Origin of the sequence: Rhodococcus sp. 06-235-1A (assembly GCF_002258785.1) — a bacterium.
GTDB lineage: Bacteria > Actinomycetota > Actinomycetes > Mycobacteriales > Mycobacteriaceae > Rhodococcoides.
This window is the reverse complement of record NZ_NOYI01000020.1, coordinates 52,627-109,500: the sequence shown is the minus strand read 5'-3', so window position 1 is coordinate 109,500 and position 56,874 is coordinate 52,627. Positions and strand designations below refer to the sequence as shown.

59 protein-coding genes and 1 pseudogene (2 of these 60 cut by a window edge) are annotated in these 56,874 nt (G+C 64.2%); 31 read left to right on the top strand and 29 right to left on the bottom strand.

What is annotated here, in order from left to right:
• Positions 1–509, bottom strand: partial view of an Hsp70 family protein gene (locus tag CH275_RS18735; RefSeq protein WP_094679794.1) — the beginning only. Its footprint begins 1,510 nt before the window's first position; the window shows 509 of its 2,019 coding nt (coding positions 1–509); the start codon lies at positions 507–509; its stop codon lies off the left edge, out of view.
• Between the two features lie 175 nt (positions 510–684).
• Positions 685–2,160: a hypothetical protein gene (locus tag CH275_RS18730; protein WP_143546819.1), complete on the bottom strand. Its 1,476-nt coding sequence runs from the start codon at positions 2,158–2,160 to the stop codon at positions 685–687.
• A gap of 251 nt (positions 2,161–2,411) precedes the next feature.
• On the opposite strand from CH275_RS18730, the gene CH275_RS18725 reads away from it, so the two are divergent.
• From CH275_RS18725 to CH275_RS18670, 12 genes are all read left to right on the top strand, one after another.
• Complete coding sequence (locus CH275_RS18725; RefSeq protein WP_032396368.1) at positions 2,412–2,669, top strand: acyl carrier protein; 258 nt, start codon at positions 2,412–2,414, stop codon at positions 2,667–2,669.
• Positions 2,670–2,673: 4 nt separating this feature from the next.
• Complete coding sequence (locus CH275_RS18720) at positions 2,674–3,828, top strand: acyl-CoA dehydrogenase family protein (RefSeq protein ID WP_094679792.1); 1,155 nt, start codon at positions 2,674–2,676, stop codon at positions 3,826–3,828.
• An 8-nt stretch (positions 3,829–3,836) separates the two neighbouring features.
• The gene (locus CH275_RS18715; RefSeq protein WP_373453724.1) at positions 3,837–4,775 is read left to right on the top strand and encodes an amino acid--[acyl-carrier-protein] ligase; all 939 of its coding nucleotides are present in this window, start codon (positions 3,837–3,839) and stop codon (positions 4,773–4,775) included.
• Between the two features lie 45 nt (positions 4,776–4,820).
• The gene (locus CH275_RS18710) at positions 4,821–6,593 is read left to right on the top strand and encodes a hypothetical protein (RefSeq protein ID WP_094679854.1); all 1,773 of its coding nucleotides are present in this window, start codon (positions 4,821–4,823) and stop codon (positions 6,591–6,593) included.
• Positions 6,590–8,152, top strand: a complete 1,563-nt coding sequence (locus CH275_RS18705; RefSeq protein WP_179276216.1) for a lipopolysaccharide biosynthesis protein — start codon at positions 6,590–6,592, stop codon at positions 8,150–8,152. Before CH275_RS18710 ends, CH275_RS18705 begins: the two co-directional genes overlap by 4 nt.
• Complete coding sequence (locus CH275_RS18700; RefSeq protein WP_094679790.1) at positions 8,149–9,477, top strand: hypothetical protein; 1,329 nt, start codon at positions 8,149–8,151, stop codon at positions 9,475–9,477. The genes CH275_RS18705 and CH275_RS18700 overlap by 4 nt, the downstream gene beginning before the upstream one ends.
• The gene (locus CH275_RS18695) at positions 9,474–10,187 is read left to right on the top strand and encodes a DUF998 domain-containing protein (protein ID WP_094679789.1); all 714 of its coding nucleotides are present in this window, start codon (positions 9,474–9,476) and stop codon (positions 10,185–10,187) included. The genes CH275_RS18700 and CH275_RS18695 overlap by 4 nt, the downstream gene beginning before the upstream one ends.
• Positions 10,188–10,246: 59 nt before the next feature.
• Entirely contained in the window at positions 10,247–11,083 is an 837-nt protein-coding gene (locus CH275_RS18690; protein WP_094679788.1) for a glycoside hydrolase family 16 protein, read from the top strand.
• 43 nt (positions 11,084–11,126) lie between these two features.
• Positions 11,127–12,410: a glycosyltransferase family 2 protein gene (locus tag CH275_RS18685; protein WP_256991114.1), complete on the top strand. Its 1,284-nt coding sequence runs from the start codon at positions 11,127–11,129 to the stop codon at positions 12,408–12,410.
• Positions 12,394–14,577: a hypothetical protein gene (locus CH275_RS18680; protein ID WP_094679786.1), complete on the top strand. Its 2,184-nt coding sequence runs from the start codon at positions 12,394–12,396 to the stop codon at positions 14,575–14,577. Before CH275_RS18685 ends, CH275_RS18680 begins: the two co-directional genes overlap by 17 nt.
• A 212-nt stretch (positions 14,578–14,789) precedes the next feature.
• Positions 14,790–15,647 carry a glycosyltransferase family 2 protein gene (locus CH275_RS18675; RefSeq protein ID WP_094679785.1) on the top strand — a complete coding sequence of 286 codons (858 nt, stop codon included), beginning with the start codon at positions 14,790–14,792 and terminating at the stop codon, positions 15,645–15,647.
• Positions 15,644–16,606, top strand: coding sequence for a glycosyltransferase family 2 protein (locus CH275_RS18670; protein ID WP_094679784.1), 963 nt, complete (start codon positions 15,644–15,646; stop codon positions 16,604–16,606). The genes CH275_RS18675 and CH275_RS18670 overlap by 4 nt, the downstream gene beginning before the upstream one ends.
• Before the next feature lie 28 nt (positions 16,607–16,634).
• Here the strand turns inward: CH275_RS18670 and CH275_RS18665 are convergent, their stop codons facing one another.
• Both CH275_RS18665 and CH275_RS18660 read right to left on the bottom strand, forming a co-directional pair.
• Complete coding sequence (locus CH275_RS18665) at positions 16,635–19,070, bottom strand: glycoside hydrolase family 2 protein (RefSeq protein WP_094679783.1); 2,436 nt, start codon at positions 19,068–19,070, stop codon at positions 16,635–16,637.
• Positions 19,067–20,071 (bottom strand): DUF1839 family protein, encoded by a 1,005-nt coding sequence (locus tag CH275_RS18660; RefSeq protein WP_094679782.1) that lies wholly within the window; start codon positions 20,069–20,071, stop codon positions 19,067–19,069. Before CH275_RS18660 ends, CH275_RS18665 begins: the two co-directional genes overlap by 4 nt.
• A gap of 357 nt (positions 20,072–20,428) precedes the next feature.
• Here CH275_RS18660 and CH275_RS18655 point away from each other — a divergent pair, with 357 nt between their 5' ends.
• Positions 20,429–21,367: an endonuclease/exonuclease/phosphatase family protein gene (locus CH275_RS18655; RefSeq protein ID WP_094679781.1), complete on the top strand. Its 939-nt coding sequence runs from the start codon at positions 20,429–20,431 to the stop codon at positions 21,365–21,367.
• Positions 21,368–21,388: 21 nt separating this feature from the next.
• On the opposite strand, the gene CH275_RS18650 is transcribed toward CH275_RS18655, so the two are convergent.
• Entirely contained in the window at positions 21,389–22,747 is a 1,359-nt protein-coding gene (locus CH275_RS18650; protein WP_094679780.1) for an Hsp70 family protein, read from the bottom strand.
• A gap of 199 nt (positions 22,748–22,946) precedes the next feature.
• On the opposite strand from CH275_RS18650, the gene CH275_RS18645 reads away from it, so the two are divergent.
• Entirely contained in the window at positions 22,947–23,456 is a 510-nt protein-coding gene (locus CH275_RS18645) for an arsenate reductase/protein-tyrosine-phosphatase family protein (RefSeq protein ID WP_094679779.1), read from the top strand.
• A gap of 90 nt (positions 23,457–23,546) precedes the next feature.
• Positions 23,547–23,921, top strand: a complete 375-nt coding sequence (locus CH275_RS18640) for a hypothetical protein (RefSeq protein ID WP_094679778.1) — start codon at positions 23,547–23,549, stop codon at positions 23,919–23,921.
• A 15-nt stretch (positions 23,922–23,936) separates the two neighbouring features.
• On the opposite strand, the gene CH275_RS18635 is transcribed toward CH275_RS18640, so the two are convergent.
• The 3 genes from CH275_RS18635 to CH275_RS18625 are packed head-to-tail and all read right to left on the bottom strand — an operon-like array spanning position 23,937 to position 26,561.
• Entirely contained in the window at positions 23,937–25,718 is a 1,782-nt protein-coding gene (locus tag CH275_RS18635; protein ID WP_094679777.1) for an ABC transporter ATP-binding protein, read from the bottom strand.
• A 21-nt stretch (positions 25,719–25,739) separates the two neighbouring features.
• Complete coding sequence (locus CH275_RS18630; protein WP_094679776.1) at positions 25,740–26,204, bottom strand: ATP-binding protein; 465 nt, start codon at positions 26,202–26,204, stop codon at positions 25,740–25,742.
• Between the two features lie 21 nt (positions 26,205–26,225).
• On the bottom strand, positions 26,226–26,561 hold the full coding sequence (locus tag CH275_RS18625) for an STAS domain-containing protein (protein WP_373453723.1): 336 nt from the start codon (positions 26,559–26,561) through the stop codon (positions 26,226–26,228).
• 125 nt (positions 26,562–26,686) lie between these two features.
• Between CH275_RS18625 and CH275_RS18620 the strand changes: the two genes are divergently transcribed.
• The gene (locus tag CH275_RS18620) at positions 26,687–27,085 is read left to right on the top strand and encodes a fluoride efflux transporter FluC (protein ID WP_094679775.1); all 399 of its coding nucleotides are present in this window, start codon (positions 26,687–26,689) and stop codon (positions 27,083–27,085) included.
• Positions 27,082–27,447 (top strand): CrcB family protein, encoded by a 366-nt coding sequence (locus CH275_RS18615; RefSeq protein ID WP_094679774.1) that lies wholly within the window; start codon positions 27,082–27,084, stop codon positions 27,445–27,447. Before CH275_RS18620 ends, CH275_RS18615 begins: the two co-directional genes overlap by 4 nt.
• A gap of 10 nt (positions 27,448–27,457) precedes the next feature.
• Here CH275_RS18615 and CH275_RS18610 read toward each other — a convergent pair whose 3' ends face one another.
• From CH275_RS18610 to CH275_RS18580, 7 genes are all read right to left on the bottom strand, one after another.
• Positions 27,458–28,033, bottom strand: a complete 576-nt coding sequence (locus CH275_RS18610) for a YdcF family protein (RefSeq protein ID WP_094679773.1) — start codon at positions 28,031–28,033, stop codon at positions 27,458–27,460.
• Positions 28,034–28,083: 50 nt separating this feature from the next.
• Positions 28,084–28,290 (bottom strand): hypothetical protein, encoded by a 207-nt coding sequence (locus CH275_RS18605; protein WP_094679772.1) that lies wholly within the window; start codon positions 28,288–28,290, stop codon positions 28,084–28,086.
• A 79-nt stretch (positions 28,291–28,369) separates the two neighbouring features.
• Positions 28,370–29,197 (bottom strand): MerR family transcriptional regulator, encoded by an 828-nt coding sequence (locus CH275_RS18600; RefSeq protein WP_256991113.1) that lies wholly within the window; start codon positions 29,195–29,197, stop codon positions 28,370–28,372.
• 16 nt (positions 29,198–29,213) lie between these two features.
• Complete coding sequence (locus tag CH275_RS18595; protein ID WP_094679771.1) at positions 29,214–30,737, bottom strand: flavin-containing monooxygenase; 1,524 nt, start codon at positions 30,735–30,737, stop codon at positions 29,214–29,216.
• Entirely contained in the window at positions 30,734–31,654 is a 921-nt protein-coding gene (locus CH275_RS18590; RefSeq protein ID WP_094679770.1) for a reductase, read from the bottom strand. Before CH275_RS18590 ends, CH275_RS18595 begins: the two co-directional genes overlap by 4 nt.
• Before the next feature lies 1 nt (position 31,655).
• Positions 31,656–32,534: an SDR family NAD(P)-dependent oxidoreductase gene (locus CH275_RS18585; RefSeq protein WP_094679769.1), complete on the bottom strand. Its 879-nt coding sequence runs from the start codon at positions 32,532–32,534 to the stop codon at positions 31,656–31,658.
• A complete protein-coding gene (locus CH275_RS18580; protein WP_306436956.1) occupies positions 32,534–33,538 on the bottom strand; it encodes an alpha/beta hydrolase in 1,005 nt (334 codons plus the stop codon). Before CH275_RS18580 ends, CH275_RS18585 begins: the two co-directional genes overlap by 1 nt.
• A gap of 112 nt (positions 33,539–33,650) precedes the next feature.
• Here CH275_RS18580 and CH275_RS18575 point away from each other — a divergent pair, with 112 nt between their 5' ends.
• Positions 33,651–34,739: a ferredoxin--NADP reductase gene (locus CH275_RS18575; protein ID WP_094679850.1), complete on the top strand. Its 1,089-nt coding sequence runs from the start codon at positions 33,651–33,653 to the stop codon at positions 34,737–34,739.
• A 16-nt stretch (positions 34,740–34,755) separates the two neighbouring features.
• On the opposite strand, the gene CH275_RS18570 is transcribed toward CH275_RS18575, so the two are convergent.
• From CH275_RS18570 to CH275_RS18560, 3 genes are read right to left on the bottom strand one after another with little or no spacing between them, the layout of a single operon-like run.
• The gene (locus tag CH275_RS18570; protein ID WP_094679768.1) at positions 34,756–35,433 is read right to left on the bottom strand and encodes a TetR/AcrR family transcriptional regulator; all 678 of its coding nucleotides are present in this window, start codon (positions 35,431–35,433) and stop codon (positions 34,756–34,758) included.
• Entirely contained in the window at positions 35,430–36,251 is an 822-nt protein-coding gene (locus tag CH275_RS18565) for an alpha/beta fold hydrolase (RefSeq protein WP_094679767.1), read from the bottom strand. The genes CH275_RS18570 and CH275_RS18565 overlap by 4 nt, the downstream gene beginning before the upstream one ends.
• A gap of 21 nt (positions 36,252–36,272) precedes the next feature.
• Entirely contained in the window at positions 36,273–37,808 is a 1,536-nt protein-coding gene (locus tag CH275_RS18560) for a flavin-containing monooxygenase (protein ID WP_094679766.1), read from the bottom strand.
• A gap of 186 nt (positions 37,809–37,994) precedes the next feature.
• Between CH275_RS18560 and CH275_RS29560 the strand changes: the two genes are divergently transcribed.
• Positions 37,995–38,156 (top strand): hypothetical protein, encoded by a 162-nt coding sequence (locus CH275_RS29560; protein ID WP_179276215.1) that lies wholly within the window; start codon positions 37,995–37,997, stop codon positions 38,154–38,156.
• 165 nt (positions 38,157–38,321) lie between these two features.
• Complete coding sequence (locus CH275_RS30425; RefSeq protein WP_094679849.1) at positions 38,322–38,912, top strand: CsbD family protein; 591 nt, start codon at positions 38,322–38,324, stop codon at positions 38,910–38,912.
• A 51-nt stretch (positions 38,913–38,963) separates the two neighbouring features.
• Here CH275_RS30425 and CH275_RS18550 read toward each other — a convergent pair whose 3' ends face one another.
• From CH275_RS18550 to CH275_RS18540, 3 genes are all read right to left on the bottom strand, one after another.
• The gene (locus CH275_RS18550) at positions 38,964–39,260 is read right to left on the bottom strand and encodes a hypothetical protein (RefSeq protein ID WP_032376174.1); all 297 of its coding nucleotides are present in this window, start codon (positions 39,258–39,260) and stop codon (positions 38,964–38,966) included.
• A gap of 107 nt (positions 39,261–39,367) precedes the next feature.
• The gene (locus CH275_RS18545) at positions 39,368–40,333 is read right to left on the bottom strand and encodes an alpha/beta hydrolase (protein ID WP_373453722.1); all 966 of its coding nucleotides are present in this window, start codon (positions 40,331–40,333) and stop codon (positions 39,368–39,370) included.
• 177 nt (positions 40,334–40,510) lie between these two features.
• Positions 40,511–41,791, bottom strand: coding sequence for a hypothetical protein (locus CH275_RS18540; protein ID WP_094679765.1), 1,281 nt, complete (start codon positions 41,789–41,791; stop codon positions 40,511–40,513).
• Between the two features lie 81 nt (positions 41,792–41,872).
• Between CH275_RS18540 and CH275_RS18535 the strand changes: the two genes are divergently transcribed.
• Positions 41,873–42,268 (top strand): hypothetical protein, encoded by a 396-nt coding sequence (locus tag CH275_RS18535; protein WP_094679764.1) that lies wholly within the window; start codon positions 41,873–41,875, stop codon positions 42,266–42,268.
• A 93-nt stretch (positions 42,269–42,361) separates the two neighbouring features.
• Here the strand turns inward: CH275_RS18535 and CH275_RS18530 are convergent, their stop codons facing one another.
• The 3 genes from CH275_RS18530 to CH275_RS18520 all read right to left on the bottom strand — a co-directional run bounded on the left by CH275_RS18530 (position 42,362) and on the right by CH275_RS18520 (position 44,922).
• The gene (locus CH275_RS18530; protein WP_094679763.1) at positions 42,362–43,669 is read right to left on the bottom strand and encodes an NAD(P)/FAD-dependent oxidoreductase; all 1,308 of its coding nucleotides are present in this window, start codon (positions 43,667–43,669) and stop codon (positions 42,362–42,364) included.
• A gap of 148 nt (positions 43,670–43,817) precedes the next feature.
• Positions 43,818–44,444, bottom strand: a complete 627-nt coding sequence (locus CH275_RS18525) for a DUF305 domain-containing protein (protein WP_094679847.1) — start codon at positions 44,442–44,444, stop codon at positions 43,818–43,820.
• An 82-nt stretch (positions 44,445–44,526) separates the two neighbouring features.
• A complete protein-coding gene (locus CH275_RS18520; protein ID WP_094679762.1) occupies positions 44,527–44,922 on the bottom strand; it encodes a DUF6153 family protein in 396 nt (131 codons plus the stop codon).
• A gap of 151 nt (positions 44,923–45,073) precedes the next feature.
• Between CH275_RS18520 and CH275_RS18515 the strand changes: the two genes are divergently transcribed.
• Positions 45,074–45,952, top strand: coding sequence for a universal stress protein (locus CH275_RS18515; RefSeq protein WP_094679761.1), 879 nt, complete (start codon positions 45,074–45,076; stop codon positions 45,950–45,952).
• Complete coding sequence (locus tag CH275_RS18510; protein WP_094679760.1) at positions 45,949–48,339, top strand: phosphoketolase family protein; 2,391 nt, start codon at positions 45,949–45,951, stop codon at positions 48,337–48,339. Before CH275_RS18515 ends, CH275_RS18510 begins: the two co-directional genes overlap by 4 nt.
• 11 nt (positions 48,340–48,350) lie before the next feature.
• Here the strand turns inward: CH275_RS18510 and CH275_RS18505 are convergent, their stop codons facing one another.
• The 4 genes from CH275_RS18505 to CH275_RS18490 all read right to left on the bottom strand — a co-directional run bounded on the left by CH275_RS18505 (position 48,351) and on the right by CH275_RS18490 (position 52,558).
• Positions 48,351–49,235 (bottom strand): universal stress protein, encoded by an 885-nt coding sequence (locus CH275_RS18505; RefSeq protein WP_094679759.1) that lies wholly within the window; start codon positions 49,233–49,235, stop codon positions 48,351–48,353.
• Complete coding sequence (locus tag CH275_RS18500) at positions 49,232–50,074, bottom strand: universal stress protein (protein ID WP_094679758.1); 843 nt, start codon at positions 50,072–50,074, stop codon at positions 49,232–49,234. The genes CH275_RS18505 and CH275_RS18500 overlap by 4 nt, the downstream gene beginning before the upstream one ends.
• Positions 50,075–50,181: 107 nt before the next feature.
• Positions 50,182–51,894 (bottom strand): sensor histidine kinase, encoded by a 1,713-nt coding sequence (locus CH275_RS18495; RefSeq protein WP_094679757.1) that lies wholly within the window; start codon positions 51,892–51,894, stop codon positions 50,182–50,184.
• The gene (locus CH275_RS18490) at positions 51,887–52,558 is read right to left on the bottom strand and encodes a response regulator (RefSeq protein ID WP_094679756.1); all 672 of its coding nucleotides are present in this window, start codon (positions 52,556–52,558) and stop codon (positions 51,887–51,889) included. Before CH275_RS18490 ends, CH275_RS18495 begins: the two co-directional genes overlap by 8 nt.
• A 193-nt stretch (positions 52,559–52,751) precedes the next feature.
• Between CH275_RS18490 and CH275_RS18485 the strand changes: the two genes are divergently transcribed.
• From CH275_RS18485 to CH275_RS18450, 8 genes and pseudogenes are all read left to right on the top strand, one after another.
• Positions 52,752–53,663, top strand: coding sequence for a universal stress protein (locus CH275_RS18485; RefSeq protein WP_094679755.1), 912 nt, complete (start codon positions 52,752–52,754; stop codon positions 53,661–53,663).
• On the top strand, positions 53,660–53,782 hold the full coding sequence (locus CH275_RS30080; protein ID WP_256991111.1) for a hypothetical protein: 123 nt from the start codon (positions 53,660–53,662) through the stop codon (positions 53,780–53,782). Before CH275_RS18485 ends, CH275_RS30080 begins: the two co-directional genes overlap by 4 nt.
• Positions 53,783–53,945: 163 nt before the next feature.
• Complete coding sequence (locus tag CH275_RS18475; RefSeq protein ID WP_094679753.1) at positions 53,946–54,485, top strand: flavodoxin domain-containing protein; 540 nt, start codon at positions 53,946–53,948, stop codon at positions 54,483–54,485.
• Positions 54,486–54,525: 40 nt separating this feature from the next.
• Positions 54,526–54,924 carry a VOC family protein gene (locus CH275_RS18470; RefSeq protein WP_256991110.1) on the top strand — a complete coding sequence of 133 codons (399 nt, stop codon included), beginning with the start codon at positions 54,526–54,528 and terminating at the stop codon, positions 54,922–54,924.
• A gap of 251 nt (positions 54,925–55,175) precedes the next feature.
• Complete coding sequence (locus CH275_RS18465; RefSeq protein ID WP_094679752.1) at positions 55,176–55,376, top strand: hypothetical protein; 201 nt, start codon at positions 55,176–55,178, stop codon at positions 55,374–55,376.
• A 15-nt stretch (positions 55,377–55,391) separates the two neighbouring features.
• Positions 55,392–55,640 carry a hypothetical protein gene (locus CH275_RS18460; RefSeq protein ID WP_094679751.1) on the top strand — a complete coding sequence of 83 codons (249 nt, stop codon included), beginning with the start codon at positions 55,392–55,394 and terminating at the stop codon, positions 55,638–55,640.
• Positions 55,641–55,796: 156 nt separating this feature from the next.
• Positions 55,797–56,105, top strand: a complete 309-nt coding sequence (locus CH275_RS18455) for a WhiB family transcriptional regulator (protein WP_179276214.1) — start codon at positions 55,797–55,799, stop codon at positions 56,103–56,105.
• Positions 56,106–56,280: 175 nt separating this feature from the next.
• Positions 56,281–56,460 (top strand): annotated as a pseudogene (locus tag CH275_RS18450) (ANTAR domain-containing protein); the annotation flags it as partial.
• A 144-nt stretch (positions 56,461–56,604) separates the two neighbouring features.
• Here CH275_RS18450 and CH275_RS18445 read toward each other — a convergent pair.
• Positions 56,605–56,874, bottom strand: the final stretch of a protein-coding gene (locus CH275_RS18445) for a DICT sensory domain-containing protein (RefSeq protein ID WP_094679748.1). 945 nt of this gene lie beyond the right edge of the window; only the last 270 of its 1,215 coding nucleotides appear in the window; its start codon lies beyond the right edge, outside the window; its stop codon occupies positions 56,605–56,607.

The following is a 56,874-nucleotide window of genomic DNA, read 5'->3' as shown; positions in this document are numbered from 1 at the left end:
TGGTTGTTGCGCACGTAGGCGTCCAGCAGATCGCCGCTGTACTCACCCGATCGCTGCGAGGCGATGACGGTGCGCTGCACCAAGTCGACGACACTGACCGTCAATCCGGAGCTGCCGAGATCGAACAGGGCGACCGAGCTGCAGTTGCGTGCCTCACCGGTGGCTGCGAGGTACTCGACGACAGCTTCCACCTCGTGCACCAGGTGGTAGTTGTGCAGGTGCGCGCCGGCGAGTGCGGCATGGAGCGCGTCCGCCTGCCTCGGGTCGCGGTAGGCGACGCCGGTGGCGAGTTCGGGCTCGGTTTCGGCGGCGGCACCGATGGACTCGGCGGCCAGGTGCGGCAGATCTCCGCCCACGCTGTCGATGAGTTCGTTGCGGAAGAACAATGGTCGCTCGATGTCGCTGACCAGGCCGGACTGATCTGCGACGGGCACCGTGAACTGCTCGGCACGGGGCTGCGCCGTACGCACAGCCCGGGTCCCCATGGACACCCCAAGCAGCACAGTCACGGTCGTCGGCCTCACTCTGTTCGGACATTGCATCTGGACGCGATAGACCTCGTCCAGATCGCCAGGCTACCGCCTCGGCCGAAACGACGGGGCGCGTGCCCCGGAGGCGGCCGCACGCGGCTGCGAAGAAACAAGTCGTACGCCTCGGTCGAACGCGTCGAATCGAACGTGCGGTCTACTCCGGAAGCTCCGAGTCGACGATCGGTTGGTACAGCTCGCCGTCGTAGACGAACGTTCTCTCGTACAGATCTGCGTCGGGCAGTCGAGCAGGTCCGAGGACGGGCGGCTCGGCGACCGGCACCGCGGGTCCTGCGTCGGGCAGCACCGATGCCAGTACCGGGTCGTCGTAGACAGCGGATGCCGCGATAGGCGGTGGCGGAGCAGTATCGCTTCGGGTGTAGATCAGGCCCCACACGATCGCGATGACCGACACGGCACCGACCATCAGTGACGCGTCTCGCACCGACCATCGGACACGCCGACGAATCGGAGCCGGCGTCTCGACTCGGCGCGGAGACGGGTGCGTGGACGGATGTAGTCCGGGGTCGAGTTCGGGGCTGCCGAAACCGGTTCGATCGAGTAGTTCCGCGCCGGACATCGGTGCGTCGAACAGCTCGTCGAGGTCGAGCGGTGCGGCCGCTACGTCACGGGCATCGAGGTCCTCGGTGTCGAGTTCGGTCGGTGCGTGGTCGATGGACCCGAACACGGTCGGATCGACGGCCAGGTCCTCGGCCGCGAACTGATCGACCACCAACCCTTCGACCACCGAGGCGTCGAGCACACCTGCATCCGACGACGTGGATTGCGGATCGAACAGTGCCGATGCGTCGTCGGGCACGGTCACGGTTCCGACGTCGTCGATCTGCGGGACGACATCGAGCGCGGCACCCGTTGCAACGGTCATCACGGGCACCTCGGGGACGTGCACCGGCACGTCCCATTTGTCCTCGATGATGGTGCGCACCACTGGAATTGCCGCGCCACCTCCGACGAGGAGAACCGCGTCCGGGGCCTGCTTCGATGCCCAGTCGAGAACGTCGATGACCAGCGGCGTGATCTCTCGCTCGAACTCCTTGCGGGAGAGCAGCATCGGCCCGCGGTTGGGTGCCCTGACTCCGACCGAGGTGCTCACGAGCTCCTTGAGTTCGCGAAAGAACGCCTGGTACTCCTCGTCGCCCTCGGGGCCCACGGGAGGAGGAAGAATTCCCTTGGCCATCACGATGCTTCGGACGACCTCGTCGAATCGATCGCCGCTGATGTCTACGGTGCGGGCGGTCCACTCCACGTAGTCGCCTGCGACATCGAGGGCGGTGGCCGACAGCCCCTTCTTACCCAGGTCCACGACCAGGACGTAGTCCTTGTCGGCCAGTCCGGGAACCGTGCGGGCGTAGGCCATCAGGGCCTGCGATTCGTCGACCATCCGAGCCTTCGGCTCGGTTCTTTCGCCCAGGGTCTCGAGAAGCGCCGTCACGGCCGCGGTGTCCCACCCGGCGAGGACTATGTCCTCGAACGGTCCGTGATCGACGAGCTTGCCGGGCAGCAGGTCGTGTGCACCCTCCGCATCGATGGAGTCCTCGACGCGGCGACCGTCGGCGATGTACGCGATGCGCACGGCACCGGTACCCACCGATACCCCGCAGACTCCACTCATCGAACAGACGATCCTTTGCACATTGCGATTCGATGCCCGATCCGGCACCAGTACGAGCCCCCGCTCCTCTCGAAGTGTACGGCGGTGCGGACAACCGATACGGGCATCGCGGTAACGCTACTAAACAATCTAGGATATTGTTTGAGCGGGTCTGGGGAGACTTAGGGTCGAATAGGCGCACAGCCAGCAGACCTTGAGTCGACGACGAGGCCGTCCGGTCTCGTGGTTAACGCGATCGGTGGAGGTTTTCGATGCAGACGCTCAATGCTCACGACGTGGTTCGAGTGCGAACCGTGCTGGAGAAATTCGGAAAGCTGCCGGTCCCCGTGGAGGGCATCGACGAAGCCGCCGATCTGTACGACAGCGGCCTCACCTCGCACGCCAGTGTCAACGTCATGATCGCCCTCGAGGACGAGTTCGACGTCGAATTCCCCGACACCATGCTGCAGAAGTCGACGTTCGGCAGCATCAACGCGATCGCCGCAGCCATCGCCCAGCTGACGGACTGAGGCCATGACCACCGTCTACGAGAGCTCGATCGACCAGTCGATGACCGACGTGCTGGCCGTACTGCGGACCCACGCCGACGAGGTCGATCGCGATGCCCGCTTCCCCACCGAATCGGTGGATGCGCTGCGCGACGCCGGACTCCTCGGTGTCGGAATTCCGCGGGAGTTCGGCGGCGGCGGGGCAACCTTGACCGACATCGCCCGCATCTCGCGTGCCCTCGGCTCCGAGTGCGCTTCGACGGCGATGATCTTCGTGATGCACCAGTCGCAGGTGCTCAGCATCGTCCGCCACGGCAAGTCCGACGCCATGGCAGATCTTCAGCGACGCATTGTGACCGATCGCATATTGGTGGCCTCCGCCACTACCGAAATCAACATCGGCGGCGACGTCCGCTCGAGCAGTTGTGCGGTGGAGTACGACGGTGAACGGATCACCCTGACCAAGAACGCGCCCGTCATCTCGTACGGCGAGTACGCGCAGATCGTGCTGGCAACGGCACGACGCAGCGTCGACAGCCCGCCGAGCGACCAGGTCCTCGTGGTGTGCGAGAAGCCCGATGTGACGCTGGAGAAGACCGGCACCTGGGACACACTCGGATTTCGTGGCACCTGCAGTCCCGGCTTCATGCTCGCCGCACGCACGACGACCTCGAACATTCTGGGCGACAACTACGGCGACATCTCGGCTCAGACCATGCTTCCGGTGGCGCACGTGCTGTGGGGTTCGGCGTGGCTCGGCATCGCCGACGCAGCCGTGACGAAGGCACGCAAGTCCGTGCAGAAAGCCGCGCGCAAGACGCCGGGAACCCCGCCGCCGAGCGCACTGCGGCTGGCGGAGTTGATGGTGGTTCACGAGCAGCTGGTGGACACGGTGTTCGGGGCCGCTGCGAAGTTCGAGGCCGTCGCAGACAGCCCGGCCGAGCTCGGTGCCATCGGTTTCGCACTCAAGATCAACAACGTCAAGGTGACCGCGTCGACGCTCGTCATCGACATCGTCGGCAAGGCTCTGCAGATCTGCGGCATTTCCGGGTATCGGCAGGACGGCGAGCTCAGCATCGGCCGTCACCTTCGTGACGCGCACGGGTCCGCGATCATGGTCAGCAACGAACGCATCCTGGGACACAACTCGCAGCTCTCCCTCGTCTACAAGGGCAAGTGATGACCACCATGCACTCCGCACCGGAGACAGAACTGACCGAACTCGACTCTGCGCGAGCAGCTTTCCGTGCCGAGCTCGTCGATGCCGGCTTGCTGGTTCCCAGCTCGATTCCCGGGTTGTACGGGCGCAGTGGCGAATTCGAGGACATCATCGAGTTCGTCGACGCTCGCGTCACCGAGGCCGGGGTAGCCGAACACGGCCGTCAGGCCACCCGATTCAGATTCGCTCCGGTCTTTCCACGAGAAGCCTTCGAGCGCACCGACTACATCGCGTCCTTCCCCAACCTCACCGGTGCCATCAACACCTTCGAGGGCGACAACAAGGAACACGCGGCGTTGTTGGCGGAGAGGTCCGACGGTAAGGACTGGGATCACTTTCTGCATTCCGCCGGAACCATGTTGGTCTCGGCCGCCTGCCACCCGTCGTACTCGATGCTCACCGGCACATTGCCTGCCGAGGGCACGCTGATGGACATCTACGGCTACTGCTTCCGGCACGAGCCTGCGGTGGATCCGGCTCGGATGCAAGCGTTTCGGATGCACGAGTTCGTCCGAGTGGGCACGCCGGACGAAGCGATCGCCCACCGCGAACGCTGGGTGCCACGCGGCTTGCAGGTGCTGGCAGATCTGGGGCTGGAAGCCGAGGCGGTCATCGCCAACGATCCGTTCTTCGGCCGCGCCGGACGCATGCTCGCAGCGAACCAGCGCAACGAGAATCTCAAGACCGAACTGGTCGTCAAGCTCTACGGAGATCTCGACGACGGTACGGCGGTCGTCTCGTGCAACTGCCACCGCGACCACTTCGGCCACACCTTCGACATCTCCACCGTCGACGGAGAACCGGCTCACAGTGCCTGCGTCGGCTTCGGCATGGAACGCATTGCGCTGGCGATGCTCCGCACTCACGGGCTCGATCGCTCCGCGTGGCCGACTGCACTGCGCCACTGATCGATACTCGTTTCACCCGTGTACGTCCACGAAGGACCAATTGAAGTGAACAGTTCCCGCACCGCTCCCCGGCGCACCGGCTCCGTTCCCGCCGAGTCCTCTTCGCGTACTGCGGGCGGTAAGTACCAGACCTGGTTCGGCCCGTCCGAGTCGCCGCTGTTCGGCACCGTCCACGTGCCGGACGGTGGTCGGGCTCGCGGAGGCGTCGTCCTGTGCCCACCGCTCGGCAAGGAACAGGTCGACTCGTATCGCGGCATGACTCTGATGGCGCAGAAGCTGCGTGCGCAGGGACTTCTGGTGTTGCGATTCGACTATCGCGGTACCGGAGATTCGTGGGGTGATCAGGATCTGCCCGGCGCGATCGGACAGTGGCAGCGCAGCATCGTCGAGGCTGTCGACTACGTACGCGGTTGCGGGGTGGGTGAAGTCGGCCTGGTCGGTCTGCGTATCGGTGCCTTGTTGGCATGCTCTGTCGCCGCCGAGTGCGGTCCGCTCGCTGCGTTGACGCTGTGGGACCCGGTCGTTCGAGGCCGGTCGTACCTGCACGAGCAACGCGCACTGTACTCGGTGAGCGTCACCACCGATTCCGACGCCGATCCCCGTGTGTCGATCATCGGGGCTGTGTTGCATCCCGACTCGGCCGCGGCGTTTTCCGCACTCGATGCCGCGAAAACGACGACCGACGCACCGGTGTTGGTCGCCACCCGCGCCGAGCGAGGTGACTCGAAGCCGGTACGCAGACTCGTCGACGCACTCTCGGCCCAGGAGCACACGTTGTCCGCTCACGACGAGTTCCTCGAGCCGAGCGATTTCGAGGTCATCATCCCGGCCGCCGACATCGCCCACCTCGCAACCTGGACGGCGTCGAAGTTCCCGAGCCGAGCCGCCCACGACGTCGAGGCGCGAACCCGGACGCGATCACAGGTCGACGGGATCCACGAGAGCATCGAATTCCTGGGCGCTCAGGAGCTTTTCGCGATTCGTTCCTCCTCGGACCGCTGCCTGCCCGGTGGGCCGACCGTGGTGTTCTACCCCACGGCCAACGAGCACCGCGTCGGTCCGGTACGCATGTGGGTGGAGCTGGCGCGGCTGCTTCCCCGCTTCGGGGTGTCCACGGTTCGATTCGACAGACGCGGCACCGGCGAGAGCGGCACGGTCGCCGACGACGAACTGACCAAGCTCTACAGCCCGGAAGGAAATGCGGACGCGCTCACCGCCGTCGAACACGCAGGTACCGATCCGGCGAACATCGTGGTCACCGGAATGTGCTCGGGCTCGTGGTACTCGAGTTTCGCGGCACGCGAGAAGGGCACCAACAGCGCGATTCTGCTCAATACGCTCGACTGGACCACCCGCCGACTCGAGTTCGTCAAGCGCTCGTCGATGACGAAGATCGAACCGGACCGCACGGGTGCCGCACTGGATCGCCTGCACGAGTGGGGCGTCAAGATCAAGGCGCGGATGCAGTCGCGGCTGCCCTATCGAGCGTGGCTGACGCTGGGGAAGCTGGGGCTCATTCAGGTCCCGGAGATATCTCTTCTGAAGCTCGCTCGCAAGGACGTGAGCACCACGGTCCTGCTGTCCCCGTCCGATACGGATTGGTTCGTCACCAATCGCGGGCCCGAGGGTATCGACAGAATGCGCAAGCGTGGAATCACCACCACCGTCAAGTCCTTCGCCTCGGGAGATCATTCCCTCTATGGACGTGATCTGCGCGAAAACGTTCGTGCCGAGTTGATTTCGACAGTGGCGACCGCCTTCGAGCTCGATCTCGTCGCACCGCCACCTCCGACCCCGGTGGAGCGAGTTCTGCTGTGAAGCACCGCGCACCGAAGATGCCACCACCGAAGCACGAGCAACTCGACCGGCTTCGGTGGTATCCCGTCGAACCTGCACGATTCGATGTGGGCTTGGTGCAGGCAGGCCGCCTGACCCCGGGACTGATGCACAGTCCCACCACACCCATGTCGATCGTCACCGCGCCGGTCCCACCCGGGTACGAACGCGACGATCGGTCACCGCGTTCGGTGTCGAGCGAGGACGGCAGCGGGAAGCAGTCCGATCGCAATCTGGCGCTCAATTCGCTTGCGCTGATGGTCTCGACCGCCGTGACCGGCGTTCTGGGTCTGCTGTTCTGGGCGGCCGCCGGACGCCTCTACCCCGTCTCGGAGGTCGGCAGCGCATCGGCTGTGATCACCTCGGCGGTGATGCTCTCGACGTTGTCCAACCTCAGCTTGGGGTCGATGTACGAGCGGTTCCTGCCCATCTCGGGGCATCTGGCGAAGTCCCTCGTGATCCGCGGCTACCTCCTCATCACGGCGTTCGCGTTGGTTCTCGGATGCGGCTTCCTGGTGGTCGCTCCCGTAGACAAGATGTTCACCAACACCGCAGAAGTGGTGTCGTTTCCGATCTTCGTGGCAATCCTGGCGGTATTCGCGCTGCAGGATCAGACGTCCTCGGGTCTCGGCGTCGCACGCTGGGCAGCAGCGAAGAACGTCTTCCACGCCGTCGTGAAATTCGGCTTGCTGTTGGCCCTGTTCGCTACGGAGAGAAGCACTTCCATCATTTCGGCGTGGGCACTTCCCGCAGTGGTCGCCTCCGTCTTCGTTCTCCGAGCCATTCTGAAGAACATTCGCGAGGAACGGCGCTACGCGAACGAGCCGAACCTGCCGCCTCGTCGCGAGTTGTGGTCCTACTTCGGATCGGCGTACGGAATCACTGCTCTCGGTTCGCTTGCGCCCCTACTGGTCCCGATGATCGTCGTGACCACCCTCGGCACGGTCGAGAACGCATACTTCTCACTGACCTGGTCCATCGTGAGTGCGCTGTACATTCTCATCGGTGTTCTGATCGGACCATACGTTGCCGAGGTGGCCGCGCATCCGGAACAGTTCCACAATCTGACCAAGAGATTCATGTCTCTCGTCTGCCTGGTGGCGCTGGGAGGTTCGTTCTTTCTCGCATTCATCGCGCCGTACGGTCTCGGCATCGTCGGACAGGGTTACCGCGATCAAGGCACCATCATCGTGCAACTCGCCGCCCTGACCATTCCACTGTCGGTCATCGGTTCGCTGTACGACGGTTTGGCGCGGGTGCGACGCCGTATGCGCCTGGCCGTCATCGTGCAGGTGATCGCCACCACGATCATCATCGTCGGATCCCTCGCTCTGTCGTCGTCGTTGGGCATCGCTGCCGTCGGTTGGGCCTACCTTGCGGCCGAAGCCTTCGGAGCAGCGGTACTGATCGTTCCGCTCGTGCGGTGGATACGGGAGATGTCCAGGAATCGTCCGCCACAACCGGTGTCGCCGGTTGCCGATCACTCGCTCGTTCGTGTCGATCCGACGCCTGCGCGAGTATCGACGGGAGGGAAGTCGTGAACCCCCTGGTGCTCTTCTCCTCGATCGACCGAGTGAGATGTCGCTTCGGCCAACACGCCAGCTCGATGGACATGCTGCGGTCCGAAACCCGAGTCATCGTCGCGATCGGTCCAGCAAATTTCGGTGGCATCGGGCGTGTGTCGGAGAGGCTGCGCACGCTGGCCTCGCTCGGTCCAGCCGCCCGACTCGGTCTGCGCGCCACGCCCCGATCACGCCGGTGGGCGTACCGACCCGACCTCATCGACGAGGACGTCACGGAAGTACCGGCCTTTCCGCTGCACGAACTCGACCGGGTACTGACAGAGCTGTCTCGTTCCTCGTCGCCCGAAATCCCATTCCGCGCGCGTCTGGCAGGCGACTACCTACTACTCGACATCTCGCACGGTCTCTGCGACGCATTGTTGCCCCTGGAGGTGATCGGCTACCTTGCCGATCCACGCCCCGAAGCACCGCTTCCCCGATGGGCAACCCAGGACGTGACGGTTCACCCCTTGTTGCCCACCTTGGCATCATGGGTCGTCTCGCACCCACGCAAAGTTCTGGACATGGTCTATGGACGCATCCGTCCGGGCAAAGCCGGAGCATTCGTTGCACCCGCCGTCGGTGCGACGGTGGGCCCGGCAACCCACGGTGACACGACGCCGTGGCACAGATCGCCGACCGTGGTGGCGGCCTCGTCGGCAGTGGGCTTCGTGGATCGTATTCGTCAGTGGCGCAAGGACGTCGGTGAGACAGCATCGGTCTCGGCCATCATCTCGACCGCAGTGGCGACATCGTTGGCCAGATCGGGAATTCGTTTGTCGAACTCGGTGACATTCCTCTTCGACTGTCGTCGCTACCTACCCGCCGACGCGGTCGTGCTGGGGAACTTCGCGGCCGGCCTCGACTTTCCGTCGACCGACCCCACGTCACGGGACCAGGTTCAGTTCGCATTGACGTCGGCGATCGACAAGGGCAGGCCGATCGCCGCAGCGACGCTGAGTTCACTCAAGTACCAGCGCACCGGAAGCGCATCGGGCAGCACTGTGGGCGACCGCGTCGACGCCGACCCGAGTGCCGAATTGATCTTCTCCGATCTCGGACGAGTCAGGAGCCTCGAGACAGTGTCGTGGTTGTCCGGTGAGACGGATCGCGTCTTCTACGGTCTCAGCGAACCGTCCCGGCCGGAATCGATCGTGATCACCACCCAGCAACTCGGGACTGTCATGTACATTTCGGCGTCGTTCCACGACAACGCTTTCGATCCTGCGACGGTCAAAGCAGCACTCGATGCGGTTGCGTCGAGCCCCCTCGATCTAGTCACTGCACAGGAGACCCCCTCATGACCGCATCGCTCACGGAGCCGACACCACGGCCGCCCCAGTTGTGGGCTCGCATCGGACGATGGGCCGGCTTGTTCGTGCTGCAATTCCTGGTCGTCGAGTGGGTCGTGTCGGCTACCTGGCGGGGTAACTACAGCTACCGCTGGAACTACATCAGCGAACTCGGTGTGCCGTTCTGCGGACCCACCGGCTACTTGCCGTGCAGTAGTTTGTACGTCGCCGCAAACGTGTCCATCGTCGTGCTCGGCTGCTCTCTCGCGGTCGCAGCGGTGTCGTGGTTCGCGCTCGGTGTACTCGACATTCGGAGCACGGCATTCTTCGTCGTCTCCGGGATCGGCGGTGTCACCGCCGGAACGGTCAGTGAGGCCACCAACTACCAGGTCCACTCGTTCGGGGCGGCAGTGTTGTTCGTGACGGCCAATGTCGCTCTCGTCTTCGCAGCGGGCGGGCGTCTCGTCCCGCGTCCGCACCGCTATGTCGTGACCGCTCTCGGGGCAGTCGGCCTGCTGGCCTACTTCTTGTACATCGGCGGCCACCAGTTCGGAATGGGCATCGGCGCTCTCGAGCGGATCGTCGCGTACTGCGTGATCGGCGGCACGGTGATCCTGACGGCCGCTCTGTTCCAGGCGACGCGCGTACCGCGTCGCCGGTCCGCCCGTGTCGCGGACAACGAGCAACTGCTCGGTGCGTCCGCCGCCGGCCAGATCAGTTGAGTCACCACAGCCGACCTCGGCAGCAACGGAGAAGCTCCGCGACGGTCGAGATCGGACGCATGCCCGGCGCGTACGTTCAGGCGACGCCCCCTCGCCGCAGGTGGCCGGTCGCGGGTGCCGTGTTCGTGGTCGTCGCATCGGTCACGGTGGGCTTCGTCGTGTACGCGCAGTCCAAGGTGATCGACTCGCCGCGGATCGCCCCGATCGGAGCCAACGCAACCACCGTGTACGACACCTTCGTCGGCCCGGCCGGCCAGCGAGTGGATCCAGCGCTCTGGACCACTCGCCCGGATGACTCCGCCGTGGTCGACAACGGTGTGCAGCGGTACTCGACGTCGCAGGACAACGCCTCGGTCGACGGTGCGGGTCATCTGTCGATCACCGCACAGCGCGTCGCCGACGGTGTCACCTCTGCCGAATTGACGAGCACGAGCGCGTTCACCTTCGGACGTGTCGAGGCCAGGATCGAATTGCCTGTCGGCGGCGGCCTCTACCCGGCGTTCCGTCTGATCAGCACCGATCTCACGACGACGGGCGAACCAGTAGGAACGATCGATGCCGTGGAGCCGACCGGAGACGGCGACTACCGCTCCGGTATCAGCACCACCCCGGACGGGGGATCGTCGACGAGCATCATGCCGCTGCCGTCCTCGGACGGCTACCACGTCTACTGGATCGAGCGTGGTCCCGGCGTCGTCACCACCGGAATCGACAGCACGGTGGTTCATCGGGCCACCGCTGACGATCTCGGCGGTAGTAGCGCGAACTGGGTGTTCGACCAACCCTTCCGCGTGCAGATCGATCTCCGGGTCGGCACGACGCCATCGGATCCGACCGAGTCGATCGCACTACCCGCGGCCATGTCGATCGACTGGGTGAGAACTCGATCCGACTGACCATCGCCCCCCTCCGATCTTGTTGTACGCGAAAGGATTTACCGTGCTCTACCCTGCACTTCCCCGGCTCGACCATCCAGAATGGCAGGGTGCGTTGTGGATCGGCAGCATCGACCTCACCCTCGACCTACCCGCTTCGATCCCGCTGGCGGATGCCGACGGGTACACGCGGGCACGGCTGCTCGCGCGCAACGGTCTCGATCCCGTTGGGTTCGTGGAGCTCGCCATCGACAATGGAGTGGTGGACGCTGCCGAGCTTCGAGCGTCGGCAGCACAGCTGCCACCGGCCGCGAACGCGGCACCAAGGGCACCTCTGTCGAGCCCTCCTCCGGTGACCATCGTGATCTGCACGCGTGATCGCGTCGAGCACCTTCGCGGGGCACTGGCGTCGGTGCTGGCCGTGGACTACCCCGACGTCGAGGTGGTGGTCGTCGACAACGCATCGACGACGGGCGACACCATCGCATACGTGGAGAGCATCGACGACCCGAGAGTGCGGATCGTCCGAGAGCCGGCGCCTGGCCTCAGCCGGGCTCGCAACACCGGAATCCGCGCAGCTCGCCACGACCTCGTTGCGTTCACCGACGACGACGTTGCGGTCGACCCGTCATGGCTCACCGCGCTCGTACGCGGATTCGGACGCGCAGACAAGGTCACCTGCGTCTCGGGCATCGTCCCCAGTGGCGAGATCAGAACTCAGGCACAGGCCTACTTCGATCGACGGGTCGGTTGGGCGAGTTCGGTCACGCCGCGCATCTACGACCTCGCCGAACCGCCCGCCGATGTCCCGCTGTTTCCGTTTCAGGTGGGCATGTACGGCACCGGCGCGAACTTCGCGGTACGGCGGAGCCGGATGTTCGATCTCGGCGGCTTCGACGAATCACTCGGAGTCGGTTCGCCCACCAACGGGGGCGAGGATCTCGACATCTTCTTCAGGATTCTCATGGCGGGTGATCAGTTGGTGTACGAGCCGGGCGCAATCGTCTGGCATCGCCACCGGGCCGACTCGGACGCACTCGCAATCCAGGCCAGGGGCTACGGTCTCGGGCTCGGCGCATGGCTGGCCACGGTCGCGACCGACCGTCGCGCGGCCACATTGGCTGCGAAGGTGGCCTTCCGAAAGGCCGGAAGCGCAGCACGTCTGTCGCTCAGGATGAGCAAGGTGGCGTCGCCGCCGAGTGACCTCGCCGACGACCTCCCGGCCGGTATCGGCCGGATGGAGCTACTGTCGATCTTCAAGGGGCCGATGGCACTACGACGGAGCCGGCGCGGCGGGCGCGCCCGTCGGCCACTGACAGGAGTGAACCGCGATGCGCGTCCGACGTAGGCCGCCGTCGACCGAACCCGATCGGGTCGGTACCGATCGTCCCCGCCTCACCATGGCCGACGCCTCGGTACTCGCTGCGGTTGCCGGTGTGCTGTCGATGGTCGAGCTGCCGACCTTCCTCCGCGCGATCCTCGCCTCCGTACTGCTGTTCTGCGGTCCGGGTGTGGCCATTCTGACCTGGGTCGACCTCCCCCGGGTCGCACGGTTGTCCGCCGTACCGACGTTGAGCATCGCTGTCATGACGGTGATGACCACAGGAGCCATGTGGAGCTACCGGTGGTCCCCGCGGCGGATGACACTGCTGCTGTGCATCCTGATGATCGGCTCGTCCATTCAGTGGTACCGCAAGAACGGGTTTCCGAGCCGGCATGCGTGGCTGCACCGAATCCGGACGAGTACCGGTAAGCAGCGCGTTCACTTCGCCGTTCGAGCCACACTCGCCGTCCTGAACGATCGCGCCACGCTACGCAAACACCTGCCGCTACTGCTGCTCGCACTGGCCTTGGTCTTGTGGCTGCCCGCCCTTCCCGGATTGCGGACTGCGCAGTATTCGCAGTTCGGCCTGCTGGTATCGGGAACAGGTCCGGTTCTGGTGATCTGTATGGCTCTCAGTCTGGCGGCATTCCTGATCGCGATTCGGCGCTGGCAGGTGACCAGCGCCGCACTGGCGGTAGCCATGGCGATGGCGATTCAGCGCCTGACCGTGACCCTGGTGACCGACGTACCCATCTACGAGTGGACGTACAAGCACGTCGGAGTCACCGAATACATTCTGAAGTTCTCCGCACTGCCTCCCAACGGCGTCAGCATCTACAGCGAGTGGCCCAGCTTCTTCGTCGTGTCGGCGTGGTTCACCCACATCACCGGGTTCGGCACCCTGGACATCGCGCACGTGTTCGCGCCGATGATCCACGTTCTGATCGCAGTGACCATCTACGGGCTCGCGCGAGTACTGACGCTGAACCGCCGCACAGCGATCACCGCCGCGATGGTCGGAGAGTTGGTGAACTGGGTCGGCCAGGACTACTACTCGCCTCAGGCCTGGGGACTCGTTCTCGCTTTCGGATTCCTCGGGCTGTTGATGACGTCGACGGTGGACCGACGTGCCGCGTATCTGGCGCTGATCCCGTTCGCCGGGTGTGTGGCGACGCATCAGTTGACGCCGTACTGGTTGTTCGCCGTCGCAGGCGTGCTGCTGGTGAGCAAGCGCGCGAAGCCGTGGTGGCTGATGATTCCGCTCGCCGTCATCCTTCTGGGGTACCTGTTCCCTCGACTCGCGATCGTTGCCCCGTACGGACTGTTCCAAGGTTTCGATCCGGTCGCGAACGCCGAGAGCAACGTGCAGACGGTCGGAGTGTTCGGCTATCGAGTGACCACGCTCGCCAGCCAGGCCACCTTCCTGGCCGTGTACATGGTCAGCGGGCTCGCTGTTCTGTACGCCTGGCGGAGGCGGACGACGTTCTGGGCCCCGGCGGTGATGGCGTTCGGCTCGATCGGGCTTCTCGGCGGCCAGAGCTACGGCGGCGAGGCAATCTTCCGGGTGTACCTGTACGCCACGGCAGGGTGCGCGATTCTCATCGCGCCTCTGGTCGTCGACGCGTTGGACGGCCGGTTCACGCTCGATCGCATTCCACACGCACCGCAGATTCGCAGACCGCTCTTCCGATCGGCTCTCGTGGCAGTGTCCGCTCTCTTCGTCGTCGCGACCGGCTTGCTGAGTCTGCAGGGCTACTACGGCAGGTGGCCGATCGTTCAGGAGACTGCGGCGCAGATCCAGCAGACCGAGCGCATCATCTCGGAGGCCCCGGACGGAACCACGGTCATCACGATCTTTCCGGCGGGGTTCCCCACTCACATGACCGCCGACTACGTCCGGCTGAACGAAACCAACAGCTACTTCCACATCTCCCTCGACTCCATCGGGCCCGGGTACCTGCTCGAGTTCCCCACGTCGGATCAGGTTGCCGAACTCGACGCTCAGGCGCGCTCGAGCGATGAGCCGACCTACATCGTGCTCACCCGACAGTCGATGGAAACCGTCGAGTACTACGGGTACGCCGCCGACTCCGCCGCCGACAGATTTCAAGGCTGGCTACGCGAGAATTCGGACTGGACCGTCAAATGGGAAGACGCTGACATCGTGGTCTTCGAGCACGACCCGGCCTGAAAAATCCAAACTATGACCCACGTCTCCAAACAATCTTCCAGTTGGTTTGTTTGCAGCTTGACAAACTCCTAGCATCTTTTAAGCTTGCTATCAGTCAATGGAAACAGGTTCTTACCGTCAACAACGGACGTTCGGAAGCTGATCTGTGGATGCGGCGGGGGTCGTTTCACGGAGTTCGGAGACATCTGCCCATCGCACTCGACCCATGTGGAATGGATATGTTGAATCGTCAGAATCCCCGCGTCAGTGTCGTCATCCCGACGCTCAACGAGGCCGCGAACCTTCGCCATGTCCTCCCCCTGCTTTCTCACGACTACGAGCTCGTACTCGTCGACGGCGGGTCGGTCGACGGCACCATCGATGCAGCCCGCGAGATCCGCGGAGACATTCGCATCATCAAGCAGACCCGCAAGGGTAAGGGCAATGCTCTCGCCTGCGGCTTCGAGGCGGCCACCGGCGACATCATCGTGATGTTCGACGCCGACGGTTCGGCCGACGCTGCCGAGATCCCGCGGTTCGTCGACGCCCTGATCGCCGGTGCCGACTTCGCCAAGGGCAGTCGATTCTGCGAGGGTGGCGGCAGCCACGACATCACGCCGCTGCGTCGCGCAGGCAACGGCGGATTGCACCTCGTGGCCAACACACTGTTCGGAACCCGCTTCTCCGACCTCTGCTACGGATACAACGCGTTCTGGCGCGACCTGGTGCCGGTGCTGGACCTGCCCGTCGTCGACCAGCCGGGTGCCGAGGGCATGATGCTGTGGGGCGACGGCTTCGAGATCGAGACCATCATCAACTGCCGCTTCGCCGAGGCATCCGTCCGCATCGAAGAAGTGCCGAGCGTCGAGCTGGCCCGCATCTACGGTCAGAGCAACCTGCGCACCTTCTCCGACGGCTTCCGCGTTCTGCGCACACTGATGACCGAGCGCATGCGTGCACGCAAGATCAAGCGCAAGTCCATCGTCCGTCCGCTGCGTGAGTCGATCGACGCCCGTACCGACATGGACCTCGAGTTCGAGGCGCTCGAGTCGTACAACGAGGTTCTCGAACTTCGCGAGAGAACGGCGTGAGTCTGCCGACTTCCTCGGTTGTCATCTGCGCGTACACGTTGGCTCGGTGGTCCGAACTTCGGGCCGCCGTGCGGGCCGTCCTCGATCAGGTCGTGCCGGCCGACGAATTGATCGTCGTCATCGATCACAACGCACAGCTGGCCGAGCGCGCTCGCGAGGAGTTCACGCCGCTGCACGACACCGTGAACGTGGTGGAGAACAACCACGCCCGCGGCCTGTCCGGTGCGCGCAACACCTCGTTGGACCTCGCTACCGGTGACATCGTCGTCTTCTTGGACGACGACGCGTCGCCACGCACCACAGAATGGCTCGGAGCCATTCTGTCCCATTACTCGGACGATGCCGTGTACGCCGTTGGGGGCTCTGCATACCCGGTATGGCCGGACAAGCGTCCGGCCTTCTTACCGGCCGAGGTAGTGGGTGAACCCGGCGAACTCGATTGGGTCGTCGGGTGCACCTACCGCGGGCAGCCGACGGAAACCGCTCAGGTCCGCAATCTCATGGGCGCGAACATGTCCTTTCGCCGTGAGCCCGTCGTCGCACTCGGGGGGTTCGTCTCGGGCATCGGCCGAATCGGTCGAGTCCCACTCGGTTGCGAAGAGACGGAGCTGTGTATCCGTCTCCGCCAGACGCATCCCGACGCCCAGATCGTGTTCGATCCCTCCATCGTCGTCGATCACACGGTCAGCGCGGACCGCACTCGTCCGCGCTACCTCATCACTCGCAGCTACGCCGAGGGTGTGTCGAAGGCAGCCATCGCCCGTTTGATCGGGGCCGAGGACGCACTGTCCTCGGAGCGCGCGTACACCGCCAAGATCCTGCCTCGCGCGGTCGGTCGGGAGACCAGCGCCGCAGCGCGCGGTAATCCTGCCCGCGCATGGGGTGCGATGGCCGTGGTGGCAAGCGTCGGCGCCGCCGGAATCGGCTATGCCCGAGGAAAATTCAGCACGAGCCGATAGCGGCACGTGCACAAGAATTCGTAGTCCACTACGAAGTTCTGTTCACGACCTTCGGCGCCACCGTGGCCCGCTCCACGGAGTTCAGCGCGCGCACATGTCCACGCGGCGCACTCGCGCCACGACTGCGTAGGGTCACTGTGCGGGGTTCGTCGGGCGCCAGGTGGAACCACGAGTCCGACACCTCGAACCCGTCGATATCGACGCAGACGTACTGCGCTGCCCACTCGGAGCGAACCGTCAATACCCAAGTCCCGGAATCCGATTCGGAGACCTCGGCTTCCAGGCCCACGGTGTTCTGACGGCTCTGGACGCCGACGAGCGAAGTAGTTCGCGTCACCTCCACGCCACTGTCGTCGAGGAAGAGAACGGTGACGGCCGAGTAGGTTCGCCGGCCGAAGCGATAGGTATGATTGACATCCGTGAACGTGCCGACGATGGAATCCACGGTCAGTTCGATCGACGCATTCGCGTCGACGCTCACCGTCCGCTCGAACTCGTGACTGCCCCTCGAGGCGTGCAGTACCGCTCTAACGGTGCCCGAACGCGCAGGCCCGTCGTTGACCAGCTCCACCGAGTAGCCGTCGAGTCCGTTGTCGGACAACAGCAGTGCCACCGGGGCACTTGCCCGCGCCAACGCGTAGAAGGGTGCCTTGGGCATGCCTGCGGTGTCGACGATGCCCCAGCCCGCCCCGGGCACGGTGTCTCGTAGCGTCAGCACCAGCGCTCCGGAGCACCCCGAGGATCCGCGACGCCAGTGGCCGAACGCTTCGGTGAACGCTTCGACGATCGCAGCCCTACCGTAGTCGAGGTACAGCTCGGGATCGTCCCGGCGGATCAGGTGCGGGTCGACGCCGAAGATCGTGCGCACGTAGTGATCTCGTACGTCTTCGAAGTCCCACGACGAGCCGCGATCGCGCGGCACGGCGGCTTTCCAATCCGGATGATGCCCGGCCACAGCCGCGGACCCGAAGAATTTCTCGACCGATGCGCGTTCCGGCGGCACTGCGAAGGCCAGACATTCTGCCGCGAAACGCACGCCGGCAGTGCGGATATCGGACAACGGACGGAGATATCCGCCGACGCCGAAGTAGTGCGCGATACCGTCACCCACATGAGTGTGCAGTTCACCCTTCACACTGGACGGGCTCGACGTCACGTAGGCGACCGCCGACAGGCGATCGGCCAAGAATTCGGGAACGATACTGTCCAGCATCGCCATTCGTTGATCTTCGGCAGCGAGTCCCAACATGGTCGGTTGCTGCTGCGTCTCACTTCCACCACTGACGACCATCAGAGCGGGGTTGCCCGTCACGGTGTCGGCGAACGCGCCCAGCTCGCGTACGACCGATGCCGTGAACGCCTCGTCGGTGGGCGGGTCGACGGTGCCGAACATGACGTCCTGCCACACCATGATGCCCAGTTCTGCGCACAGTGACCAGAATTCGGGTTGCTCGTACACCAGGGTGCCGACCACTCGCACCATGTTCAGGCCGGCCGACCGGAGCTGTTCGAGAGCGACCCGCAGGTCCGCCTCCGGTGACCACAGCCGCACCGGATCCAAAGGGGTCCAGGTGCCGCCGCGACAGAAGATGTTCTCGCCGTTGACCACGAGTTGCGCGCCGCCCGCCGTGCGATCCAGTTCCACCGTGCGGAAGCCGACATCGCCCAGGGGGTGAGCGATGCCGTCGATCTCGAGCGAGACCCGGTACGTTCGCGGCGTGCCGTGCGTGTGTGGCCACCAGAGTTCGACGTCGGGCAGCGTCACCGACCGGTCGATGTGCTCGACCGAACCCAGTTCGACAGTGTGAATCGAAGACATGCTGTCGTTGATCAGGATTCGAGCTTCTCGCGGCGAATCCAGCTCGGCGCGCAGAACCACGATTCCATCGGTACCGGACACCACCGTGGACAGTTCGCTGCGACGAACGTCGGGGATCGCTGTCATCGAGACCTCACGCCACGGTCCGACGGGTACCGGCAGCGGACCGTACACCGGGGCACGGCCCAGCATCGTCGTGCGCTCGTGCCGCAGACCCTGCGCAGCGATCATCGACGACCGCCAACGTCCGCGGGGTCGTCGAGACTTCAGATGTGCGGTCAGCGATTCGATGTGGACGGCGATGGTGACGGAGTCACCACAGTCCGTCAGATCGAGAGTCTCGGGAACGAACATCGACGTCACAGTTCTGCGATGGAGGCCATCGATCCAGATCTGGGCGCGGGTTGCTATGCCCCCGAATCTCACTCGTGTCCGGCGGTGATCACCGGTGTCGACGTCGGCGACGAACCACCAGTCGTGATCGTCCGGATTCACTGCGAGCGAGTCTCCGAGCGCGGTCGCCACGGTGCCCGGTACCGCCGCGTCGATCCAGTCGAGATCTTCTCGTAGGTCACCGGGGTCGAGAACGGAACCGGCGTCGGTTCGAGCCAACCGCCACCGAACGCCGTCGAGCAGATCGATCACGCGGCCAAGGCACCTGCCACGAGATCCATGGCTGCCATCCAGTTCTTGCTCATCTCGACGAGTGGTTCGTCGAGCACCACGTGCCGGCCGCGTGCGGCACGCGCCATCCGGAATTGGACGGCTTTGGCACCGGACGCAGCGTCGAGGAAGTGGGGCGCAGCGGCGGCGGCACCCGCCACACCGCGACGCTCGAGGTATTCCACGTAATTGGCAGCAAGTTCTGCGGTGGCTCCGAACTGACGGAGCAGACCGAACGACCACAGGTGAAACGCGTCGGGACCGGCAGTCTGTACGAGTGGAATGTCGGCGACGATGCGTCGGGCAAGAGTATCGACCGGATTTCCAGGTGCTCGACGAGCCAGATGTGCGCGAGCGACGTCGAGGTCTCGGTCACCGAAACCCGCCTCGAGTACCGCGGAATCCACACGGATCTGCTCGACGTAGGGCAACAGCACCTCGGCGTGCGGTTCGGGAGCGAGGTTGAAGATCCCGTCGAAGTCGGCCCCGGTGAGTTCGAAGTAGCCTCGATTGTGGAAGTACCCCATCACCTTGTCGTCGCGGTTGACGAGGTTCGGCACGATGGTGGTCTTGGTGTGCTGATTTCGGTAGCTGGTTCCGGCAGTATCGGGCAGCCAGAAACCGTCCACTTCGACTGTGACGTGAATGCCGTCGTCCAGGCCTTCGACGACGTGCTCGAGCACCGGCCGCCATACGTTCATCTCGGCAACGCCGATTCCGTACAGGGTGCGCAGATCCTCGGGCATGATCTTCACGAAGTCCCACTGCCGTCCGTCGCACCCTGCACTCAGCACGAACGCGAGCGCGGGAGTGGGGTCTGCGCCGAAGGAATGCAGCACTTCGATCCACAGATCGACATAACAGTTGGTTTCGGTCCAGATGCGATCGTGGTTGTGAATCGAGTGCGGTCGATAACTGATGGGATCGAGTTCGAGGACTCGCAAGCCGGCTCCGAGCCTGTCCAGCACTGCATCGTTCGACATGAAGCCTCTCCTACCGGATCGAATGTCGGACGGTCCCCGAGCCGCATTTGTCCGTATTGCGTGTATCCAGACCCCTAATCCTAACGATCGGGTTTGTTCTTCGCACCAGATCGAGCGGTAAGATTGTTTTACACGGACGAACTATCTTCTCGGCCACCATTTCGACAACAGCGGTATCGGGCCCCGAAAACGGGGGCAGTCACACAGCGAACAGTCGGTTCCGCGCCGGTAATGTCGGTGCGCAGCTTGTTCGTGACGGCACTTGCATATCGGCTCTGAGCTGGGCACATGCCGAGTGTAGACAACACTTGTCACATCCATGCTCAACTCGGGCACGCAACAGGAGGTACCGCGGCGATGCGCCGTTTTGCAATCAGCGCAGCGCTGGTCGTCGGCTGGGTACTGATCGCCGCCACCCTCGGAATGTTCGCCGTACGGCAGATAGGTGTGACAAACATCACTTTGGTGGCGCTGGTTGTCGCAGCTCCGTACATCGGCGCCGCCTCGCTCGCCGCCCTGATTCTGTTCGCCGCTGCTCGCTCACGCATCGGGTCGGCCGTTGCTCTCCTGATCACACTCACGGTCGTCGGCGTGCAGGTGCCGATGTTCCTGCCCGACGGCCCCGACAACTCCGGACCCGAGCTGTCCGTGCTGACCGTCAACGTCGCGCACGGCGACGCCGATGCAGCAGCCATCGTGAATGCTGTCCGCGACAACGATGTCGACATCCTCGCCGTCCAGGAGCTGACACCCGACGAGGTCGTCGACCTTCGGGCGGCCGGCATCGACGGGCTGCTTCCGTTCTCTTTCACCGCTGCGCTGCCGATAGCCGACGGCACGGGCCTGTGGAGTCGCACCCCACTGACCGAGGGCACCCGTCTCGACAATTTCGGGTTCGTACCGGTCCAAGCACGAACCAACGTCGACGGGCAGGATCTGACCCTCGTCTCGTTCCATGCGATGTCGCCGGCCACCCGCAGGCACACGGTCGAATGGGATGCCGATCTGGCCAGAATGCGGTCGATCATGGAGACCTACCGGGGCACCGTGGTCGTGGCGGGCGATTTCAACGCCACCAACGATCACCGGCAGTTCCGCACGCTGGCGTCGTCCCCGTTCTCCGACGCCGCCGACGCGGCAGGCGCTGGCCTGTTTCGTACGTTCCCGTCTGATCGTCCGCTGGCGCGGTTGGATCACGTGGTGACGAGCGACGATGTTCGCGCCCGGTCGGTCCGGCCGTTGGCGATTCCGAAGAGCGATCACCTGGCCGTTCTCGCCGAGTTGCAACTGCCCTGAGCCGAGCCGACGCGCAAGCCGCTAGAAGCGCGGCAACTCGATGACCGGTGGCGGCGGCAACTGGATCTGCGGCAACTGGATCTGTGGGAGACCGGGAATCAGCGGGGCCGGGGCAGGAGCGGGCGCAGGGGCAGCAGGCGGGTCGTACTCCGGCTCGGAGTACGTGCGTGCCGGAGCCTGCGCGGCCTCGGTGGTCGGCGGCACGGTGGTGGTCGGCGGCGCACTGGTGGGCGGCACCGTCGTTCTCGGGGTCGTGGGCTCCGCCGTGATCGGAGCAGTCGTTTCTGCCGGCGCGCTCGTGGGATTGGTAGAGCCGCCGCCGTAGCCGAGAGACAACCCGAGGGCAGCGACCGCAACGAGACCGCCCGCGACGAGTACCGCGCCGCGGACCTTGCGCTTCGAGTCGGCCGGCTTGTCTCCCGTGGGTTCGGGGCTCAACCAATCCGGGGCTCCGGTCAACGACGCGGGCTCGGACGGCGACGTCCGGACGCCTGGTTGCGAACTGGGCCGCCGCGGCGCGTCGGCCACTGGAGTCGCCAGCAGTGCCGCACCGCGGGCAGCCACCGATTCCGGATCTGCCGGAGTGATGATCGGAAGGCCGATCCACGCTCCGAGAATCGACTCCACCAGGGGAATGCGTGCTCCACCACCGATGAGAACGAGGGCGTCGACATGTTTCGGTGATCGTCCGATGACGTCGCGCACCAGTCGGGCCGAATACTCGATCGGAACGGTCACCAACGACTCGAACGATTCGCGGGAGATGAGGATGACGCCACCCTCGCCGGGAAGGCACACCGCGCCGCTGGTCGAGAGCTGTTCCTTGGCCACGCGGCAGCGCGCGGTGAACTCGCTGAGCTCCTGATTGTCGGCAATGTCCACGCCCTGCTTGGCGAGCTGGTTGTCGGAGATGAGTCGATCGAAGTCGTCACCGCTGATGTCGATGGTGCGCTCGGCGAGGAGTACCTGACCGGTACCGCGGTCGATGACGCTGATCGTCAAACCGGAGCTGCCGAGGTCGTAGAGCCCGATGGTGCCGAAGTGTCCGAGCTCGCCCGATGCCTCGAGATACTGCAACGCGGCTCGCGCCTCGGGCACCAATCGGTAGTTGTAGAGCCGCTGGCTCGCCATGGCCTGTTGTATTTCGCCGAACTGCTGCTGATCCCGGTACGCGACGCCCGTTGCCTGCACCGGACCACTGTCACCCGGTTGCGACAGCACCACTCCGATCGACTCGGCGGCCAACTCCTCGGCGCGATCCCAGTAGGCGTCGACGGTGTCGTGATGAAAGCCCAGGCGACCGGAATTCTGAGGGCGCACGTCTGGTCGAGCCATGCGCACCGCACTGGCTCCCACCGAGACACCGAGAACTTCGGTCATTACCCGCCTCTTGTCGACTTCCCCGCGAACACACGCCGAGACCGAATGTCACGAACCAGTCTCGATCCCCCCGAAGGCACACTGTAGCGCGTCCTGCGACCGCACCACAGTGTCGCCGTACCGAGCCATGCCGGCCACTCGAGCAGTCTCCTCGAGCACGACCCGATCGGGCACCCGATCACGCCACTACAGTTTCGGCATGCGCGTTCTGTTCGTTTGTACGGGGAACATCTGCCGCTCGCCTACGGCCGAGCGGCTTGCTGCCGCATTCGCCCACGAGGGCGGGTTCGAGTTGACCGCGAGCAGCGCCGGAACCCAGGGTTTGACCGGTCATGGCATGGATCCGACGGCCGCATTGGTGCTGACGCAGCTCGGCGGCGATCCCGACGGTTTTGTTGCCCGACGCCTCACGCCGGTCATCGCCGCCGACGCCGACCTGGTCCTGACGATGACGGCAGCGCATCGCGATGCCGTTCTCGCGATCTCGCCCCGGCAGATGCGTCGTACGTTCACCCTGCTCGAGGCGTCCGGTCTGGCCGCTGCGTCGGGTGCACACTCCGTTGCCTCCCTCGCCGACGCACGGGCGGTACATCATGTCGACACGCTCGACATCGGTGACCCGTATCGGCGCGAGCAGTCGGAATACGAGCACGCCGGGGAGCTGATAGCGGAGGCACTACCGACAGTTCTACGGTTGTCGCCGCAGTGAACGTCCACCTCTCGTCGCTTCGCTCGCTGAGGTAACGTTCTCGCATCATTGCCGACCATCCGGGTTCGGCCACGGCGTAAGGGTCTGTGCATGCGCGACAAGGTCATCGCGTTGGCAGCTGTGGCGAGCGCTGGAGTGGCCATCGCCGTCGGCCTCACCATCGGCGCTCTGGGTGGCGCGTTCGACGACACGAGTCAGACGGTTCGTCCGCCCGCGCTGAAGTCGGACGACCTGAGCTCGGTCGCGACGTCGCCGAGCTCGACGATCGTGATCGTGCCGCCGTCCCCCACCTGGCAGGTTGCGGTGCCCACTACCGCTCGGCCCACGACGACCACTCCGGACCGGTCCGAGACCACGACGCGAAACTCCCGCCGCACCACCCGACCGGACCGAACGACCACCACGTCGGAGGACGATTCGAACGAGGACAGCACGACCACCACGGAGTCCGACTCCGGACGGTAGGAACTGGCCGGAGCTCTATGCAGGCATTGCGGTGGTGTCGCCGATTCGCAAGGCGGCCACGAGTTCTCGGTACAAGGAGTCGGTGTTCATGAGCTCTTCGTGGGTACCCCGCGCGCGGACCACTCCGTCCTCCATCACGAGGATCGTGTCGGCATCGAGCACAGTGGACAACCGGTGCGCGATGGTGACGACAGCAGACTCGGACGCGATGTCTCTGATCACCTCGTGAATGGCGGCCTCGGTACGCCCGTCGACCTGGGCCGTCGCCTCGTCGAGCAGGAGTATTTCGGGTCGCCGAACGATGGCTCGCGCCAACGCAATTCGTTGACGCTGTCCGCCGGAGACAGTGGAACCGATCAGGTCCGTGTCCAATCCGTCGTCAAGCGCGCGGATGGCCGAGTCCAGATGCACCGATTCGAGTGCCGCCCAGATGTCGGACTCGCTGGCCTCCGGGTGACTGAACAGCAGGTTCTCCCGGATCGAGCCGGGGATCACCGGTGTCTCCTGCTCCACGTAGGACAACCGGGCTCTCACCTCGTCGATGGTCAGGCTGTCGTACGGAGTGCCACCGAGACGGATCTCTCCGCTCTCGGGCGTCAGGAAACGCAGGATCAACGAGAACACGCTCGTCTTGCCTGCACCGGACGGACCCACGATCGCCGTGTGCCCGCGTGCCGGTACCTCGAGATCGATACCACGCACGGCGGGCTCTCGACCGGGTGCGTATCGGGCTGTGACGCTTCGGAATTCGAGAGCGGGAGCGACCTCTTCGGTTCGCACCGAGGGCATCGCGCCCTCGTCGCCCACTTCGGTGACCAGGTCGTCGATCTGGCGGATCCGGGCCGCTGCAGCCATGCCTGCCTGCAGTGCGGTGATGTTGGTCGCCAGAGTCTGGACCGGTCCCATCACCTGAAAGGCGTAGAGCAGGAACGCGATCAGACTCGACACCGCCAGCGCTCCGGTGCTCACTCGATAGCCGCCGAGCCCGAGTATCCCGATGATCGCCAACTGCACCCCGCCGCCGGCGAAGGTCCACGCCAATGCCGAGATCTTCACCGCGCGCACACTGTGCTGAGCAGAGGTACGCGCCTCGGAGATCACCCGCTCCGATTCGCGCGTCTCGGCCCTACTCGACTTGACGGTACGGATGGCGCGCAACGTACCGTCGAGAATCCCGCCCAGTCGACCCACTGCTTCCTGGGACTGGCGCTGCGCCACGGCAATCGGCGGCATGAGGCGCGCGAACAGCACGGCGATCGCGATGATGGCCGACGCGATCGCACCGAGCAGCACCAGGTCGAGCACTGCCATCAGAATCAACGCGCCCACCAGGCCCACCACGCTGTTCACTATGGCCACCAGTGCATTCGACGCGGCTTCTCGCAGAAGCACGGTGTCGGAGGTGACTCTGGTGACGAGCTCGCCCGTCGGTCGCGTCCCGAGGCTGCCGACCGTGGAACCGAAATACTTGCGCACGATGGATTTGCGGGCGTCCAGAACGATTCGTTCGGCCAGGACCCCCAGGACGATCCACTGCAGATACAGCACCACAGAACCCACGACGAGCAGACCCACCAGCAGCGCGATCGGTGCGATCAGCGAGGCGTCTGTACCGAGGCCGTCGAGAACCCCCTTGGCGACCATCGGGGTGGCCAGAGCAGCACCGGTGCCGACAAGTCCGAGAGCCATACCGAGCAGAAGGGTGCGCCGATGCGGGCGAACGAAGTGCCACAGCACACGGAGGTTGGGGAGAGTTATCTTCTTCTTCTCGGCGGTAGCGATCTGCAGGTCGACCATGTAACCAGTGTGCCGGACCGATCAGGAACTGCGGACCGCATCCCAGATCATGTGCACCGTGGTGCCGTCCTGATCGGAGGTCACGGCGGCGCTGTCGGCCAGCGCCCGCATCAGCGGAACGCCACGTCCCCGATTGGGGTCGGAGTTGTGCGACGCCCAATCCCCGCGATCGATCACTTCGACCTCGATCCGACCCTGCGGAGCGCACACGACCCGAATGTCGAGAGTCCCACGATCCGTGCGGTCTCGGTACGCGTGCTCGACACTGTTCGCGATCGCCTCGTATGTCGCCAACACCACGTCGTACGCGCGGTCCGAGTCGATGCCTATGCCGTCCAACCACTCACCGAGCTCACGACGAAGCTCCGACGCTCGATCCGCATCGGCAGGCTCGCCCGTGAACAGCAGTTCTTCCATTCGCGCGCCTGCCGTCGAGATCGAACTGTCGGTACGTGAGTCGTCACCTCCGGAAAGTGTCGCCATCATGAATCCCGTCTACCCAAAAGTTCAGGATCTACCCTTACGAAGTGCAACGAATGCTTCGTCGACCGTTGCATAGATGCCGAACACGCCGTCCAGACCGACCAGAGTCAGTGGCCGCCCGGTGGCGGGACCGTCCGCGACCACCGCAAACCCCGCCTCGCTGCCGAGTTGCTGATGGGTGGACGCCAACAACGACATGCCGGCCGAAGCGAGGAATCCCACATCACTGAGATCGATCACCACGGCCGTCGGCGATTTCTCCAGTACGAGAGCAACCGACTCGGACAAGTCGGGAGCAGTCACCAGATCCAGTTCACCGGACACGGCCAACACCACATCCTGATCACGCCATTCCACAATCACATCGAAGTGCTGAGGCCCCAGGCCCGTATCGTCCGAAGTCACACGGCGACTTTACCCTGGTCCACCCCCGCCGACTTTCCTACGATCGGCCGAGTTGCCCCACTCCCATTAGGCTCGCTTCGGTGATCGAGGGACTGCAGGGAGCGGACCGTCGTCGTTCGGTCGGCGAGTACGCCGCGGTCACCGTCGGCGGCGCGGTGGGTGCGGCGATGCGGTACGAGATCTGGACATGGCGCGCAACGCCGAGGTGGCTGTTGATGAGCACGTTCGGCGTCAACGTGTTCGGCTGCTTCGTCGTCGGCGCTGCCCTCGGCTACCTGTGGGGACGACCCACACCGGTCCCCCGCGCCGGACTGTTCGGGCTGGCCTGCGGTTTCACCACTTTCAGCCTGTATGCCTTCCAGGCGGTGACGCACCGCGGCGCATGGAATTCGGTGGTCTATCTGCTGGGAACGCCGGTACTGGCATTGATCGCGATGGCCCTCGGAGTAGCGATCACCCGACCCAGGACCACTCCATGACGACGATCGCCTTGGTGGCAGCGGGAGGCGGGGCGGCGGCGCTCACGCAATTCGTGTTCACGTTCGCGATCAGGTCTCGGCGACGGTTGTCCGCCCTCAATCTGACGGCCTGTGCAGCGCTGGGACTGGTGTTCGCAATCGATCCACCGGACGCTCTCCGATCGCTGGTGGGCATCGGTTTCCTGGCGTCGGTGGCCCCGATGGCGGCGGTTGCACTGCTCACGCTCCAGCTCGCTCGCACGAAGCAGTACCGCAGCGCTACAACATTCTTCGCCGCCAATTCGGTTGGAGGTATCGCTGCGGTGATGTTCGGAATCCTGGCATGGAAGTCCGGTATCACGCTGTACTACAAGGTTGCCTGATCCGCTCGAGTCAGTCGTTCGCCGAGTTCTCGCACGGCCCCTGCACGCTCGCCTTGGCGAACCCGGCGATTTGGTAGAGGTAAGTGAATTCCCATTCGACGAGGGAGAAGTCGTAGGCACGTGGCGTCGGACGCATCGTGACGGTGCCGTCGAAACACTGATCGAATATGTATCGGGCGCGGGGTAGGTGGTAACGCCACGTGACGACGATGACATGGTTCCACCCGCGCTCGCGCGCGAGGTCCTCGGTGAACATCGCCTCACCGCGTGTGGTCGACGGCGACGGCGGAATACACAGCACCTCGAACTGCGACGTGGAAGCCGCGCAGTACTTCTTCATGGTGGGGTCGCTGGATCCGTAGGGATCGGAGAGCACCACCGTCTTCGCGAGTCCTTGCTCGGCAAGAGAGATGCCGTAGGCCTCGCGGCCGTCGTGCTCGCCGCCAAGTACCACGATGGCATCGGCGGTGGTCAGCGGATCGACGCGGGCTTTGGTGAACGCGATGTATCCACCGACGCCCACCAGCGACACCAATACAACCGGGATCGCGAAGGCGAGAAGCAGCAACAAGCGTCCACGGAACACCTCACCAGGTTAGGGAAGGTGTTCCGTGTACGCGCGGTCAGAGACTCGAATCACTCACTCGGCTGCGGGACGGTCACGTTGCAATCGGTGACCTCGGGGTTGATGCCGAAGTAGTTGAGCGGTCCCGCTACGACGGTCAGGGCGATCGTGCCCGCGCCAGCGCAGTTGTCGGGTGCGCTCTCGAAATCTCCACGCTGGTACGACGCGAATGCGCCGATGATCAGCCAGACGAGAACGATCAACGTTACGAACCTCATGGTGCCCCCTTAGGCGGTCAGCCGCCGTTCGGCTGTCGAGAGTTACGTATGTCCGATTGTCGCAGTCTTCAAACCGCAGTCATTCGTTCTGCCTGGACAGCGTCTGCGACAGATAGTCGCTCAATGCCTGTTCCTGGACGCGATCGAGTGCGCGAGCCAGCTCTGCCTGCGCAGATTTCATCGCCAGGCTGCGCATCTTCTCGAACATCTCGGTCGTCTCGGCCACCTCCCCCGACTTGGGAAGCCAACCCGGACCATGTCTCGCGGCCAGATGGTCGGTCACACTCCCCACCATCGACTCCGCGATGGCGTTCATCTTCGACGCGGTCCGCTCGTGCTGGTCGAGCAGCTGTTCGAGGGTGAAGCCGTACTGGCTCAGATCGACGAACACCTCGAGGAGAGTGGGGTCGAGGATCTCGGCCTGATCCCCGTCGATCCTGATCAGTTTCGCGTCGATCAGTCTCGCAACGATGTCGTCGTTGTCCTCACCGAGAAACTGCGCAATCAGTTCGACAGGAATGATCGTGGTCTCGGCCGAGGACCACTTGCGAGTCACGATTTCCTGCAGGCCCAGGATCTCTTCCAGGTCCTTGCCCTGCTCCCAGCCAGCGAGAAAATCGGCAATGTGCGCCGAGGTGAAACCCCGCTGGAGCAGCGAGTCGATCACCTTCAACCGCGTCAGGTGATCGTCACCGTAGATACCGACTCGTCCTCGGAGCGTGGGCGGCGGCAGTAGTCCACGCTCCTGGTACGCCCGCACGTTGCGAGTGGTCGTCTTGGCCTCTCGAGCCAAGTCGTCGATTCGATATTCCACCGAGCTCCCTACCTCCGCCGCGCGTCGAACCACAGGATATACGTCGACCACGCGGCGGATGGCGGACCCGAACGTCATCTCGGGAGATGCCATGTCGCTTCTTCGGTGTTCAGGAGTGGGCGACGGCCCGTGCCTGTTCCCGCGGCAGGTCGACGCGGAGCGGAACCATGGTGAAGTCGCCCTGTTCGACACCTCTGAGTTGGTTGACGTACTGGGTGGCGAACCCGGGGAACATGGTGGCGTTGAAGCCGTCCTCGGTGAGATACCAACTGCTGCAACCGGAATTCCAGGTCGTCTTGGCCAGTTTGCGCTGCATCTCCTCGTTGTACGCATCCTGGACGTCCTGCCGCACATCGGCGCTGTGCAGATTTCCCTCGAGCACCAGGGAGATCGCCTCGACGATGTAGTCGATCTGAGCCTCCATGTACACCAGCGCCGAGCTGTGTCCCGGGCCGGAGTTGGGACCGAAGGTGAAGTACATGTTCGGGTAACCCGATACCGCAATACTCTTGTACGCCTTGGCCCCTGCGCTCCATTCGTCGGCCAGTACGCGGCTGTCGCGCCCGGTGATCGGAATGGGGGTCCCGGTGTTGGACACGTCGAACCCGGTCGCGAACACGATGGCGTCGAACTGATGCTCGATGCCTTCCACGGTTCGAATGCCCTTGGGCGAGAGCGTCGCAATCGGCCAGGTCACCAACGTGCAGTTCGGCTTCTGCAGTGCCGGGTAGTAGTCACTGGTCATCAACAGTCGTTTGCAGCCGGCCCGGAACCGGGGTGTCAGCTGTCGCCGCAGCCACGGATCACGAACCTGAGAACGCAGATGGGCGCGACCGACCAGTTCGACGATGCGCGTCAACGGGGTCTTCCACACGACGCCGAGGGCAACGGACTCATGACCCCAGAACCACAGCGAACGAGCCAGGGTCTGCGTCTGCGGGTACCGCGCATAACGACGCTTGGTGCCGGCCTGCGTCTTTCGATTGACTCGGGGCAGCGTCCAACCCGGGGTACGTTGGAAGACCTTGACCGTATCGGCAATCTTCACCAGTTCGGGAACGATCTGCACAGCGCTCGCCCCGGTCCCGACGACGGCGATCTTCTTACCCTCGAAGTCGTAGTCGTGATCCCACCGAGCACTGTGGATCTTGTGCCCCTCGTAGGTGTCGATGCCGCGAATGTTCGGCAGGCTGGCATTGGCGAGCGGCCCCGACGCCATCACCACCGTGCGCGCCCGAACATCGGCGTGCCCGTCGATGCTCAGGTGCCAATGCCCGGCCGCCTCGTTCCAGATGATGTCGACTACGTTGTGTCCGAATCGAATACGAGATTCTATGTCGAACTCGCCCACCATCGTGTGGATGTAGTCGAGTATCTCACCGCTACCGGAGTACGTGTGCGACCAGTTCGGATTGGGAGCAAAACTGTATGAATACAACCTGGACGGTATGTCGCAGGCTGCGCCCGGATAGGTGTTGTCGCGCCAGGTTCCGCCGACCGCGCTGCCGCGTTCGAGGATGACGAAGTTCTCGATCCCACTGTTGCGCAGGCGGATAGCAGTACCGATTCCGGCGAAGCCCGCACCGACGATCACGGCGTCGAGTACACCTTCGCGCACATCGAACTCGCTCATGCGACGGGCTCGTACGTCAGTTCCTTGGCCCAGGTGGGCTCGGAGTTGAGAGTCTTGCTCGGGTACCGGCCAGTCAATTTCACCAGCCCGTCCGCAAGGCGGTGATAGGGGTGCTTGCGGTTGATCACGATACTGCCGTGCCACTGCACGATGCGATACATCGGCACGCGCAGTGCCACCGGACTCCGTTCCCCGACACTTTTGAACCGTTTCATCGCGGTGTAGAGGCGCTCCTCGTCGACGCCCATCTCGACGATGTTGTCGCGCATCTTGTTCAGCAGCGGGATGTATCGCAGCGTGCCGACGATGAGGGCCGGGTTCATCCACGCCCCGACGGTGTCGACCAGAATCTTCCGCATCCGCGAATGCCCGAGCAGTTCGATCACTGCGAAATCGACGGCCAGATGGCGGGATTCGTCCGAGTTGATCTTCTTGAACACTGCCTGACAGACCGGGTCGTCGATCTCGTCCATGATGAACTTCACCAGCGCACCGTCCAGCGCGACCTCGAGCATCGGGATGACGGTGCCCAGCACGGCCAGTGACAGACCGTCGGAATGCTTGTCGAGCCAGTCGATCACGAGCTTGACGTTGATGTTGGGCTCGGGCATCTCGTCGCCGTCGAGCATGCCCCAGCGCCGCATGAGAGCCAGCTCGGCGTTGGCATGCTTCTGTTCTTCGGCATGGAAGTAGCGATAGATCTCGGCCAGCGTCTCGTTCGGAGCCTTGAGCGCCATCGCCGCGAAACCGCGAGCACCCACGTTCTCGATCCACATGAGATCGGACATGAAGGGCTTGAGCTTGGCGTGCAGTTCGGGACCGATCGTCTCGGCACCCGGTCCGTCCCAGTCGATATCGGCCAGTGCCCACTGGCGGTCCTTGATCTTGGTCAGCATGTCTTCGAAATCCATTGCCATGTCAGGCTCCTGTGGTTGTCGAGGTGAGGGATTCGTTCTTCGCCGACTCCTGCTCGGCAGGCATCACACGATTGAGCAACCCGAGGAAACGCACGTACACCGCGGGCAGCAATCTCTTGAAGCGCCAGACTGCTTTGGCGTCGAACTGGGGCACGACGTAGAGCCGGCCCCGGTCGAAGGCGTCGAGCGTTCGGGCCGCGATCTTGTCGGGTGATCGCCCGGTCCAGCGCATCGCGAACTCGGCCAGCCGGGACGAACTCGCGGTGATTCGGCCGTCGACGGCGACGTTGGTCTTGACGAACGTCGGGCACAGAACCGATACCCGCACACCGGTACCCGACAGCTCCGCAGCCATCGTCTCCGACAGGCTCATCACCGCGGCCTTGCCGACGTTGTACGGACCCATCAGCGGCGCAGCGGCAAAGCCTGCGGCGGACGCGACGTTGATGATCCCGCCCTCACCGGCGGCTCGAAGCGCAGGAGTGAACACCTCGCAGCCGTGGATCACGCCCCAGAGGTTGATTCCCAAGGCCCAGTTCCAGTCGTCGAAACCGATGTCGCCGACGGGCTTTCCGCCGATTCCGACGCCTGCGTTGTTGATGAGCACCGTCGTGGGTCCGTCGAATTCGATGCCTGCACGCAGCGCCAGCTCTTCGACGTTCTCGCGGATCGACACATCGCACTCGACGGCGTATCCGGTGCCGCCGAGAGCGTGCACCAGTGCGACGGTCTCCTGCGCTCGCGGTAGCGAGAGGTCGGCGCACATGACGGCTCCTCCGCGCCGAGCCAGCTCGAGTGCGAACGCCCGGCCGATGCCGCTGCCTGCACCGGTCACCACCGCTCTCGACCCGTACGAGGGTTTTCCGGCCTTGGTTCTCATCAGCTCACCTGTTCCTTCGAATCGTCTTGTACAACTTGACTGTCGAGCGCATGGGCGATGAACTCGGCGGCATGCTCGAGCGCATGCTCGGCCTCGGGTATCAACCTCGGGAGAGCTTGGAACACGTGCATCTGATCAGGCCAGATTTCGAGTTCGCTTCGTCCGCCTGCCGCGTCGATCATGGTGTGCAGGTGCCGCGCATCGCCTCGCAACATCTCGGCTCCACCCACCTGGATCAGGGTGGGTGGCAGGTCGCGCACCAGTGCGAGATCGAGCCGTAGTCGCGGGAGGCTCGCATCGTGGCCGTCGGTGTACAGCGCCACGAGTCCTCGCGCTGCCTTCGCTGAAATCATCGGGTCCTTGCGCGTGCGCTCCATTCGCGCCGAGAGCTCGAAGTCGAGATCGATCAACGGTGAGAACAGCACCATCGCTCCCGGTTGCGGTGTCCCGGTTCGGTCGTTCTCGATGATCAGGTCGGCGGCCAGGTGTCCGCCGGCGGAGTCCCCGGCGATGACGATGTTCGCTGCGTCGTAACCCTGGCCCAGCAGCCAGCGGTACGCAGCCTCCAGGTCGTCGGCTGCGGCAGGGAAGGGGTGTTCCGGGGCGAGTCGGTAGTCGACCGTGAGCACCGGCAGGCCCGTGGCTCCGGACAACCTCGCGGTCAGACCACGATGCGTCCGCGCCGAGCAGATGACGTATGCGCTGCCGTGGATGTAGAGAATCACGTGTGGCCCGGGCGTCGGACCGGGCGCACGCACCCATTCGCCGCGCACCGGGCCTTCGGCCACGAGGTCCACTGTCGTGCCCTTCGGAACCGGACCGAACAGGTTCATCGAGGTAGCGACCAGGCGTCGGGAGAACTCGATGCCGCCGCGGGACGTCGGAAGCAGGTTCGTCATCGGACGCAGAGTCAGCCGAGTCATCAAGGCAGCCAGACGAGTTCGCCGAGACCCTGTGCTCGATGCGCCGTGAGGCAGATGGTCGGCGTCGGTGGTCGAAGTCACGTCATCACTGTCACCCGCTATTCGCCATTTGTCAATGGCCTATTAATTAGTGGCGAAGTATGTAACAGTGAAGCCCAACACCGAAAGCGCAAGGGAGCGAGCACACGTGACGATGTTCAGGAGCGGACCATCAGCGGACCTCGATCCGTCTGCCATCGGTTCCGAGGACAAGATCTTCGAGTTGGAGATCGCCGAGGTGACCTACGAAAACGAGGATGCGATCTCTCTCGGTTTCGCGGTCCCCGAGCACCGGGAAGCCCAGTTTCGGTACGAGCCGGGGCAATTTCTCACCTTGGAGATCCCGTGCACCGACGGTGGCTCGGTAGCCCGTTGCTACTCCTTCTCCAGTTCCCCGGTCTGCGACCCGCTACTCACCGTGACAGTCAAGCGCATCCAGGGCGGTCTTGCATCACACTGGTTGCACGACAACGCCGTTCGTGGGATGCGGCTGAGGGCACTGAAGCCGTCGGGCCTGTTCGGACCCGAGAGCTGGGACGTGGATTTCGTCCTCTTGGCCGCCGGCAGTGGCATCACCCCGATCATGTCCATCATCAAAACGGCCCTGTTCCGGTACGACAACCGGATCACCCTGGTCTACGCCAACCAGAACCGCGACTCGGTGATCTTCGGGGAGCAACTGATCGAACTACAGTCCCGCTTTCCCGATCGTCTCGACGTTCACCACTGGTACACCTCGGACTCGGGGCTACCCACCGCTGCCGGACTGGCCTCGATGGATACAACGGTTCCGGCCGAGTGCGAGGCCTTCCTGTGCGGCCCTGCGCAGTACATGAACGTCGCCGAGGAGTGGCTCACCCGGACCGGCACGGCGGCGCGCAGAACACATCGAGAGGTGTTCTCCTCCTTCGACTCCAATCCGTTTCGGCCGGCCGACACTGCGTTGCCTCACGAGACGGATACGAACTCCGTCACCGCTCGAGTCGAGATCGACGGAATCGATACCGAGTTCACCTGGAATGCGGACACGAAGCTGCTCGACCGGCTCCTCGAGCTCGGCCTCGATCCGCCGTACGTGTGCCGTGAAGGAACCTGCGGCGGTTGCGCGTACACGCTCACCGAAGGCACCGTGACGATGCTCGCCAACGAGACTCTCGACGAGCACGAACTTCAGCACGGCGTCCGATTGGCCTGCCAGTCCGTCCCCGATTCGACGACGGTTCGAGCGGTGTTCGACCGCTGATGCCGGAGAAGGACACTCAGCCCTCGAGCGTCAACGAGTGAGGCTCCGAGGTGAAGGTCGCGGCCGAACCCGCAGCGCGTGCTATGCCTGCGATTCCGCCCCAGACCATCATGGTGAGGTAGTCGACGAGTTCGTCGGCCGTCATGGTTCGATCGAAGATCCACCAGTGTGATGCCAACCGGACCGCACCGATCATGGCGAAAGAGATGGGCATCGAGCCGGCCGTCGAGAACTCGCGCTCTCGAAATCTGTCTGCGATGACAGTGGCAAGCAGGTCTGCGATCACCCCCTCCGCCGCAGTGATTATGTCCTGATTGCCGCTGACCGCACTGTTGGTGTGGACGTAGATGTAGATATCGGGATCGGCGGCGACCGTCGTGACGTAGGCACTGATCACTGCGCGAGTGAGGTGGTACTCGTCGAGGTCCTCGGAGATCGCGTCCTGGATCCGCGGCACCAGTGCAGTCTCGACGTATCGAGCCATCGCGGCGTCGGCGAGACCCTTCTTGTCTGCGAAGTGTTTGTACAGAACGGTTTTCGAGACACCGTTGGCCGAGGCGATCTCGTCCATGCCGATTTTGTGCCCGTGCCGTCGAATCGCATCGAGAGTGCAGTCGAGCAGTTCGCGGCGCCGAGTGATCCGGTGATCGCGCCACCGATGACTTCGGCCGTCGACCTTGACCGCCGCGCTCATGCCGACTGCGATACCGCTCGTGATCCCCTCAGCAGAATCGATGCCACCAGCTCGGGATCGTCCGACATCGGGACGTGCCCGAGCCCCGGGTACGTCGTCACTTCGGCCTGCGGAAACGTTCGACGCACCAGCGGTGCCTGATATACCGGCAGAACCAAGTCTCGACGGCCCCACGCAACGGTGACGGGAACGGTCTCGTCGACCGGAATGCTGAAGCGCGGCACTGCGTTACCCGCTGCGTCGATCGCCCGGTTGGTGGTGATACTGAGTGCGTCGATCGTGGCCGTCGCTGCGGGAACTCGCCAGGGCTTGGCGTAGAACACAGCGTTGGCGATCGTGCGTCCGATGACCGAGCGCATGACTGCCGGCGCGATCGGACCGATGACTCGCGACAAGGCCCGCAGCAAACGAAACACCAGCAGAGCCCGCGTCTGATCCCAGTGGCCGCGGAAGAACCCGGCCGGGGAGAGCGCGGTGGCGGAGGCGACCGACCCACGGGCGGCCAGTTCGAGTGCAAAGTACCCACCCAGCGAGTTCCCGGCTACGTGTGGCTTCTCGCCGTCCACGGCCACGTGCTCGAGGAAGCGCTCCAGTTCGGCCACGATCCAGGGACCGAGATCGAATGCTTCGGTGGGGAGTTCCGGTGAATCGCCGTGGCCGGGCAGATCCACCGTCACCACTCGCCGGTGCCGTGCCAGTGTCTCGATGACGCTGTCCCAGGCGTGTTGGCGATGCACTATCCCGTGGATCAGCACCAAGGTCGGCCCCTCACCTCGGATGGTGTGGGCGAGCGCTGATCCGTCGATCTCGAATGTCATTGCGATCCAATCTCTTCTCGTCTACGCGGTGCGAACGTCGACTGCATCGGGACCGACCACCCGGGTAGGCACAGTCCGCCCGAACGTCATCGATTCCGTCAGATCGTCGAAGCGTGCGTCGATTCTGTCCAAAATGTAGTTCTGGCGCACCGACCACGGGCGTTCGGTCCCCGATTTCGGTAGCTCGTTCAGGGAGCGCGTGACGTAACCGGCCGCCAAATCGACGACCGGACGAGAGTCGACAGCCTTGCCCTGCCAGTCCGGGATCGCATGGGTGTAGCCGTGAGAGCGCATGTACACGAGCAGTTTTGCCACTGCCTGGGCCGTCATGTCGGCCTTGAGCGTCCACGATGCATTCGTGTAGCCGATACACCAGGCGACGTTGGGCACGTCTTCGAGCATGTGGCCCTTGTAGACGAACTTGTCGTGCGCCTCGAACGGCTTTCCGTCCAGTGAGAGCTCGATGCCGCCGAATGCCTGCAGCTTCAAGCCCGTTGCGGTGACGATGATGTCGGCGGAAATCTCGTCGCCCGATTCCAGCAGGATGCCGTCGCCTGTCACCTCGGCGATTCGGTCGGTCACCACGGTCGCGCGACCGGAGCGGATGGCCTTGAACAGATCGCCGTCGGGCACGACGCACAACCGCTGGTCCCACGGGTCGTAGGTCGGGTTGAAATGCTTGTCCACGTCGTACCCCGGCGGCAGTTGAGCTTTCGTCATGGCACGAAAGACCCTGCGAGCAGTGTTCGGTGCGCGCCGGCACAGCTGATACGAGCCGACCATCAGCACCGCGTTTCGCCATCGCAGTGCACTGTGCGCCACCGAGTCCGGTAAGACGCGCTGCGTGATCGTGGTGAACGGGTCGGTCATCGGCAGTGAGGCGATGTAGGTCGGTGAGCGCTGCAGCATCGTCACCGATGCGGCCTCGGCCGCGAGCGAGGGCACCAATGTGATTGCTGTTGCGCCACTTCCGATCACGACGACCCGCTTGCCGGAGTGGTCCAGATCCTCGGGCCACTGCTGGGGATGCACCACCTGTCCGGTGAAATTCTCCATCCCGGGTAGGTCCGGGGTGTACCCGCCCGAATAGTCGTAGTAGCCGGTGCACAGGAACACGAATCGGCTTCGGTAGGTCTTCGGAACACCGTCCGACAATGTCTCGACAGTCCACAGGTCCGTCGACGAATCCCAGTTCGCCGCAATGACCGAGGTGGAGAAGTGCGTGTGTTCGTCGATGCCGTTGGCGTGGGCGGTATCCACGACGTAGTTGCGGATGTCTTCGCCATGAGCGAGCAGAGTGTCGCCCTGCCACGGCGTGTGCGGGAACGAGAACGTGAAGATGTCGCTGTCCGAACGAATGCCGGGATATCTGAACAGGTCCCACGTACCGCCTGCACGCTCGCGGCCTTCGAGGATCGCGTAGCTCAGTTCGGGTGCCATCTGCTGCAGCCGGTACGCAGCTCCGACGCCCGATATCCCGGCACCGATGATGAGAACGTCCTCGAAGTTGTCGACCGAACCGTCGAACTCGGGCCATCGATCAGAACTCGCAATCACGCCATGCCTCACTGTCTCCGAACGCCGTCGGGATCCCGAGCGGAACCGCGACCTCCATCACATAATGTGACATTCGCCAATGGCGATGTCAATATCAGTGTTCAGGTATCGACACCGGGAAGGACCCCTGATGAACCACGAACAGCCCACAGCGCACAGGCCGGTCACAATCACGGACGGCATCCGATGACTCCGATCGTGATCGGAGCCGCCGCCGCACTGGCACTGATCCTGCTCACCTCGAATGGGTCGGGTCTCGATTTCGATCGACGTTCCCTGGCCGGCGCCTACCGATCGGCGCGCTCACGGCCGAGGCATCGGCTCCGCGCACTTCGTTTTCAGCGCTGACCGTCGAGCACCACCGTGATCGGCGTCCCGGTCGATAGTGACCCGGAACACCTCTGTCGGACGTATGTTTCGGAGCGGTTGGATCGACTCATACTTATCGGCGTCGTCCGCGACGCCCCCAACTCCGGATGTCCGGAGACGACCTACACGAAAGAGGTACGCACGATGGCCGACTTCATCGACAAGGCTCAGCACAAGGCAGAGGAACTGGCCGGGACTGCGAAGGAGAAGGCCGGCGAGGCCACCGGTGACGACAGCCTGCGCGCCGAGGGTGCCAAGGATCAGGCGAAGGCCAACACCCATCAGGCGGCCGACAAGGTCTCCGATGCCGCCGAGAGTGTTGCCGACTCCGCGGCAGGTGCCGCCAAGGAAGCCAAGCATGCGGCCAGCGACGTCGCCGAGAAGGCGTCCGACGTGGCCGAGGATGTGAAGGACGCCGTCAAGGACAAGGTCGGGAACGTCGACGTCGACGACGTGAAGGAGAAGGCCTCCCAGGTCGCCGACAAGGCAGCCGACAAGGCCTCCGCTGTCGCCGACGACGTGAAGAACACGGTTCGCAACATCGACAGCGACGATGTCGCCCAGGCCGCGAAGGTCGGCACTCCGGTCATCGCAGCCATCGCAGCCGCAGCCGGAGCCGTCGCGTTCGTACTGATTCGTCGCCGCAACCGTCGCCGCAGCGCCGCTCACCTGTTCGTTCCGTCGAAGCGCACCACCCGCAAGCTCGCCAAGAAGGCACGTAAGCACAGCTTCTGAAGGTGATCACACCGAAGCCCCGCCTCGTTCGAGGCGGGGCTCTTCGCGTCTCTAGAGCGGCTTGAGCGCGCGGCTGGGCACCCAGTGCGTGACGGTTTCACTGCGATCGCGCGACATCAACTCATAGGTGACGCGGCCCAGCCAGTCGCCGTCGACGGTGATGGACCATTCGACCAGATCGCCGGGCACCACGCGTCGCACGTCGAATCCTTCGGGATTGAACTTCGACGCATGGTGCGGCGGTAACGGGTAGAGGATGTTCAGGTCGATCCACACCTTCAGCGGCGGTCGAAGCAACTTGAAGGGGCGCACGGCAGACGCCGGTCGAGGTTGCGCGCGCCGTGCCATCGTTCGATCATACGTTCGATTCATACGCAGTCATACCCGTCCCCGCAACGAGAAACGGCCACCCGCACGAGAAGTGCGGGTGGCCGTCTGTCGACACTACGAGGAGATCAAATGCCGAGCGATCCTGCCAGGAACGGCCAGGACTTGTGCAGGTCGTCCTGCCAGTAGCCCCAGGAGTGGTTGCCCACCGGACGGAAGTCGACCGTGGCCGGGATTCCGAGCTGGTCGAGGCGCTTCGCCAGGTTCGACGTGCAGAAGTTGGTCGCCACCTCGATACCGCCGCCGACGATCACTTGGTTCGCCAGGGTCGCCGGGTCGTTCTTCAACCGCGGGTTGGCGTAGGTGTCGTTCGGTGCGCCGGGCAGTCCGCTTCCGGTGCTCATGTAGATCTGCGTTCCGCGGAGCTTCTCGGCATTGAGCAGCGGATCGTTCTCGCGCCACACGGGGCCGTCGAGTGGTCCCCACATGTTCTCGACGTTGCCGCCGCCGTAGGTCTCGACGACGAGCTTGACGAACTGCTGTCCGATCGGGTCGGAGGTCTGAGCGCAGCCGCTGTATGCCGCGACGCCGGTGAACTTGCCCGGGTACTTGATCGCGATGTTGAGGACCGAGGTGCCCGTCATCGACAGCGCTGCGAGCGACTGCCGACCGTTGGTGTCGAACTGCGCGTCGATCAGTGGGGGCAGTTCCTCACCGAGGAAGGTGCTCCACTTGTTGCTGCCGAGCTTCGGATCGTCCTGCAGCCAGTCGGTGTAGTAAGACCACTTGCCCTTCTGCGGAGTCACGATGTAGGCGTTCTTGTCGGCGAAGAATTGCTCGGCGTCGGTCTGCGACTGCCACGACGCCGAATCCTCGCCGCCGCCTGCACCGTTGAGCAGGTACAGCACCGGACGCGACACGCTCTCGTCGGCGGGCCGCTGGACTGTCACAGGAATGGTGCGGTTCATCGACGCGGAGAACACCTGCAACTGGACCTGGCGGTTGTCGAGGGTGCTGACCGACTCGATCCGTGATCCGTTACTCGACTGGGTCGTCGCGGCGGGCAGCTCGTCCGCGGACGCGACGGGCGTCATCAGCGCGGTCGGAAGAATCGCCACTGCGAGGGCGACGGCCGTAGCCGAACCGATTCGCCGGAAGCCGTGTCGTCGAGATCGTGGCACGCTGTTTCACCTTTTCGTCGAGTTACACCGGTCGAGTTTCTACATCGGCCGAAGATGAGGTGACGTTACCTCGAGCAACCGACCGGGGAGTCATGGACCGGAGGAATCCGACACCCGATCGTGATGGTCCGGAGTGTCGCTGCGGATGGCGAAAAGACAGGCCACGACGACGATCACCGCCGTCACCACACCGACCGGCAGCGGTGAATACAACCAGACAGTGGGCCGGACGTAGTCGTCGGGTGTCCCGTCCGTCCAACCGAACTCTCGCGGCGGCACCGGGGCCGAGATCCAGAACAGCGTCAATGCGAACGGAATCAGGGGCGTGATGGTCGACGCCACCGTGCGCGTGGGTTGCATCGATCCGATCACCAGGCCGAGGGCGATGGGGTACAGCGTGCAATACGCAACGGTTCCAACGACATTGACCGTGCTGTCGCCGGCCGGAATCAGGCCGGTTGCTGTGACGACGGCGAGCACGACGAGCGCGGGCGTCGACAGGTCTCGGTGCAGGCCCACCCGTACCGCCGCGACGAACAGCGACGCAGCGATGAGCAGTACCCACCACGACGCGTCCGACCATCCCAGAGAATTCACCCCCGACGCCGCGATCGCCGACCCCGCCATCACGTATCGGCCGTCACGACCGTCGAGGTTCAGCGTCCCGCCATAAGTGAGTGCCACTGCGATCACGACGGCGAACAGCCACATTCGCACCGACGACGTCGTATTGCCGAGGTAGGTGTAGACGACCAGGTAGACGAACGCGACCACGACGACGATCACCGCATCCGCCGCCTCGAACCGCACGACGGGTGCCCTCGAAGCAACGATCACCACAAGGGCTGCGATCGGAAGAAGAAGGAGCAGAGGGACGGTGGATCCGACGTACTGCGGGTCGAGACCTGCCATCCAGCGACCCTCGCGCGGCCCCCGCAAACCGGAGATCGCCGCGTAGTACAGCATCGAACCGAGCAGGCCGACGGCGAGTGCAGCCGACAGACCTCGGCGACCGGCCGCGATGTGCCCACACACGCCCACCAGAACTCCGGCACCGATGGCGTTGGTGGTGACCGCCTGATTGGACGCGATCGGTACGACCGACGGGAGCGCGATGATCACCGCGCCGAGCGCTGCCGCCAGTGCGGCCGCCACCGGGGAGCGTCGGGAATGTACGACGGCCAACACGATCACGGCAGACATGACGGCGAGAGTTCCGGCCCACTGCGCGGTGACGAACGCCCTGTACCAGTAACCCGAGGATTCGATGTAGAACGAGTCCCACCCCAGCGATTCCCGAATCGAGTATCCGGCAACGAATCCACCGCACACCGTTGCCGCCACAGGCCCGTAGCGATCCATCGCCGTCATGGTCGTCAAATGTAGAGGTGTTCCCACAGGACGGGTGTGTGTGGTCTATTGGGTGCCCGCCCCGCGAAGGAGTCGATCGAGATGTTTCGTCGCACCGCCGTCATTGCTTGCGCCATCGCAGGTGCCGCCACCCTCGGAATGGGTACCGCCAACGCCGACGAGTGGCCCACTCCTCCGCCGTATCCGAGTCCGACGGCTCCGCAGGACGTCACCGGATTCCTGACGCCTCAGGACCTGGACTACTGGAATCCTTTCGTCAGCAAGAACCGATTGACGTCCCCGTACGGAAACAGCACGCGCATCGTGTGCACCGGATTCCACGGGGTGCTGCTCGAATGCTGGCAGGCCGACTCGAACGGCAACCCACACAAGCTGATTCCGCTGAACATGAACTATCCGGGTTCGACGGGCCACCTGTTGCCCGGCGGCGGTCCCGGTCACTTCGTCTACCCCGGCTTCATCCCCGGCATCGGCTGACCCGGGCGACACCGGCGGCAACTGACCTGAGCGTCCACTATTTGCCCCCGAAAGCGGGATTCCGGGCGCGGGTGCGAATAATGGACAACCAGATCAGTTGTACGGCCTACGCGCCGTTTCCGGGTCGCCGTAGGTGATGGCGCGTTCGCGTCGGGTTCCGGTGGCCAGGGTTGCGGCCCAGTTGATCAGCGTCCCGACGCGGTTGCGGTTGCCGGCCAGGAACGCGATGTGGATGACGCCCCACGATACCCAGCCCAGGAATCCCGACATCTTCAGTGGCCCGGCCTGCACCAACGCATGTCCGCGGGCGATGTAGGCTGCGGTGCCGAGGTCTCGATACTTGAAATCCGGACGCGCAGAACCGGATACATCGGCGGCGATTGCCGCACCCGCAGCTTTGCCGCCCTGCATCGCCACTTCTGCCACTCCGGCGAGCTTGTTCAGAGACATGATGTCTCCGACGACGAAGACGTTGCGGTGTCCCGGGATCGACAGGTCGGGCTCCACGGCGATGCGACCTGAACGGTCCTGCTCCACGCCCATCGCGTCGGCGAGTTGCTTCACGAACGGAACGGCTTCGACGCCTGCGGTCCACAGCACCGTGTGAGTGTCGTAGCGAGTGACCGTCTTCGGTTCGGCCTTGGCCGTCACTTCGACGTCGGAGGCCGTGACGTCGGTGACGTGCACGCCGAGATGTGTTTCCACGCCGACGATGTCGAGGGTCCGCTGCGCCTTTGTCGTCAGTGAGTCGGGGAACGATTCGAGTACGCGGTCGCCGCCGTGAAAGAGCAGGACGCGGGCTTCCGACGGGTCGATGGAGTCGAACTCCTTCGCCAGCGCCCTGGTTGCGAGTTCCCTTATCTGACCGGCCAACTCGACACCGGTGGGGCCTCCCCCGGCCACCGCGAAGGTGAGCCACGGCCGACGCTCCTCGGCGGTGGGGAGGGACTCGGCCATCTCGAAGGCGGAGATCAACTTTCGCCGAATCGCGAGGGCGTCGTCGAGGGTCTTCATGCCCGGTGCCCACTGCACGTATTCGTCGTGGCCGTGATAGGCCTGCTGCATTCCGACGGCGACGACCAGGTAGTCGTAGGGCAGCTCGAAGGTCGACCCGTCGAATCGGCTGGCCGTCACCACTCCGCCGTCGCCGCCGGCGGTAACGGACGTCGCTTCGCCCAGTGCCACATACACGTTCTTCTGTTTGCGCAGCAGGTGCCGTAGCGGGCTGGCGATCGAACCCTCGGACACCAATCCGGTGGCGCACTGGTAGAGCAATGGCTGGAAGACGTGAGAGGTGCCGCGCTCGAGCACGGTGACATCGACGTCCTCGTTGCGCAGACGCCGCGCAGCATGAAGTCCGCCGAATCCGCCGCCGAGCACCAAAACACGTGGACGTGCCATCTGAACGTTCTCCCTCGGACCGACCTGCGGAGATGGATTCTCCGAGTGTTCAGCGTAGTCGAGTTCGCCGACGAACAGACCGTTCGGAACCCCCTCACCGAGGGCCCTACCCCGTGACAGGGCACGGCCGCCGGCGTACTGGGACAGGTCAGCCGAGCAACGCCTGCATGGTGTCGACTTCCTGCTGCTGCGTGGCCACGATCGTGCGTGCCATCTCCTGCGCGTCGGGGTTCGAGCCGTCGGCGATCTCGATGTTCGCCATCTCGATTGCGCCTTCGTGGTGCTCGATCATCATCGTCAGCCATTGGCGGTCGAACTCCGCACCCGACAGAGCAGTCAACGCATCCATGTCCTGTTGGGACATCATGCCCATGCCCGAGCTGTGGTCCATTCCGCTCATCTCACCCATATCGGACGAGGGTGCGGGCTGACCCCATTCGGCGAGCCAGCCGGTCATCCGATCCATTTCGGGCTGCTGCGCGGCTTCTATCGCCGACGCCAACGCCACGACGTCCGGATTGTCGGTGCGGCCCTGGACCATTGCCGCCATCTCGATCGCCTGCGCGTGATGCGGGTACATCATCCGAGCGAACATCACGTCCGCGTTGTTGAACTCCGCGGACGCGTCGGCCTGGATGGATGACGCCGACGACGAGTTCGACGAGCCCATCGAATGGCCGGCCATCGGCATGTCGGAAGTGTCGCTGCTGCAGCCGGCGACGAGGAATGCGCTCACGGTGGCGGTAGCCAGCGCAGCGACCAGTTTGGTACGCACTTCAATCTCCTTGCACAAGTATGGAAAACAGGGATGGATGTCTGTCGATCCGCCGATGGACGCGTGTCCACCGGGCTCCCTGTCACACTCGCAAGGTCACCGATCTGTCCAACTCCCAGTGGGTCCACGGCGGCGCACGCTCCGAGATGGAATCGGTGCGCCCGCCGATACCGTCCTTCGACATCAGCGAGTGGACGCCATCGACGCTCGTAGATGGGAGCGACAGCGCAGCCCACGACACCGTGGTTCCCGCGCACGGATGCATCATCTGATGCGCGGACGGGCAGTCGGGCTCGGCGGCAGCCACCTGAACCGGATCCTCGTGGTGCGATACCGACGCCAAGGCAGCGTGTTCGCTGCTTGCCGACATCGTAGGTGTCACCGAGTGCATCAGCAGCACCCCGAAGATCGTCAGCGCGATCAGCAATCCGGTCGCCGAGGCGAAGCCCGGGCGACTGCGTCGGATCACTGAGTACATGTCACCGACGATAGCAATTTATACCCCCTGGGGGTAGCTGGCAGGGACTTCCGCCCCGCACCGAAGGACTTCCGCCTCTGTCTGCGCCGGTCCGATTCGGGCCATGCTCAGGATGTATCTGCACACGTAAGTCAATGGACGGGAATTCGTCATGAATGCATCGAGCCGGGTAGTCGTCGGAGTCGACGGATCCGCCACATCGCTCGACGCGGTCTGCTGGGCAACACGCGAGGCTGTTCGACGCCACGCTCCGCTCGAGTTGGTCACGTCGTCTCTGTTCGCGCCGGGAACCTACGGGGATGCCATCAGCCTCCGGATCGGCGCATTCGCAGATCCGGATGTCGAGGCCAAGCGCGTGCTGAGCGCCGCTGTCGACGTTGCGCACAAGACCGCAGCGGGCAACTCACTGATTCTCGACACTCGACTCGAACACGGCTCTGCCGCGCGCAATCTGACGCACTTCGATGTCGCCCCCGCCTTGATCGTGGTCGGTTCGCGGGGACTCGGCGAGTTCACGGGCGGGTTGATCGGGTCGATCAGTACCGCCGTCGTGTCGCACGCGAAATGCCCGGTGGCAGTGATCAAGTCGGACATCGTCAGCGACGGGCCGGTCGTCGTCGGCGTGGATTGCACCACCAACAGCCAACCCGCCATCGGCTTCGCTCTGCAGGAAGCGTCGATGCGAGGCGTCGACCTCGTCGCGGTGCACGCCTGGAGCGACCTCGAGCTGGGCAGCGTGTTGACGCGCGACGACGAGGGTCCGTGGGCCGATTCCGAACTCGCCGAGAAAACGTCACTGGCCGAAAGCCTCGCCGGGTGGTCGGAGGACTACCCGGACGTCACGATCCACCGAGTTGTGGTTCAGGACAGACCGGTTCGTGAACTGGTCCGCGCGTCCGAGACAGCGCAGTTGATCGTTGTGGGAAGCCGCGGTCGGGGCGGATTCGCGTCGATGCTTCTCGGTTCCACCTCGCGTGCGGTGCTGCATTCGGTGGATGTTCCCGTCGTCGTCGTACCCACGAACCGATGACCGCGCCCACCACCGAAACCACCTACAGCTCCGACGAACTGGATGCAGACCTGCGCTACTGGGCTGCGGCCAACTATCTGACGGTGACGCAGATCTATCTGCAGGACAACGTGTTGCTGCGTCGCCCCCTGACAGCCCAACACATCAAGCCGAGGCTGCTTGGGCACTGGGGCACGAGCCCTGGCCTGTCGATGATCTACACCCTCCTCAACCGCGTGATTCGTCGAACCCGTTCGGACTGGCTGTACGTCACCGGTCCGGGCCACGGCGGTCCGGCCTTGGTGGCGAACACCTACCTCGAGGGAACGTACAGCGAGATCTATCCGGACATTTCGCTCGACATCGACGGCGTCCAGCGTCTGTGTCGGCAATTCTCCACTCCCAAGGGCATTCCGAGCCACGTCAGTGTCCAGACTCCGGGCAGTATTCACGAGGGCGGCGAGCTGGGTTACGCCCTCGTGCACGCCGCCGGTGCCGCGTTCGACAATCCCGATCTGATCGTCGCCTGTGTCGTCGGGGACGGTGAGGCGGAGACCGGTCCCCTGTCCGGTTCGTGGAAGATCCCGGCTTTTCTCAATCCGATTCGCGACGGGGCCGTGTTGCCCATCCTGCATCTGAACGACGGGAAGATATCCGGACCGACGGTTCTCGGACGCAGTACCGATCGATCGATCGCGGACTACCTGAGCGGTCAGGGCTGGGCACCGATCTTCGTCGAGGGCGACGACCCCCGAGAAGTGTTCCCGGCCTTCGAAAGCGCCCTCACCCGAGCCCACGAGACGATCGAGAGAATCCAGCACGCCGTCCGCGACGGCGAACCACATCACGACATCGAATGGCCCGCCATCGTTCTCCGCGCTCCCAAGGGCTGGACGGGACCGCACGAGGTGGACGGCAAGCTCATCGAGGGCACCCACTGGGCGCACCAGGTGCCACTGTCCGGTGTCCGCGAGAACCCAGCACATCTGGATCTGCTCGAGAAGTGGCTGCTCTCCTACGATCCCCGATCCCTCTTCGACGAGAACGGCGCTCCGGTGGACTCCATCCGCGAGCTCACTCCAACCGGAGAAAAACGCCTCGGTGCCACCCCACATGCCAACGGCGGACTACTGTTGCAGCCCCTGGTCATTCGCGACCTCGAGAACTATGCGCTCACCGTCGAGTCTCCGGGGCGCACGTCGCACGAGACGACCACCGTGCTCGGGGAGATGATGCGCGATATCTACCTCGACAACGCACAGCCCCACGGCGGCGGAAACTTTCGTCTGTTCTGTCCCGACGAGACCGCGAGCAACCGGCTACAGGCCGTGTTCGAGGCCACCGACAGATGCTGGCAGCTGCCGACCACCGAGTTCGACGACAACCTCGGGCCCGACGGCCGCGTGCTGGAGGTGCTCAGCGAGCACCTGTGCGAGGGCTGGCTGGAGGCGTACCTGCTGTCGGGTCGACACGGCCTGTTCGCGAGCTACGAGGCCTTCGCCATGGTGAGCGTGTCGATGCTGATCCAGCACACCAAGTGGCTGCAGCATGCGGCCACACTTGCCTGGCGGGCCCCCGTCGCGTCGCTCAACGTGCTGCTCACCAGCACGTGTTGGCGCAACGACCACAACGGATTCAGTCATCAGGGTCCCGGATTGATCGACGCGGTGATTCCGCTGGCACCGGACGTCGTGCGCGTCTGGCTGCCACCGGACGCCAATACCTTGCTCGCCGTTGCCGACCATTGCTTCCGCAGTCGAGGCCACGTCAACGTTCTGGTGGTGGACAAGCAGAGTCACCCGCAGTATCTGACGCTTCCCGAAGCGCGGGCGCATGCCGCGGCGGGTGCGTCCCGCTGGGACTGGGCCGGCACCGAAGTGGCCGATACCGACGAGGACCCCGAGATAGTTCTGGCGTGTGCAGGCGACGTGCCGACTGAGGAGACCCTCGCTGCCGCAGAGCTGTTGCGTACGTGGACTCCCGAGCTCAGGGTTCGCGTGGTCAACGTCATCGATCTGATGGCGCTGCTCCCCGTCGTCGATCATCCGCACGGATTCACCGACGAGCAGTTCGTGGATCTGTTCACCGCCTCGGTCGATGTGGTCTTCGCGTTCCACGGTTATCCCCGCGCGGTGCACCAGCTGGTACACGGCCGGCCCGATGCCCAACGATTCCACGTTCGCGGATTCATCGAACAGGGCACCACGACAACACCGTTCGACATGGTGGTGCTCAACAAGATCAGTCGCTACCACCTCGCGCTCGCCGCCCTCGACCGAACGCAGATCACCCCGGCCGGTGCCGAACAACTACGGTTGTACTGCCAGGACCAACTCGTACGACACGACGCGTACATCCGGGAACATTTCGAGGATCTCCCGGAGATTCGGCAGTGGCGGTGGTCGTGACGGATCGGTCGCTACCCGCGGGCGATGATCAACGGACAGTCGACGCGGTGGGCCAGCGAACGGACGGTGGATCCGAGAAGTAGACCGCTGAAACCGCCGCGTCCGCTCGAACCGACGACGACGGCCTGCGCGCGTGATGCCGCCTCGAGGATCTTGTCGGCCACGTTGCCGCGCAATACAGTTTGTTGCACCTTCACGTCCGGGTACTGCTCACTCCAGCCGGAGAGGCTCTCCGACAGCACGGTTCGGCCGTTGGAGACGACCGCGTCCGCTCTGTCCGCCGCGGACGCGTCGGGCGACGAGATCAGCACGTCCGTCGACACGTGCACGGCAACCAGTCCGGTACCCCGAAGCGAGGCTTCCTCGAATGCCAACCGGACGGCCTTCTGGTTGTGCGCCGACACGTCCACTCCGAGGACGACGGGTCCGCGCGACGAATGCACCTCCACACTTCCCTGGACGATGACAACCGGGCAGTGTGCTTGCACCGCCACCGCCGTGCTCACCGAGCCGAGCATTTCGGCGAAGTATTCGCCGTTGCCGCGCGAGCCGACCACCATCATCGAGGCACTCGAGCTCTGATCGAGCATGGCCTGAATCGTCGGTCCCACAATCGATTCGCTCATGATGGTGAGCGTGTCCGGGTTCTTCACCGAACGTCGAGCTACCAGCGCCGCCCATGCCAGGGTCGACTCGGCGGCTGTGTGCTCCTCGGAGCCGATGTGAGACGGCAGCGCGACGAAACTGGTGTACAGGGCCTTGACCTGGTAAGCGGACACCAGCTTCAACGGTGCGCCGCGCAGCTCCGCCGCACGCGCCGCCCAGCCGACTGCGTCGAGCGACGAACCGGAGCCGTCGACACCGACGACGATCTGGGAAGCACCACGGGTACTCATGCGTGCGGGACGACGAGGACGGGGCAATGGGCATGCCGCAGTACGGCGGTCAGCGTTCGTCCCGACACTCGGTCTCGTTCGTGACCGACCACCATCAGCTGGGCTGTCTCGGACATGGCGACCAACTCCGATCCCGAGTCGGCCTCGGCGTACACCGACGCCACGCGAATGTCCGGGTAGTCCGCCCCGAAGGGTTCGAGCCGAACGTCCATTGCCGATTCGGGGTGTAGCCCCTCGGAGGGGCCACTGAGAGCAGCCGTGAGAATGGATGCGACAGACTGGGTATGCACAGCAAGCACGCCGGCCTCTCGTATCGATGCCTCGCAGAATGCCTCGGCCACAACGACATCGGTTGCCGACACGTCGACATCACCCAGCGCTGCGACTACCGGGCCGTGGCGTTCGGCGTCGAAGTGTCGGACGATCGCCACGGGATGGGGTGACGCTTCCACCACTGCCCCGACCATCGATCCGAGAACCCAGGCCGCCACCGCGCCCTCGGTCGTAGTCCCCAGTACGAGCAGGGACGCAGATCCGGCTTCCGCCGTCATCACCGATTCAGGACGCCCATGCAGAACGACCGATTCGACAGTTATCGCCGGGTCGATGGCTGCGGCCAGATCGGCAGCACGGCTCAATGCCGCGCGGGCGTAGTCACCGTCGACATCCGGAGCCCCGTATACCGTTTCGAGCTTTGTGTGTCTGCCGATCACGTGGACCAGGCGAAGCGACCTGCCCCTCCCCCGTGCTTCCTGCACGGCGAACCGGACCGCGTCGAGTGCGGTCTCCGATCCGTCGATACCGACCGTGACCGGTCCGGTGGAATGTGAAGTGTTCATCAGATGCCTCTCGATGGTGCGCGTCTACAACGAGAACGCTACGAGCGCAGGCACGCCTCACACAGCAGTCCGAGGTCATCGGAACAAGTGACCAAGGTCGTCCGCCGTCAGGGCAGCGGCACCGACCAGATCAGCTCGGTGCCACCTACGTCGGCTGCGGACGGCCCGAAAATCATCGCGCCGCCGCAATCGACTGCCCGCGCTTCGAGGTTCGCCAATCCACTACGAGTGATGTTCTCGTTCAACCCGATTCCGTCGTCGGAGACCTCGATGCGCAGATCGTCCCCGACCGCCAAGGTGACATTGACGGTCTCGGCCCGAGCATGATGGACGACATTGCTCACCGCTTCACGAATGACGGCGACGGCGTGGTCGGCAAGGGAACTGTCGATGACCGACAGGGGCCCGAACATGCGAACCACTGCGCGGAGGGGAACGCTCTCGGTGAGTTCGAGGACAGCTCCGTTGACACGCTGTCGAAGACGAGTGGTCGAATGCGTCGTACTCTGCAGATCGAAAATCGTTGTGCGGATGTCCTGGACGGTGTCCTGCAGATCATCGATGGTGCGGGTCAGGCGTTGACGAATGTCGTCGAGCTCCGTCTTCTGCAGTGTGCTCTGCAGCGACAATCCGGCGGCGAAGATGCGTTGGATGACGTGATCGTGGAGGTCGCGGGCAATCCGGTCACGGTCGGCGAGGACGTCGAGTTCGTGCATGCGCCGCGTCGTGTCTGCCATCTGCATGACCAACGCGGCCTGGTCGGCAAAACTGGACACGAGATCGAGTTGGGAGTCGTTGAACACAAGAGCACCCCGTCGACGCAACGTCACCAGAACACCACGCACACCGTCGGCCACCCGCAGCGGTGAGATCAGCGCCGGGCCGAACCTACCTGCAACGTGCTCGTTGGGCCAGTAGTCCAGATTCTCCTTACGAGTCGCCGTTCGAAGTCGATATGCCGCACCGGAACTCGACCCCTCGACCGGGATGAGGGATCCCACCAGTGCGTCAGCGTCGTGCCCTTCGGCGACGGAGATGACCAACTGGGAGACCGCGTCCGACTGCTGGCCCGTGACTGCGGGAACAGCGATGAACGCGGTGTCGGCCCCGGTCAGATGCAAGGCTCGCCTCGACACCATGTGCAGAACTTCGTCGATGTCGCTCCCGGCCAACAGCTCGGTACCGATGTCGCGCATCGCTTCCATCCAGGATTGACGAATCCGCGACTCCTCGTACAGGTGTGCGTTCTCGATCGCGATGCCGGCCGCCGAGGCAAGGGCCCGCGTCACCACCTCGTCGTCCTCGGTGAACTGGGCTCCGTCCTTCTTCTCGGTGAGGTACAGATTTCCGAACACTTCGTCGCGCACCCGAATGGGTACGCCGAGAAACGATTTCATCGGTGGATGGTTCGGAGGGAAGCCCACTGCCTCCGGATGTACCGAGAGGTCTTCGAGTCGCAGTACGTGGGGTTGGTCGATCAGCAGACCCAGCACACCTCGGCCGGTGGGGAGTTGGCCGATGGCGTCGCGCACGTCATCGTCGATGCCGTGATGAATGAATGCCTTCAGATCGTGTCCGTCGCCGCGGACACCGAGTGCCCCGTACCGAGCACCGACGAGGCTGACGGCCGACTCTACGATCGACCGCAACGTCACTTCCAGGTCGAGGCCGGAGGTGATGACGAACATGGCGTCCAGCAGCCCATCGGCCTGCACACGGGCATCCGCGATGCGTCCGATCCGGTCCTGTACCTCGGCCAGCAATTCACCGAGCCGGAGCTGCGGCAGCCCGGAGCCGTGCTCGCCGTGACGATCATCCATCCGAAGACCCTGGCTGCCTATCCGATTTCGGGTGCGTATCGGCCAGTCTCGACGCGTACACCGCGGCCTGGGTTCGACGTTCCATGCCGAGTTTGGCGAGCAGCCGGGAGACGTAGTTCTTCACTGTCTTCTCCGCCAAGAACATTCGTGACGCGATCTGACGGTTCGTCAGTCCCTCTCCCAGGAGATCGAGCAGTGTGCGTTCCTGACCTGTGAGGTGGTCGATCGGTCCGGGAGCGGCCGTGCCGGCCCGCAGCTTGTCCATCAGCGCTGCTGCTGCGCGATTGTCCAACAGTGACCGACCCGAACCGACGTCCTTGATCGCGCGAGTCAACTCCATTCCGGTGATGTCCTTGACGACGTACCCGCTCGCGCCGGCGAGAATCGCGTCGAGCATGGCTTGGTCCTCGGTGAACGAAGTCAGCATCATGCATTTGAGATCGGGGAGTCGGTCGAGCAATTCGCGGCAGAGCTCGATGCCGTTGCCGTCGGGGAGTCGCACATCGAGAACGGCGACGTCCGGCCTCAGTGCGGGAATACGAGCGAGTGCCTGTGCGCAACTTCCGGCTTCACCGATCACGGAAAGATCGGAATCGGAATCGATGAGATCGATCAGACCGCGACGCACTATCTCGTGATCGTCGACCAAGAACACTGTGACCACGTCCAGCCCCTCACCGGCGTCCTCGGTGGGCGCATCTCCCCCAACACTACGGACCCGCAGGCGGGGGAGCTTCACCTTTGGTCATCGAAAGTGGAGCCGAAAGTCCCTGCCGTCGGTGTAGTTGTCCTGGCGCGCGGATGCCGGTCCGAAGCGTCTGATGGAGCTCTGACACCACCATGAAAGGAAACATCAGATGGGCACATCCCACACCGTCGTCGGAGTCGACGGTTCCGCGGCGTCTCTCGACGCCCTCAGATGGGCCGTGCTCGATGCCGAACTGCACAGCTCCGACCTGACGATCGTCTCTGCTGTCCCGACGGTACTCACGGGGCTCGATGCGTTGCCCGAACGAACATCCGCTCACCTGAGGTCCGAGACGAACGTCGTGTTGGACGAGGCCATGTCGATAGCCCAGGCCACAACGTCGGCCGGATCGACCATCGTCGTCGACGTACTTCTGTCGGATCGACCTGCCGCTGCGACCTTGCTGGAGTTGTCCGAGACGTCCCGCATGGTCGTCATCGGGACGCACGGTCTCGGTGCGGCACAGCGCGCGTCGTTGGGTTCGGTCAGTGTTGTACTGAGCACGCACTCACACTGCCCGGTCACGGTCGTTCACACTCGGCCCACGGGCGGCTACGCACAGTCCGATCCTGTAGTGGTCGGAGTCGATGGAACCTCGGCCGCCATGGGCGCCGTGAAGTGGGCGTTCGAGGAAGCCGACGTGCGAGGTGTGGCGCTCACTGCTGTGCACGCATGGGCCGATTCCGATCTGTCGATCGGGATGTCGGTTCCCGGTCTCGAATGGGCAACCCACCGGCCCGAAGCCGACGACATACTGGCGGGAGCTGTGGACGAATGCGCGAAGCGGCATCCGTCGGTGCCACTGCGACATGTTGCTGTCCGAGACCGTCCGGTCCACGCGCTGCTCGACTACGCACAGAGCGCTCAAATCCTGGTGTTGGGCAGTCACGGCCGCGGCGGATTCGCCGGCATGATGCTAGGTTCGACCAGCCGATCGGTGGTCGCACGCGCGACGTGTCCGGTCACCGTTGTGCCCGGTGCAGCCCGCACTCGAACGACCACGACGAACGAATACCGATGAAGTCCGAACACCTTCGGCCGATCATGTGGGTCGTAAGTCCCTACTCGCTGGAGGCCCAGCAGCGCACAGTGATCATCGACCAGCTTTCTTTCCTCCGCGACAAGGACCACCTGGCATGATTCTCGTTCCTCCATTCGACAGCGCCGGACCCAACACGTTGGAAGAACTGTTCGCCGCGCGGTACGCACGCGGGGACCTGGATCGGATGCAATACCTGACACAGATGGACGGTCTTGCAGCGCGATTCAACCGAACCCGAACCAACACAGACGGGAAATCCACATGCGCATCCTGATCGCAACGGCGACCCGCCACGGTGCCACCAGAGAGATCGGACGTTGGCTCGGCTCGACTCTCTTGCATCGGTTGTCCGGCATCGACAGTACGACGACAGTCGATGTTCGTGATGCCTCCGATGTCGACAGCATTGCCGAGTACGACGCCGCGATCATCGGCAGCGGCGTGTACATGGGCCGGTGGCTCAAAGATGCCCGCTCACTGATCGCCCGAGAACAAGCCGAACTGGAAACGATGCCGGTGTGGCTCTTTTCCAGTGGTCCTTTGGATGGCAGCACGCCCACCGGAACTCGACCGAAAGAGACCAAGGCTCATTGGGCGATCGAGCATCGCGTATTCGGAGGCAAGCTGGACCACTCGCGGCTGTCGAGTTTCGAGCGTGCGGTTGTGCGGCTGATCAAGGCTGGAGACGGCGACAGTCGATCGCCCGCAGACGTCGCCCGATGGGCCGAAGACATCAGCGGCGTCCTTGCCGAACATGCCCAACGTCCGGTGCGCGTGGTTCGTTCGAGGGATCATCTCTAGCCCGGGCACCACCGGGGCGATCCCATCGCACATCGCCACGGTGGCAGTCGCATCCGCGTTGATCCGGGTACGGGAACTGTCTCGATCGATCGACTTCTACTGCTCGGTGTTCGAATTCACCGTCTCCATCAGGGAAGAAGACGCGGCCCTGTTGTTGGCTCGCAACGGTTTTCAGATCTACCTACACGCTGATCCGATGTCTGCGCAGCGCCCGATCGGAGCTCTCGGAGTCAACGAGATCATGTGGTCCGCCCAACGGGCGGAGTCCCTCAACGAAATGGGTGCTCGGCTCCGCAAGTGGTACCCATCGACGTACGCGCACAGTGAGGGCGGGGTCAGCTACGTCGACGGCTGTGACCCTGATGGCAATCGGGTTCTGGTCGCGTATCCCAGCCCGTCGCAATTGCCGCGCAGCGTCATTGCACGCCGCTTTCGCTGAGCACTCGACCGGCAGCGTCGTTCACGGAAGCCGAGGCGGGAACCAGCCGCGTGCATCCCGAAGGGTGCGGCCGGCCTCGCACTGGAACGTATCGCGACCCATCCGCGAGGCGCGTCCGACGCGTCCGACGCGGTGTACGACGCCATGGCCGGTGCCCGACGCCCGTGGCCTGGTGCAAACGTGATCGACACCTCCGGGACGATTGCCGACTCGCTCGCCGCTGTGGGTTCCGCCATTCGAGGAGACATGACATGACCGATCTCGACATCGAATGTCGTTCCGCTGGTATCGACTACGAGCGCGCGCTCATGCGCAGTCCGCTGGCCGCGCAGCTGCGTGTGGTCCAGTACCGAATCCGGGTGAAGATGACCGAACAGGGGGCGGTGTACCCTCGCGATCTCGTTGCATCGGCACTTCCGTCCAGTCGCCACGCAACGCTGAATTCTGCATGACGTCGCCGCGGGTGCATGACCTTCGAGACGCGTGCCCTGTGTGCCGCGGTGCACCTGTTCGCCATCACCGAGGGTTTCGTGGGACCGCTGTATTTCGTTTGGCTGGGCGCGTCCCTCGACCGGCGTGCTCTCGGCAGCCACCCCAACATGGTCGTGTTGGGATTTGGTGCCATCGCGGTGCACGGTGCCCTGCGCCTGACAGGCCGGTCCGCCGGACTCGGATACTTGCGGCAGCCCAGGTGGGCGTGCTCGGGGCGCCGGTGACCATCGCGGCAGCGGCCGCATCGCGGGTTTCCGCCCGCCGTCCTGTCCGACCCGGGTGGGCCTGCGGCGGCGCAAGGCATTTGGGTGTTTCGAGTTGTTCGAGACGGGGAACAGAGGTCGTGGAACGATCGGCACGACGCGAAACGGATCATGACGATGACAGATGACCAGGTCTGGCGCCTCAAGGGTGCGTGCATCGAAGACATGGATGCCTACGACTCGCAACAACTTCCCCGGCACGGACGCAAACGCGCAGAAAAGGCATGGCGCCTGTGCGCCGACTGCCCGGTGTTGCGCGACTGCGCGGAGCAGACCGCGCGCGATATCGAGTCGGGTCGCATTCCGGTCGGCGTTGTCGTCGCCGGTGCCGCCTATCACGACAATGCGAGCAACGGCCGCCGGACCGATGCGTACCGCACGCTCGAGTTCCTGATCGGGCGACCGCTGTCCAACCCTGCCGCTTGATCCTTGTCGTTCGATAACGCTACGGTCACCGAACGCTACGCATCAGGTAACGGCAACAGCTCTGTTCGACCCGAATCCGGCGCGTCTTCACGGGTCTGACCTGCGTCGGAGCGGGTTGCGCAACAATGTCTGCATGACCGCCGCGCACGTGACCCACTTCGGGCTGCCCGATGATGTTCAGACGGCACTCTCGCAGCGGGCACCGATAGAACAAGCCAAGGGAATGTTGATGGCCATGCATCGCATCTCCGCCGACGCAGCGTTCGCTCTGCTCGTCGACCGATCGCAGGGCACCAACCGAAAGCTCCGCGACATCGCACAGGAGTTGGTGGACAGGGCCTCCATAGACCGGTGATTGTCCAGGCAGCCCCGTACGCTGCTTTTTGAACGTACGGGGCCTGAGCAATGTGGCAGTCCGGACTACTTCATCACCTGATGTGCCGTATGCCCTGCCATGGCCGACCGAAACATCCCGTCCGGGGGCACCATTACAGGGCGGTCAGAAACGCGCGAGAATCGCACGCGCACAACGGACTACGGTCGCTCGGTCGTAGGACATCACGTAGTCGAATTCACGATCTGCATCGGCCTCGCCGCGGCGCAGGTCGATGGCAGCGAGCACTCCGCAGAAGTGTGGCCCGAGGACCACCACGTTCCACTCCTCGACGAGCGAGTCCGATGGGTCGAGCGGCGCGTGCACGATGCCACCCTCCTGCACGTATCCCATGCCCACGCCGTAGACGCCGGCATACGAGATCTGCTCCGCCAT

Excerpts from the sequence above, each read along its gene's own strand:
- CH275_RS29560 (WP_179276215.1), top strand. The coding sequence starts at position 37,995 with ATGACTCCGATCGTGATCGGAGCCGCCGCCGCACTGGCACTGATCCTG.
- CH275_RS18675 (WP_094679785.1), top strand. The coding sequence starts at position 14,790 with ATGGATATGTTGAATCGTCAGAATCCCCGCGTCAGTGTCGTCATCCCG.
- CH275_RS18600 (WP_256991113.1), bottom strand. The coding sequence starts at position 29,197 with ATGGCATCTCCCGAGATGACGTTCGGGTCCGCCATCCGCCGCGTGGTC.
- CH275_RS18465 (WP_094679752.1), top strand. The coding sequence starts at position 55,176 with ATGACCGATCTCGACATCGAATGTCGTTCCGCTGGTATCGACTACGAG.
- CH275_RS18500 (WP_094679758.1), bottom strand. The coding sequence starts at position 50,074 with ATGAACACTTCACATTCCACCGGACCGGTCACGGTCGGTATCGACGGA.
- CH275_RS18605 (WP_094679772.1), bottom strand. The coding sequence starts at position 28,290 with ATGAGGTTCGTAACGTTGATCGTTCTCGTCTGGCTGATCATCGGCGCA.
- CH275_RS18715 (WP_373453724.1), top strand. The coding sequence starts at position 3,837 with ATGCACTCCGCACCGGAGACAGAACTGACCGAACTCGACTCTGCGCGA.
- CH275_RS18585 (WP_094679769.1), bottom strand. The coding sequence starts at position 32,534 with ATGAGAACCAAGGCCGGAAAACCCTCGTACGGGTCGAGAGCGGTGGTG.
- CH275_RS18570 (WP_094679768.1), bottom strand. The coding sequence starts at position 35,433 with ATGAGCGCGGCGGTCAAGGTCGACGGCCGAAGTCATCGGTGGCGCGAT.
- CH275_RS18655 (WP_094679781.1), top strand. The coding sequence starts at position 20,429 with ATGCGCCGTTTTGCAATCAGCGCAGCGCTGGTCGTCGGCTGGGTACTG.
- CH275_RS18725 (WP_032396368.1), top strand. The coding sequence starts at position 2,412 with ATGCAGACGCTCAATGCTCACGACGTGGTTCGAGTGCGAACCGTGCTG.
- CH275_RS18535 (WP_094679764.1), top strand. The coding sequence starts at position 41,873 with ATGTTTCGTCGCACCGCCGTCATTGCTTGCGCCATCGCAGGTGCCGCC.
- CH275_RS18590 (WP_094679770.1), bottom strand. The coding sequence starts at position 31,654 with ATGGCAATGGATTTCGAAGACATGCTGACCAAGATCAAGGACCGCCAG.
- CH275_RS30425 (WP_094679849.1), top strand. The coding sequence starts at position 38,322 with ATGGCCGACTTCATCGACAAGGCTCAGCACAAGGCAGAGGAACTGGCC.
- CH275_RS18540 (WP_094679765.1), bottom strand. The coding sequence starts at position 41,791 with ATGACGGCGATGGATCGCTACGGGCCTGTGGCGGCAACGGTGTGCGGT.
- CH275_RS18635 (WP_094679777.1), bottom strand. The coding sequence starts at position 25,718 with ATGGTCGACCTGCAGATCGCTACCGCCGAGAAGAAGAAGATAACTCTC.
- CH275_RS18530 (WP_094679763.1), bottom strand. The coding sequence starts at position 43,669 with ATGGCACGTCCACGTGTTTTGGTGCTCGGCGGCGGATTCGGCGGACTT.
- CH275_RS18550 (WP_032376174.1), bottom strand. The coding sequence starts at position 39,260 with ATGGCACGGCGCGCGCAACCTCGACCGGCGTCTGCCGTGCGCCCCTTC.
- CH275_RS18690 (WP_094679788.1), top strand. The coding sequence starts at position 10,247 with ATGCCCGGCGCGTACGTTCAGGCGACGCCCCCTCGCCGCAGGTGGCCG.
- CH275_RS18545 (WP_373453722.1), bottom strand. The coding sequence starts at position 40,333 with ATGACGCCCGTCGCGTCCGCGGACGAGCTGCCCGCCGCGACGACCCAG.
- CH275_RS18485 (WP_094679755.1), top strand. The coding sequence starts at position 52,752 with ATGGGCACATCCCACACCGTCGTCGGAGTCGACGGTTCCGCGGCGTCT.
- CH275_RS30080 (WP_256991111.1), top strand. The coding sequence starts at position 53,660 with ATGAAGTCCGAACACCTTCGGCCGATCATGTGGGTCGTAAGTCCCTAC.
- CH275_RS18455 (WP_179276214.1), top strand. The coding sequence starts at position 55,797 with ATGACAGATGACCAGGTCTGGCGCCTCAAGGGTGCGTGCATCGAAGAC.
- CH275_RS18640 (WP_094679778.1), top strand. The coding sequence starts at position 23,547 with ATGCGCGACAAGGTCATCGCGTTGGCAGCTGTGGCGAGCGCTGGAGTG.
- CH275_RS18695 (WP_094679789.1), top strand. The coding sequence starts at position 9,474 with ATGACCGCATCGCTCACGGAGCCGACACCACGGCCGCCCCAGTTGTGG.
- CH275_RS18475 (WP_094679753.1), top strand. The coding sequence starts at position 53,946 with ATGCGCATCCTGATCGCAACGGCGACCCGCCACGGTGCCACCAGAGAG.
- CH275_RS18505 (WP_094679759.1), bottom strand. The coding sequence starts at position 49,235 with ATGAGTACCCGTGGTGCTTCCCAGATCGTCGTCGGTGTCGACGGCTCC.
- CH275_RS18460 (WP_094679751.1), top strand. The coding sequence starts at position 55,392 with ATGACCTTCGAGACGCGTGCCCTGTGTGCCGCGGTGCACCTGTTCGCC.
- CH275_RS18645 (WP_094679779.1), top strand. The coding sequence starts at position 22,947 with ATGCGCGTTCTGTTCGTTTGTACGGGGAACATCTGCCGCTCGCCTACG.
- CH275_RS18730 (WP_143546819.1), bottom strand. The coding sequence starts at position 2,160 with ATGAGTGGAGTCTGCGGGGTATCGGTGGGTACCGGTGCCGTGCGCATC.
- CH275_RS18720 (WP_094679792.1), top strand. The coding sequence starts at position 2,674 with ATGACCACCGTCTACGAGAGCTCGATCGACCAGTCGATGACCGACGTG.
- CH275_RS18650 (WP_094679780.1), bottom strand. The coding sequence starts at position 22,747 with ATGACCGAAGTTCTCGGTGTCTCGGTGGGAGCCAGTGCGGTGCGCATG.
- CH275_RS18575 (WP_094679850.1), top strand. The coding sequence starts at position 33,651 with ATGTTCAGGAGCGGACCATCAGCGGACCTCGATCCGTCTGCCATCGGT.
- CH275_RS18630 (WP_094679776.1), bottom strand. The coding sequence starts at position 26,204 with ATGATGGCGACACTTTCCGGAGGTGACGACTCACGTACCGACAGTTCG.
- CH275_RS18680 (WP_094679786.1), top strand. The coding sequence starts at position 12,394 with ATGCGCGTCCGACGTAGGCCGCCGTCGACCGAACCCGATCGGGTCGGT.
- CH275_RS18660 (WP_094679782.1), bottom strand. The coding sequence starts at position 20,071 with ATGTCGAACGATGCAGTGCTGGACAGGCTCGGAGCCGGCTTGCGAGTC.
- CH275_RS18565 (WP_094679767.1), bottom strand. The coding sequence starts at position 36,251 with ATGACATTCGAGATCGACGGATCAGCGCTCGCCCACACCATCCGAGGT.
- CH275_RS18615 (WP_094679774.1), top strand. The coding sequence starts at position 27,082 with ATGACGACGATCGCCTTGGTGGCAGCGGGAGGCGGGGCGGCGGCGCTC.
- CH275_RS18495 (WP_094679757.1), bottom strand. The coding sequence starts at position 51,894 with ATGGATGATCGTCACGGCGAGCACGGCTCCGGGCTGCCGCAGCTCCGG.
- CH275_RS18595 (WP_094679771.1), bottom strand. The coding sequence starts at position 30,737 with ATGAGCGAGTTCGATGTGCGCGAAGGTGTACTCGACGCCGTGATCGTC.
- CH275_RS18510 (WP_094679760.1), top strand. The coding sequence starts at position 45,949 with ATGACCGCGCCCACCACCGAAACCACCTACAGCTCCGACGAACTGGAT.
- CH275_RS18520 (WP_094679762.1), bottom strand. The coding sequence starts at position 44,922 with ATGTACTCAGTGATCCGACGCAGTCGCCCGGGCTTCGCCTCGGCGACC.
- CH275_RS18515 (WP_094679761.1), top strand. The coding sequence starts at position 45,074 with ATGAATGCATCGAGCCGGGTAGTCGTCGGAGTCGACGGATCCGCCACA.